Annotated in this window: 45 protein-coding genes and 1 tRNA gene (2 of these 46 cut by a window edge); 22 read left to right on the plus strand and 24 right to left on the minus strand. The window is 66.3% G+C overall.

Annotated features, from left to right (window positions below; all coding sequences use genetic code 11):
• Both glp and moaB read right to left on the minus strand, forming a co-directional pair.
• Positions 1–106, minus strand: partial view of a gephyrin-like molybdotransferase Glp gene (gene glp / locus OEJ36_RS21745; RefSeq protein WP_263403364.1) — the 5' portion only. It extends 1,082 nt beyond the left edge of the window; only the first 106 of its 1,188 coding nucleotides appear in the window; the start codon lies at positions 104–106; its stop codon lies off the left edge, out of view.
• Positions 107–129: 23 nt separating this feature from the next.
• A complete protein-coding gene (gene moaB, locus OEJ36_RS21750; RefSeq protein ID WP_021219558.1) occupies positions 130–669 on the minus strand; it encodes a molybdenum cofactor biosynthesis protein B in 540 nt (179 codons plus the stop codon).
• A gap of 72 nt (positions 670–741) precedes the next feature.
• Between moaB and mobA the strand changes: the two genes are divergently transcribed.
• From mobA to OEJ36_RS21765, 3 genes are all read left to right on the plus strand, one after another.
• Positions 742–1,329: a molybdenum cofactor guanylyltransferase MobA gene (gene mobA, locus OEJ36_RS21755; protein ID WP_263403320.1), complete on the plus strand. Its 588-nt coding sequence runs from the start codon at positions 742–744 to the stop codon at positions 1,327–1,329.
• Between the two features lie 84 nt (positions 1,330–1,413).
• Positions 1,414–1,635, plus strand: a complete 222-nt coding sequence (locus tag OEJ36_RS21760; protein ID WP_021219560.1) for a YgdI/YgdR family lipoprotein — start codon at positions 1,414–1,416, stop codon at positions 1,633–1,635.
• Positions 1,636–1,825: 190 nt separating this feature from the next.
• Positions 1,826–1,902: transfer RNA gene (locus tag OEJ36_RS21765), tRNA-Pro, on the plus strand.
• A gap of 180 nt (positions 1,903–2,082) precedes the next feature.
• Here the strand turns inward: OEJ36_RS21765 and OEJ36_RS21770 are convergent.
• The 7 genes from OEJ36_RS21770 to OEJ36_RS21800 form a co-directional block, all read right to left on the minus strand.
• The gene (locus tag OEJ36_RS21770) at positions 2,083–3,618 is read right to left on the minus strand and encodes a DHA2 family efflux MFS transporter permease subunit (RefSeq protein WP_263403321.1); all 1,536 of its coding nucleotides are present in this window, start codon (positions 3,616–3,618) and stop codon (positions 2,083–2,085) included.
• Between the two features lie 10 nt (positions 3,619–3,628).
• Positions 3,629–4,816 carry an efflux RND transporter periplasmic adaptor subunit gene (locus OEJ36_RS21775; protein ID WP_043243899.1) on the minus strand — a complete coding sequence of 396 codons (1,188 nt, stop codon included), beginning with the start codon at positions 4,814–4,816 and terminating at the stop codon, positions 3,629–3,631.
• Positions 4,817–4,830: 14 nt separating this feature from the next.
• Positions 4,831–6,312, minus strand: a complete 1,482-nt coding sequence (locus tag OEJ36_RS21780; RefSeq protein WP_263403322.1) for an efflux transporter outer membrane subunit — start codon at positions 6,310–6,312, stop codon at positions 4,831–4,833.
• Positions 6,305–6,781, minus strand: a complete 477-nt coding sequence (locus tag OEJ36_RS21785) for a MarR family winged helix-turn-helix transcriptional regulator (protein WP_263403323.1) — start codon at positions 6,779–6,781, stop codon at positions 6,305–6,307. The genes OEJ36_RS21780 and OEJ36_RS21785 overlap by 8 nt, the downstream gene beginning before the upstream one ends.
• Before the next feature lie 193 nt (positions 6,782–6,974).
• On the minus strand, positions 6,975–7,214 hold the full coding sequence (locus tag OEJ36_RS21790) for a glutaredoxin family protein (RefSeq protein WP_263403324.1): 240 nt from the start codon (positions 7,212–7,214) through the stop codon (positions 6,975–6,977).
• Positions 7,215–7,260: 46 nt separating this feature from the next.
• Complete coding sequence (locus tag OEJ36_RS21795) at positions 7,261–8,421, minus strand: DUF5610 domain-containing protein (protein ID WP_263403325.1); 1,161 nt, start codon at positions 8,419–8,421, stop codon at positions 7,261–7,263.
• A 108-nt stretch (positions 8,422–8,529) separates the two neighbouring features.
• A complete protein-coding gene (locus OEJ36_RS21800; protein WP_263403326.1) occupies positions 8,530–9,111 on the minus strand; it encodes a TetR/AcrR family transcriptional regulator in 582 nt (193 codons plus the stop codon).
• Between the two features lie 156 nt (positions 9,112–9,267).
• Here OEJ36_RS21800 and OEJ36_RS21805 point away from each other — a divergent pair, with 156 nt between their 5' ends.
• The 3 genes from OEJ36_RS21805 (at position 9,268) to OEJ36_RS21815 (ending at position 12,158) form a co-directional block, all read left to right on the plus strand.
• The gene (locus OEJ36_RS21805; RefSeq protein ID WP_263403327.1) at positions 9,268–9,861 is read left to right on the plus strand and encodes a glutathione S-transferase family protein; all 594 of its coding nucleotides are present in this window, start codon (positions 9,268–9,270) and stop codon (positions 9,859–9,861) included.
• A 29-nt stretch (positions 9,862–9,890) separates the two neighbouring features.
• The gene (locus OEJ36_RS21810; RefSeq protein ID WP_263403328.1) at positions 9,891–10,757 is read left to right on the plus strand and encodes an MBL fold metallo-hydrolase; all 867 of its coding nucleotides are present in this window, start codon (positions 9,891–9,893) and stop codon (positions 10,755–10,757) included.
• Positions 10,758–10,862: 105 nt separating this feature from the next.
• Complete coding sequence (locus OEJ36_RS21815) at positions 10,863–12,158, plus strand: OprD family porin (protein WP_184489208.1); 1,296 nt, start codon at positions 10,863–10,865, stop codon at positions 12,156–12,158.
• 77 nt (positions 12,159–12,235) lie between these two features.
• Here the strand turns inward: OEJ36_RS21815 and OEJ36_RS21820 are convergent, their stop codons facing one another.
• Positions 12,236–13,444: an ammonium transporter gene (locus OEJ36_RS21820; protein ID WP_184489207.1), complete on the minus strand. Its 1,209-nt coding sequence runs from the start codon at positions 13,442–13,444 to the stop codon at positions 12,236–12,238.
• A gap of 353 nt (positions 13,445–13,797) precedes the next feature.
• On the opposite strand from OEJ36_RS21820, the gene OEJ36_RS21825 reads away from it, so the two are divergent.
• The 6 genes from OEJ36_RS21825 (at position 13,798) to OEJ36_RS21850 (ending at position 18,703) form a co-directional block, all read left to right on the plus strand.
• Complete coding sequence (locus OEJ36_RS21825) at positions 13,798–14,112, plus strand: YqjD family protein (protein ID WP_021219572.1); 315 nt, start codon at positions 13,798–13,800, stop codon at positions 14,110–14,112.
• A gap of 2 nt (positions 14,113–14,114) precedes the next feature.
• Positions 14,115–14,507, plus strand: a complete 393-nt coding sequence (locus OEJ36_RS21830; protein ID WP_263403329.1) for a phage holin family protein — start codon at positions 14,115–14,117, stop codon at positions 14,505–14,507.
• Positions 14,504–14,848 carry a hypothetical protein gene (locus tag OEJ36_RS21835; RefSeq protein ID WP_263403330.1) on the plus strand — a complete coding sequence of 115 codons (345 nt, stop codon included), beginning with the start codon at positions 14,504–14,506 and terminating at the stop codon, positions 14,846–14,848. Before OEJ36_RS21830 ends, OEJ36_RS21835 begins: the two co-directional genes overlap by 4 nt.
• A 112-nt stretch (positions 14,849–14,960) precedes the next feature.
• Entirely contained in the window at positions 14,961–16,124 is a 1,164-nt protein-coding gene (locus OEJ36_RS21840) for an EAL domain-containing protein (RefSeq protein ID WP_263403331.1), read from the plus strand.
• Positions 16,125–16,230: 106 nt separating this feature from the next.
• The gene (locus tag OEJ36_RS21845; RefSeq protein ID WP_263403332.1) at positions 16,231–17,562 is read left to right on the plus strand and encodes a deoxyguanosinetriphosphate triphosphohydrolase; all 1,332 of its coding nucleotides are present in this window, start codon (positions 16,231–16,233) and stop codon (positions 17,560–17,562) included.
• Positions 17,563–17,611: 49 nt separating this feature from the next.
• The gene (locus tag OEJ36_RS21850) at positions 17,612–18,703 is read left to right on the plus strand and encodes an FUSC family protein (protein WP_263403333.1); all 1,092 of its coding nucleotides are present in this window, start codon (positions 17,612–17,614) and stop codon (positions 18,701–18,703) included.
• Between the two features lie 135 nt (positions 18,704–18,838).
• On the opposite strand, the gene OEJ36_RS21855 is transcribed toward OEJ36_RS21850, so the two are convergent.
• Positions 18,839–19,516, minus strand: coding sequence for a response regulator transcription factor (locus OEJ36_RS21855; protein WP_263403334.1), 678 nt, complete (start codon positions 19,514–19,516; stop codon positions 18,839–18,841).
• Between the two features lie 402 nt (positions 19,517–19,918).
• Here OEJ36_RS21855 and OEJ36_RS21860 point away from each other — a divergent pair, with 402 nt between their 5' ends.
• Positions 19,919–22,879, plus strand: coding sequence for an HD domain-containing phosphohydrolase (locus OEJ36_RS21860; RefSeq protein WP_263403335.1), 2,961 nt, complete (start codon positions 19,919–19,921; stop codon positions 22,877–22,879).
• Positions 22,880–22,963: 84 nt separating this feature from the next.
• Here OEJ36_RS21860 and OEJ36_RS21865 read toward each other — a convergent pair whose 3' ends face one another.
• Entirely contained in the window at positions 22,964–23,302 is a 339-nt protein-coding gene (locus OEJ36_RS21865; protein ID WP_021219580.1) for a 50S ribosome-binding protein YggL, read from the minus strand.
• 231 nt (positions 23,303–23,533) lie between these two features.
• Between OEJ36_RS21865 and dacB the strand changes: the two genes are divergently transcribed.
• A complete protein-coding gene (gene dacB / locus OEJ36_RS21870; protein ID WP_263403336.1) occupies positions 23,534–24,976 on the plus strand; it encodes a D-alanyl-D-alanine carboxypeptidase/D-alanyl-D-alanine-endopeptidase in 1,443 nt (480 codons plus the stop codon).
• A gap of 38 nt (positions 24,977–25,014) precedes the next feature.
• Here dacB and OEJ36_RS21875 read toward each other — a convergent pair whose 3' ends face one another.
• Both OEJ36_RS21875 and rlmKL read right to left on the minus strand, forming a co-directional pair.
• A complete protein-coding gene (locus OEJ36_RS21875; protein WP_263403337.1) occupies positions 25,015–27,798 on the minus strand; it encodes a diguanylate cyclase in 2,784 nt (927 codons plus the stop codon).
• Positions 27,799–27,921: 123 nt separating this feature from the next.
• A complete protein-coding gene (rlmKL, locus tag OEJ36_RS21880; RefSeq protein ID WP_263403338.1) occupies positions 27,922–30,108 on the minus strand; it encodes a bifunctional 23S rRNA (guanine(2069)-N(7))-methyltransferase RlmK/23S rRNA (guanine(2445)-N(2))-methyltransferase RlmL in 2,187 nt (728 codons plus the stop codon).
• 428 nt (positions 30,109–30,536) lie between these two features.
• Between rlmKL and rmf the strand changes: the two genes are divergently transcribed.
• Positions 30,537–30,752 carry a ribosome modulation factor gene (rmf, locus tag OEJ36_RS21885; RefSeq protein WP_081672218.1) on the plus strand — a complete coding sequence of 72 codons (216 nt, stop codon included), beginning with the start codon at positions 30,537–30,539 and terminating at the stop codon, positions 30,750–30,752.
• A gap of 96 nt (positions 30,753–30,848) precedes the next feature.
• Here rmf and OEJ36_RS21890 read toward each other — a convergent pair whose 3' ends face one another.
• Both OEJ36_RS21890 and OEJ36_RS21895 read right to left on the minus strand, forming a co-directional pair.
• Complete coding sequence (locus OEJ36_RS21890; RefSeq protein WP_263403339.1) at positions 30,849–31,874, minus strand: quinone-dependent dihydroorotate dehydrogenase; 1,026 nt, start codon at positions 31,872–31,874, stop codon at positions 30,849–30,851.
• A gap of 53 nt (positions 31,875–31,927) precedes the next feature.
• Positions 31,928–32,149: a DUF2835 domain-containing protein gene (locus OEJ36_RS21895; RefSeq protein WP_184489197.1), complete on the minus strand. Its 222-nt coding sequence runs from the start codon at positions 32,147–32,149 to the stop codon at positions 31,928–31,930.
• A gap of 148 nt (positions 32,150–32,297) precedes the next feature.
• Between OEJ36_RS21895 and OEJ36_RS21900 the strand changes: the two genes are divergently transcribed.
• Positions 32,298–33,170, plus strand: a complete 873-nt coding sequence (locus tag OEJ36_RS21900) for a DUF6685 family protein (RefSeq protein ID WP_263403340.1) — start codon at positions 32,298–32,300, stop codon at positions 33,168–33,170.
• A 329-nt stretch (positions 33,171–33,499) separates the two neighbouring features.
• Here OEJ36_RS21900 and OEJ36_RS21905 read toward each other — a convergent pair whose 3' ends face one another.
• A complete protein-coding gene (locus tag OEJ36_RS21905) occupies positions 33,500–38,365 on the minus strand; it encodes an NAD-glutamate dehydrogenase (RefSeq protein WP_263403341.1) in 4,866 nt (1,621 codons plus the stop codon).
• A gap of 352 nt (positions 38,366–38,717) precedes the next feature.
• Between OEJ36_RS21905 and OEJ36_RS21910 the strand changes: the two genes are divergently transcribed.
• Genes OEJ36_RS21910 through OEJ36_RS21935 form a run of 6 tightly spaced genes read left to right on the plus strand, consistent with a single transcriptional unit; the run spans position 38,718 to position 45,498 of the window.
• Positions 38,718–39,677, plus strand: a complete 960-nt coding sequence (locus OEJ36_RS21910) for an AAA family ATPase (RefSeq protein ID WP_021217378.1) — start codon at positions 38,718–38,720, stop codon at positions 39,675–39,677.
• 3 nt (positions 39,678–39,680) lie between these two features.
• Positions 39,681–40,616 carry a DUF58 domain-containing protein gene (locus OEJ36_RS21915; RefSeq protein ID WP_263403342.1) on the plus strand — a complete coding sequence of 312 codons (936 nt, stop codon included), beginning with the start codon at positions 39,681–39,683 and terminating at the stop codon, positions 40,614–40,616.
• Complete coding sequence (locus OEJ36_RS21920; RefSeq protein ID WP_263403343.1) at positions 40,613–41,107, plus strand: DUF4381 domain-containing protein; 495 nt, start codon at positions 40,613–40,615, stop codon at positions 41,105–41,107. The genes OEJ36_RS21915 and OEJ36_RS21920 overlap by 4 nt, the downstream gene beginning before the upstream one ends.
• Positions 41,100–42,119 (plus strand): vWA domain-containing protein, encoded by a 1,020-nt coding sequence (locus tag OEJ36_RS21925; protein ID WP_263403344.1) that lies wholly within the window; start codon positions 41,100–41,102, stop codon positions 42,117–42,119. Before OEJ36_RS21920 ends, OEJ36_RS21925 begins: the two co-directional genes overlap by 8 nt.
• Positions 42,116–43,861 carry a VWA domain-containing protein gene (locus OEJ36_RS21930; protein ID WP_263403345.1) on the plus strand — a complete coding sequence of 582 codons (1,746 nt, stop codon included), beginning with the start codon at positions 42,116–42,118 and terminating at the stop codon, positions 43,859–43,861. Before OEJ36_RS21925 ends, OEJ36_RS21930 begins: the two co-directional genes overlap by 4 nt.
• Positions 43,858–45,498 (plus strand): BatD family protein, encoded by a 1,641-nt coding sequence (locus OEJ36_RS21935; RefSeq protein ID WP_263403346.1) that lies wholly within the window; start codon positions 43,858–43,860, stop codon positions 45,496–45,498. The genes OEJ36_RS21930 and OEJ36_RS21935 overlap by 4 nt, the downstream gene beginning before the upstream one ends.
• Positions 45,499–45,956: 458 nt before the next feature.
• Here OEJ36_RS21935 and OEJ36_RS21940 read toward each other — a convergent pair whose 3' ends face one another.
• The 7 genes from OEJ36_RS21940 to OEJ36_RS21970 form a co-directional block, all read right to left on the minus strand.
• Positions 45,957–48,332: an efflux RND transporter permease subunit gene (locus tag OEJ36_RS21940; protein WP_263403347.1), complete on the minus strand. Its 2,376-nt coding sequence runs from the start codon at positions 48,330–48,332 to the stop codon at positions 45,957–45,959.
• Positions 48,333–48,350: 18 nt separating this feature from the next.
• Complete coding sequence (locus tag OEJ36_RS21945) at positions 48,351–49,436, minus strand: WD40/YVTN/BNR-like repeat-containing protein (protein WP_263403348.1); 1,086 nt, start codon at positions 49,434–49,436, stop codon at positions 48,351–48,353.
• A gap of 200 nt (positions 49,437–49,636) precedes the next feature.
• A complete protein-coding gene (locus OEJ36_RS21950; RefSeq protein WP_021217386.1) occupies positions 49,637–51,004 on the minus strand; it encodes a DUF1329 domain-containing protein in 1,368 nt (455 codons plus the stop codon).
• Between the two features lie 58 nt (positions 51,005–51,062).
• A complete protein-coding gene (locus OEJ36_RS21955; RefSeq protein ID WP_263403349.1) occupies positions 51,063–53,066 on the minus strand; it encodes a DUF1302 domain-containing protein in 2,004 nt (667 codons plus the stop codon).
• 527 nt (positions 53,067–53,593) lie between these two features.
• The gene (pepN, locus tag OEJ36_RS21960) at positions 53,594–56,254 is read right to left on the minus strand and encodes an aminopeptidase N (RefSeq protein WP_263403350.1); all 2,661 of its coding nucleotides are present in this window, start codon (positions 56,252–56,254) and stop codon (positions 53,594–53,596) included.
• 76 nt (positions 56,255–56,330) lie between these two features.
• Positions 56,331–57,167, minus strand: a complete 837-nt coding sequence (locus OEJ36_RS21965; protein WP_263403365.1) for a DUF2797 domain-containing protein — start codon at positions 57,165–57,167, stop codon at positions 56,331–56,333.
• Between the two features lie 14 nt (positions 57,168–57,181).
• Positions 57,182–57,309, minus strand: partial view of a YeaC family protein gene (locus tag OEJ36_RS21970; protein WP_021217390.1) — the final stretch only. 133 nt of this gene lie beyond the right edge of the window; 128 of the gene's 261 nt are visible here — the last part of the coding sequence; the start codon falls outside the window, past its right edge — the gene reads right to left on this strand; its stop codon occupies positions 57,182–57,184.

Here is a 57,309-nt window from a genome sequence, read left to right on the forward strand (position 1 = left end):
CCAGCACGCGGCCGTCGGCATCGGCCAGGGCGACCTCTTCCTGCTCGCGGATGGCGGCCTCCCCGGCCAGCTTCAGCAGCCGGGCCAGGGCGTCCTCCACCGGCATCAGGCCGGGGTTGTCGCAGCAGCTCACCCGCGGCTCTCGCAGGCGTCGGCGCGGGTCAGGTGCGGCACGAAGTTGCAGGGGCGATGACGGTTGTCCAACTGCTCGGCGAGGATGCCGTCCCAGGCGGTGCGGCAGGCGTTGGTGGAGCCCGGCAGGCTGCACACCAGGGTGCCGTTGGAAAGGCCGGCCAGGGCGCGGGACTGCATGGTGGAGGTGCCGATGTCGGCCACGGAAATCTGCCGGAAGTACTCGCCGAAGCCGTCTACCTGCTTGTCCAGCAGGCAGGCGATGGCCTCGGGGGTGCTGTCGCGGCCGGTGAAGCCGGTGCCACCGGTGATCAGCACCACCTGCACCGCGTCCTCGGCGATCCAGGTCGCCACCTGGGCGCGGATCTTGTAGAGGTCGTCCTTCAGCAGCACGCGGGCCGCGAGCCTGTGCCCGGCAGCAGTGAGGCGATCGACGAAGAGCTGGCCGGAGGTGTCGGTCTCCAGGCTGCGGGTGTCACTGACGGTGAGAACGGCGATGTTCAGGGGCACGAATACCGCCTCGGCCTTGTGGTTCATGGCAGGCTTCCAGTTGTAGGACAGAATGGCCGGTGTTATATCACAGCGCCGCCCCCTCCCGAGAGCCCGCCCATGCCCGGCAACGCCCCCCTCCCCTGCTCCGTGCTGCTGCTCGCCGGCGGCCGCGGCCAGCGCCTGGGCGGCCGTGACAAGGGCCTGGTGGAATGGCGCGGCCAGCCGCTGATCGCCTGGCTGCATGCCGCCACCCGCGCGCGCACCAATGACCTGATCATTTCCTGCAACCGCAACGCCGAGCGCTACGCGCAATGGGCGGACCAACTGGTGACGGACGACAGCCCCGACTACCCGGGGCCCCTGGCCGGCATCCGAGCCGGGCTGGCCGCCGCGCGCCACGACCACCTGCTGGTGCTGCCCTGCGACGCGCCGCTGGTGGACGCCCCCCTGCTCGACGCGCTGCTGCGCGAAGCCGGTGAGCGGCCGGTGATGCTGCACCAGGGCGGTTACTGGGAGCCGCTGTTCAGCGTGCTGCCACGCGCCCTTTTGCCGCAGATCGAACAGGCCTGGCAGGCCGGTGAGCGCAGCCCGCAACGCATCCTCCGCACCCTCGACCCGATCGCCGTGGAATGCCCGGTGGGCGACCCGCGCCTGGCCAACCTGAATACGCCGGATCTGCTGGAGAACCCACGCGGATCGGGATGAAATCCAGCGGGCCTCCGGAACTTTGCCGGCTGGTTTTCCGTCAGAGCCCGAGAACCTCCCGTTCATTCATCAAGGAGATGGAAGATGAACCAGCGGATCATTCCCGCATTCGTACTCGCGCTCGGCCTGGTCACCCTGGCCGGCTGCTCGTCCCCCACCGTGATCACCCTGAACGACGGCCGCGAGATCCAGGCCGTGGACAAGCCCGATTACGACGATGACTCCGGCTTCTACGAGTTCGAGCAACTCGATGGCAAGCGCGCCAAGGTCAACAAGGACCAGGTCCGCACCATCAAGGAACTCTGAGCCTTATCCGGCGACCTTCCCGGTCGCCTGAACAAGCCCGTCGCGGGGTCACCCGAGGCGGGCTTCGTTTTGTCCGGCCCCTGCAATAGGGCAACGCCCCCGGACGCCGCGGCAGCCCTGCCCCGGTAAAAAAATTTCAGCTAACCCCTTGTCGACCAAAAAGTTTTCTGTAGAATGCGCGCTCATTCCACGGAGCGTAGCGCAGCTTGGTAGCGCGTCTCGTTCGGGACGAGAAGGTCGCTGGTTCGAATCCAGTCGCTCCGACCATATCCCGAAAAAACCCGCCTTATAGGCGGGTTTTTTATTGCCTGCGAAAAAGCCTGCCCCCCTTTCCTTTCTTCCACCGCCCTCTCCCTTCCGCCCAAAAAGAAGCCCGATGCGGGTGCATCGGGCTTCGTCGTGTTGGGCCTCGCTACGCTCGGCGCCAATCTACCTGTGCGCATTGCCTCAGTGGGCGTTGGCCGCCGCACCGGGCTTGGCGCCGAAGGGTGGCTTGGCCAGCCAGATGAGCAGGATCAACCCCATGCAGACCCAGCCGATCATCGTGAAGTAGTCGATGGTCGACATCATGTACGCCTGCCCGGTGACGATGTGGTCCAGGGACGCGGCGTTCTGCTGGCTCATGCCGCCCATCTGCTCCAGGGCCTCGCGGGTGCCGGGCTCGTAGGCGCTGATGTGTTCGGTGAGGTAGGCGTGGTGCTGGTCGGCGCGGCGTATCCAGATCCAGGTGGTGAGCGAGGCCGCGAAGCTGCCGCCCAGGGTCCGCAGGAAGGTGGCCAGGCCGGAGCCGTCGGCGATCTCGTTCTGCGGCAGGTCCGAGAGCAGGATGCTGAGGATCGGCATGAAGAACAGCGCCACGCCGAAGCCCATGAACAGCTGCACCAGGGCGATGTGAAGGTAGTCCACCTCGGTGGTGAAGGAAGCCCGCATGAAGCAGCTGGCGCCGATGGCGAAGAACGCCAGGCTGGCCAGTACGCGCAGGTCGAAATTCTGCGCGTAACGCCCCACGAAGGGCGACATGATCACCGGCAGCAGGCCGATGGGCGCCGCCGCCAGGCCGGCCCAGGTCGCGGTGTAGCCGAGCTGGGTCTGCAACCACTGCGGCAACAGCAGGTTGATGCCGAAGAAGGCCGCGTAGCCGCCCACCAGCGCCACGGTGCCGGCGGTGAAGTTGCGGTGGCGGAACAGCCGCAGGTTGACGATGGGGTGGCGGTCGGTGAACTCCCAGATGATGAACACCGCCAGGGCGATGACCGCGATCACCGTGCCACCGATGATGAAGTTCGATTCGAACCAGTCCAGGTCGTTGCCCTTGTCGAGCACGATCTGCAACGCACCGACGCCGATCACCAGGGTCGCCAGGCCCATCCAGTCCATGGGCTCGCGCTTGAGCGTCACCGGCCGCTTGCGCAGCTGCTGGTAGACCACGAAAGCGGCGAACAGGCCGATTGGCAGGTTGATGAAGAAGATCCACGGCCAGCTGAAGTCGTCGGTGATCCAGCCGCCGAGGATGGGCCCGGCAATGGGCGCCACCACCGTGACCATCGCCAGCAACGCCAGGGCCATGCCCCGCTTCGCCGGTGGGTAGATCGACAGCAGCAGGGTCTGGGTGATGGGGTACAGCGGCCCGGCGACGAAACCCTGGAGGGCGCGGAAGCCCACCAGGCTGTTCATCGACTGGGCCACGCCGCAGAGGAAGGACGCCAGCATGAAGAGCAGCGTGGCGCCGATGAACAGGCGCACCTCGCCTACCCGCCGGCTCATCCAGCCGGTCAGCGGCAGGGCGATGGCGTTGCTCACCGCGAAGGAGGTGATCACCCAGGTGCCCTGCTCCGAACTCACCCCCAGGTTGCCGGCGATGGTCGGCAGGGCGACGTTGGCGATGGTGGTGTCGAGCACCTGCATGAAGGTCGCCAGCGACAGGCCGATGGTGGCCAGCACCAGGTTCGGCGGGGTGAAGCTGGCTGCTGCGTTATCGCTCATGGTCGCCGTCTCAGCGCTGCGCGGTCTTGTGGGTGGCGTCCGGGCCGTTGGCGTGGATCAGCTGCTCGATCAACTGGTCGGCTTCCGCCAACTGGCGCTGGTAGACGTCGGTGGCGAACAGCGGCTTCTTCGGTGCCTGCTGGGCCAGGGACGGGCCGCTCTGGTCATGCAGGTCGACCTTGACGCTCATCGACAGGCCGATGCGCAGCGGGTGCTCCTTGAGCTGCTCCGGGTTGATGCGGACGCGCACCGGCACGCGCTGGACGATCTTGATCCAGTTGCCGGTGGCGTTCTGCGCCGGCAGCAGGGAGAAGGCGCTGCCGGTACCGACGCCGAGGCTGTCCACGGTGCCGCTGTACTTCACGTCGCCGCCATAGAGGTCGGACTCGATCTCCACCGGCTGGCCGATGCGCATGTTCTTCAGCTGGGTTTCCTTGAAGTTGGCGTCGATCCACACCTGGTCCAGGGGGATGACCGCCATCAGCGCGGTGCCGGGCTGCACGCGCTGGCCGAGCTGCACGGTGCGCTTGGCGACATAACCGGTGACCGGTGCCACCAGGGTGGCGCGGGCGTCTTCCAGGTAGGCCTGGCGCAGGGTCGCGGCGGCAGCCTTCACATCCGGGTGGGAGGCGATCACGGTGTCGTCCACCAGCGCACGGCTGCTGTTGAGCTGCTGCTCGGAGCTGGTCAGGGAGCTCTGCGCGGAGTCCAGGGCGTCACGGGCGTGGGCCAGTTCCTCCTGGGAGATCGCACCGTCCTTGGCCAGGTTGCGACGGCGGGCGAAGTCGGCACGGGCCTTCTCCAGGGCGACCTTCTTCGCCGCCACCTCGGCCTTGTAGCCGTCCACGCTGTTGTACAGGCCGCGCACCTGGCGCACGGTGCGCGCCAGGTTGGCTTCGGCCTGCTGCAGGCCGATCTCGGCATCGCTGGGGTCGAAGCGCACCAGCACCTGGCCTTCGTGCACCAGGTCGCCGTCATCGGCGCCGATGCTGGTCACGGTGCCCACGGTCTGCGGGGTGATCTGCACCACGTTGCCACCGATGTAGGCGTCGTCGGTGTGCTCGCTCCAGCGGCCGAAGAGCTGCTCCCAGGCGAAGCTGAGGGCGGCGAGGATGAGGATCACGGCAAGCAGGATCAGCAGCATCCGCTTGCGCTTGGGGTTGCCTTGGACGGCGGTTTCCGAAGTCTGGGTGGTCATGGTCTGTGCCTCGTTCATTCAGCGGCGGCCGGGCGGGCGCCCTGGGCGAGCGGAATCTGTTCGGGTTGGAAGCCACCGCCGAGGGCCTGCACCAGGCGCACGGAGGTGTCGATCTGCTGGACGTCCAGGCTGGCCAGCTGGCGTTCGGTGACCAGCAGCTGCTGCTCGACGCTGAGGGCGTCCAGGTAGTTGCCGATGCCTTCGCCGTAGCGACGCATGGCGAGGTCGTAGTTGGATTTGGCGATGTCACGGGCCTGGCGCTGCACCTCGATCTGCTGCGCCAGGGAGCGCAGCTGGCTGAGGTCGTCGCTGACCTCGCCGAGGGCGCCCACCAGGGTCTTGTTGTACTGGGCCACTGCCAGGTCGTAGTCGGCATCCACGCCGGCCAGGTTGGCGCGCAGGCGGCCACCATCGAACACCGGCAGGGAGATGGCCGGCGCCACCTGGTAGAAGCGGCTATCGCCCTGGAACAGGTCGCCGCTGCTGAGGGCGGCGAGGCCGACCATGGCACTGAGGTTGAGGTTGGGATAGAAGCCGGTCTTGGCCGACTCGATGCCCTTGCTCGCCGCTTCGACGCGCCAGCGCGCGGCGATCACGTCGGGACGGCGGCCGAGCAGTTCGGCCGGCAGGTTCGACGGCAGCGCCAGGGCGGTGGGCTGCAGCACCACGGGGCGCTGGATGCGCTGGCCACGGTCGGGGCCCTGCCCCAGCAACACGGCGAGGGTGATGCGATCGCTGTCGATCTGCTGCTCGGCGGCCAGCAGTTGCTGGCGCGCGGCGGCTTGCTGGGCCTCGCTCTGTTGCAGTTGCACCTTGCTGTCCAGGCCAGCGGCCAGGCGCTGCTTGCTGAGGCTGTAGAGGTGTTCGGAGCGCTTCAGCTCTTCTTCCGCCAGGTCACGGGCGACGAAGGCATAGGCGAGCTGGCTGTAGGCGCGGGCGACGCTGGCGGACAGGTTCAGGCGCGCGGCCTGCTGGTCCACCTCGGCGGCGCGGGCCTGGCCGAGCGCGGCTTCCCAGGCGGCACGCTTGCCACCCCAGAGGTCGAGGTCGTAGCTGAAGCCGAGAGACAGGTACTTCACCGCGGCATAGCTGCCGCCGATGGGCGCGGGCACCACGCTTTCGGGGGCGCGGGCGCCGGAGTAGCTGGCGCTGGCATTGACGCTGGGCATGCGCGCGGCGTCCTGGGCCTGGGCTTCGGCCAGGGCCTTGCGGGTGCGGGCGGTGGCCACCTGCAGGTCCGGCGAGCCAGCCAGGGCTTCCTCCACCATGGCATCGAGCTGGGCATCGCCCAGTTGCTTCCACCAGTCCTGGCGCGGCCAGGCGGCGGCGCTCAACGGCGTACCCGCGAGGCTGCGCCCGGCCTCCAGGGCGGCGGCATCCAGGACCTTGCCCTCGGGCTCCAGGCCGCTGGAGCTGGCGCAGGCGGCCAGTGCCAGGGCGGCACCGAGCACCAGGGCGCTACGCCCCAGGCGGGCCGTGCGGCTGTGTTCATTCATGGTCGGTGGCTCCGATCGGCGCGCACGGGTCGCGCCCTTGCAGGATCTTGCCCAACAGGCCCACCAGGGTTCGGAGTTCCTCGGTGGTCAGCGGGCTGGTGAGTTCGTTCATGGCGTCGGCGACGATCTCCGGCATCTGCCGGCTGATGCGCAGGCCGTCCTCGCTGAGGGCCAGGCGCACGCTGCGGCGGTCCTCCGGGCAGGGCTTGCGCAACAGCAGGCCCTTCTTCTCCAGGCGGTCGAGCATGCGGGTCATGGAGCCGCTGTCCACCGAGAGCTCGCGACACAGGTCGGCCGGGGTATTGGCGCGGTCCATGTAGATGAACATCAGCACCTTGAACTGCGCGGAGGTGATGTCCAGGGGCGCCAGGTAGCGATCGAGCAGGCGGTCCTTGAGCAGCGCGGAGCGCCCGATGTACTGACCGACCGAGCCGGTGAACGGGTAGTCGGCGGGGCTGTAGTGCTTCATTGGCTAATATCTGCCTAGGCAGTAACTGACTGGGCAATCATACGAGCGGAGAAACATTTGGCAAGGTATTCACTGTTGCTTTAAATCGACAATCCGTTCGCGAAAGGGGGATTGATCGGCGCAAAGGCAGCCGCCACGGGCTGCCGTGACGTGCAGAGAGAAGGTACGAAGAGGGGAAGCGGCCGACCGGCGGTCAGCGTTCGAGGAAGGCGGCGACCTTGGCGGCGTCGAAGGGCCAGTCCAGTTCGGCACCGGTGTCGCAGCGACGCAGCACGGGAATGCGCAGGGCGTAATCGTCCATCCACGCTTCGTGGTCGGCGATGTCCATCAGCTCGACCATCAACCCATGTTCGACGAAGGGCATGAGCACGCCCTCCGCCACTTCACAGAGATGGCAACCCAGGGTGCCGAACAGGCTGCATTCGGGGAGCATCGCCACGCGCCTCGCCAATCAGGAAAGGCGCGAATTCTAGCACGCCTCACACCTTGGCCGAGTCGTCCTTGGCGGCGGCCGGCAGCAGGTTCTGCAGCCCGTCCAGCAGCTTGCTGTTGAACGCCTGGGCCTTGTCCAGCTGGTTGTCGCTGAGGCGGTCGTTGAGCGAGAAGCCGCCGTTGAGCAGGTCCTGCAAGGTGCCTTTCGGATCGTCGGAGAGCTTGGCGGCGTTTCTCAGCGCTTCCAGCATGCCCTTGGCGTAATCCTGCAGCGAGGTATTCACAGCGCTGGCCTGCTGCCCGCCTTCCTGGGCCACGGAGCCGTAGGTGCTGGTGGCCTTGACCGTGGTCTGGGTGAGGTTGAGCGACATGGAGGCCAGTTGGTCGCCGTTCATGTTCAGGGCCAGCGCGCGATCGAAGGCGCCGTTGAGGTCACCGGAGTAGAACTTGCTGGAGACATCCTGCACCTGGTCGAGCAGGTCGCTGAGCGCCGCCCTCTCCTCGTCGTTGAGGTCGCCATCCACCTGCACCTTCCAGCCGCCGATCTGCATGCTGCCGGACTCGGAAGTGGTGCCCGAGGTGCTCTTGCCATCCTTGTCGGCGCTCGTCGAGGAAGTCTTCGACCAGTCGGCCGAGGCCTGGGCGATGGAGATCTTCACCTTGTCGCCTTCCTTGGTGGTCACCTCCATGTCGAAGGTCGAGGAACGCGCGGAGAAGCTCTGGGTGGAACCGCTTACGCTGGTGCTGCCGGAGGTGCCGGTGCTCGGCGTATTGCCGTCCAGGCCCAGGGAGCTGGCCAGCTTGTCGAAGCCGTCCTGAATCTTGCCGAAGGTGTCTTCGATGTCGCTGGCGATCTTGCCGCCCAACACACCCAGCCCCTGGAGAATCTTCTTCGCCTCGGCGAAGCCCTTCTCCACGCCTTCACGGGCCTGATCGAGCATCTTCTGCAGCTTCTCGGGGTCGGCGCCATTGGCCGCCTCGGACTTGATGCGCCCACCGACGAAGTCGAGGATGCGCCCGGCCACCTTGTCGGGCGTGTAGTCGTCCTGGGTCTTGCCGGCCAGGGTGCCGGGCTCGACCCCCAGGCGCTGGGCGACACGGTTGGCCAACACGTTCTGCGCATTGGTGGCGTTACGGGTCGCGCTGTCGATCTTGCTCAGATAACTCGGGCGCGTGGTTGCGGAAGCCAGGGAGTCGAGGGTCTTCATAGTGGCGGTCCCGGAGAATCGGATGTACACCGATTTGACGGCAGCCCCGGGGAAACCTTGAGAACGAATCCGTTCGCAGCCGATGGACGGCAGTGACCGATATTGACGTCAGACGTTCGTCGCGTCCGACGTGGCGACACCTGCCGCGCTCAACAGCACCGCAGCAGCGGCCTTGGCCTCCTGCGCCTGGTCTGCCGGGCCCTGCACATGGGCCATGGTGATCGCCCCCTCCATCAGGTATTGCAGCTGCCGTGCCAGGCGCTCGGGCTCGGCGACACCCAGGCGCTCGAGGGCGCTGCGGAAATGCAGCTGGGCATTGGCCTTGTGCAGGGCGGCAACGCGGTGGATCGGGTGCTCGCGGTCATGGAACTCGGCGGCGGCGTTGACGAAGGCACAACCGAAGAACTCCTTGCCATGCAGCAACTGGTGCAGGCCATCGAAGACGGCAAGGATCGCCGCCTTCGGCGCCAGGTTCTCCAGCGCCCAGGCCATCATCTGGCGACTGGGTTCCAGGCGCTGGCGCAGGGCCGCCTCGATCAGCTCGTCCTTGGACTTGAAGTGCTTGTACAGCGTCATCTTCGCCACGCCGGACTCGGCGAGGATGCGATCGATGCCGGTGGCGTGGAAACCATCGCGGTAGAACAGCGCGATGGCGGTGTCGATCAACTGATCGCGTTTGCTCGAAGCCATGTGGAACCTCCTGACCGGCGCATTATGCGCATCCGCTCGCACCGGCTCAAACCCGCACCGCAGCTGCCTTCCTGCAGCGCGATACGGTTGGCGCTTGAAATATACAGACTTGTCTGTCTAATATCCAGCCGCATAACCACCACAGGGATCACCGCCATGCAGCTCCACGACTTCCCCCTCTCCGGCAACTGCTACAAGGTGCGCCTGTTCCTCGGCCTGATCGGCCAGCGCGCCGAGATCGTCACGGTCAACCTGCCCGCCGGCGAACAGAAGCAACCGGCATTCCTCGCCATCAACCCACGGGGCCAGGTTCCGCTGCTGGTGGACCAAGGCAACAGCCTGGCCGACTCACAGGCCATCCTCGTCTACCTGGCGCGCCGTTATGCGCCGCAGTGGCTGCCAGACGACGCCCTGCAGCAGGGTCGCATCGCCAGCTGGCTGAGCTACGCCGCCAATGAGTTGCACCACGGCCCGGCCGCCGCGCGGGTGATGAAGCTGTTCGGCCGGCCCGGCGACCTCGACGCCACCCAGGCCAAGGCACGCCAGGTGCTGGCGATGGTGGAGCTGCAACTGGGCCGGCACCACTGGCTGGCCGAAGGCGAGGCGCCCAGCGTCGCCGATGTCGCCAACTACCCCTACCTGGCGATGGCCGGGGAAGGCGGGCTCGACCTCACCCCCTACCCACACATCCGCCAATGGTGCGATCGCATCCGCGCCCTGCCCGGCTACGTCGACCTGCCGCACCTCTGAACCTCTCCGCCATCGCAAGGAAGCCGCACATGCGCCTGCTCCCCCTCCTCCTCGCCAGCCTGCTGCTGGCCGCCAGCCCCTTCGCCAGCGCCCAGGGCCTGCGCTTCGCCCTGGTGAAGACCTCCCACGCCGAAACCCTCGACGCCTTCACCATGGAGGGCGGCCAGTGGACGCAGACCGTCGCGGTCAACCACGTCGCCGTGCTTATCCAGCACCACGCCGCGACCCTGCTGCTGGACACCGGGCTCGGCCGCCAGGTGGATGCCCAGTTCCAGGGCGACATGCCCTGGTGGGACAAACCGCTGTTCAAGTACGAGACCGTCACCCCCGCGCGGGACCAGCTGGACCGTGACGGCATCCGCGTCGACCGCATCCTCCTCACCCACGCCCACTGGGACCACGCCTCGGGCCTGGCCGACTTCCCCGAGGTACCGGTCTGGGCACCCTGGGCGGAAATCGAGTTCAGCCACATCGCCGTGCCGCCGGCGGTGCTGCCCAGCCAGTTCGCCCACAAGATCCTCTGGCAGCCCTTCGACTTCCAGCCCGAGCCGTACATGGGCTTCGACGAAAGCCTCGACCTGTTCGGCGATGGCAGCCTGGTGCTGGTACCGCTCACCGGGCACACGCCGGGCTCGGTGGGCCTGTTCCTCACCCTCGACGACGGCCGGCGCTTCTTCTTCACCGGCGACGCCAGCTGGCGCCTGGAAGGCTTCACCGGGCCCCACGAGAAGTTCTGGGTCAGCCGGCGGATGGTGGACAACGATCGCGAAGGCACCCTCGCGCAACTGCAACGGGTGCACGACCTGCTGCTGGCCGAGCCGAACCTCACCGTGGTGCCGGCCCACGACGCCGCCGTGCAGGACCGCCTCGGCTACTACCCGCAGTGGGTGCAGTGAGGCCGACCAATGTCTAAATGACGATTCTGTTACCGAATGCTTAATTCCACTCGTTGCAACGGGGCGGCCCAACCGCCCCGAAACCCCAACGAGGAGACAATAACAATGAGCAAGACCTCGCTCGCGCACGCCATCGCCCTGGCAGCGCTCAGCACCGGCCTCACCCTGCCCGGCCTCGCCCAGGCCGAATTCCTGAAAGACAGCAAGGCCAGCGTCGAGCTGCGCAACTTCTACTTCAACCGTGACTTCCGCCAGGACGGCGCCGCCCAGTCCAAGGCCGAGGAGTGGGCCCAGGGCTTCCTGCTGCGCTACGAATCCGGCTTCACCGAAGGCACCATCGGCGTTGGCGTCGACGCCATCGGCGCGCTCGGCATCAAGCTCGACTCCAGCCCCGACCGCACCGGCACCGGCCTGCTCAAGCGCGACCGTGAAGCGCCCAACCGCGCCCAGGACGAATACGGCGAAGTGGGCCTGACCGCCAAGCTGCGCGCCTCCAAGAGCGTGCTCAAGGTCGGCACCCTGCTGCCCAAGCTGCCCACCGTGCAGTACAACGACTCTCGCCTGCTGCCGCAGACCTTCCAGGGCGGCCACATCAACTCGATGGAAATCGACGGCCTGACCCTCGACGCCGGCCAGCTCAAGCAGGTCAACCAGCGCGACTCCTCGGACTACGAGGACATGACCATCACCAACAGCCGCGTGGCTTCCACCGGTGCCGGCGGCGCCCGTGGCATCACCTTCCGCGGCGGCCAGACCAGCGACGAATTCAACTTCGCCGGCGCCACCTACAAGTGGAACGACAGCCTCTCAACCGGCTACAACTACGGCAACCTGGACGAGTTCTACAAGCAGCACATCTTCACCGTGCTGCACACCCTGCCGCTGGGTGACAAGCAATCGCTGAAGAGCGACATCCGCTACGCCCGCTCCACCGACGAAGGCAACAGCAACGTCGACAACAAGGCCTTCGGCGCCATGTTCACCTATGCCCTGGGCGGCCACGCCTTCGGCCTCGGCTACCAGAGCATGAGTGGCGACACCGGCTACGCCTACATCAACGGCACCGACCCTTACCTGGTCAACTACGTGCAGATCGGCGACTTCGCCGCCAAGGACGAAAAATCCTGGCAGGCGCGCTACGACTACAACTTCGCCTCCATCGGCATCCCCGGCCTGACCTTCATGACCCGCTACCTGTCCGGCGACAACGTCGACCTGGGTGCCGGTCGCCCCGAGGGCAAGGAATGGGAACGCAACACCGACATCGCCTACGTCTTCCAGGACGGCCCGCTGAAGAACCTCGGCGTGAAATGGCGCAACGCGACCGTGCGCTCCACCAACTTCGGCAGCGACATCGACGAGAACCGCCTGATCGTCAGCTACGTGGTACCGCTCTGGTAGTGGTCCAAGCGCCAACGAGAAAGCCCGCCAATCGGCGGGCTTCTTCGTTCAATGGGAGTGTGTCGGGCTTGGCCCGATCAATCCTGGCTGGTCGCGCCGATCTTGTGGATCGACAGGTCCGCGCCGTAGTACTCCTGCTCCTGGGACAGGCGGATGCCGAGGGTCTTCTTCAGCAGGCCGTAGACCAGGAAGCCACCCACCAGCGCTACCAGCACGCCGAGGCCGGTGCCGATCAGCTGGCTCACCAGGCTGACGCCACCCAGGCCACCGAGGGCCTCCTGGCCGAAGATGCCGCAGGCGATGCCACCCCACACGCCGCACAGGCCGTGCAGCGGCCACACGCCCAGCACGTCGTCCACCTTCCACTTCACCTGGGTCGCGGTGAAGGCCCAGACGAACAGGCCGCCCGCGATGGCGCCGGTCACCAGCGCGCCCACCGGGTGCATCAGGTCGGAGCCGGCACAGATCGCCACCAGCCCGGCCAGCGGGCCGTTGTGCAGGAAGCCGGGGTCATTGCGGCCCACCAGCAGCGCGGCGACCGTGCCGCCGACCATCGCCATCAGCGAGTTGACCGCCACCAGGCCGCTGACGCCTTGCAGGGTCTGGGCGCTCATCACGTTGAAGCCGAACCAGCCGACGATGAGGATCCACGAGCCCAGCGCCAGGAAGGGGATGTTCGACGGTGCGAAGGCCACCAGGCGGCCATCACGATAGCGGCCGTCACGACGCCCCAGCAGCAGCACCGCGCCAAAGGCCAGCCAGCCGCCCACGGCGTGCACCACCACGGAGCCGGCGAAGTCATGGAAGCTGGCGCCGAAGCTCGCCTTCAGCCAGTCCTGCAGGCCGAAGTTGCCGTTCCAGATCAGCCCCTCGAAGAAGGGATAGACGAAGGCCACGATCAGCGCGGTGGCGCACAACTGCGGGCCGAACTTGGCGCGCTCGGCGATGCCGCCGGAGATGATCGCCGGGATGGCGGCGGCGAAGGTCAGCAGGAAGAAGAACTTCACCAGCGCATAGCCATGGTCGGCCGCCAGCTCGCTGGCCGGCTGCAGGAAGGTCACGCCGTAGGCCACCCAGTAGCCGATGAAGAAATAGGCCAGGGTGGAGATGGCGAAGTCCGAAAGAATCTTCGACAGCGCGTTGACCTGGTTCTTCTGGCGCACGGTGCCCACTTCGAGGAAGGCGAAGCCGGCGTGCATGGCGAGCACCATCACGGCGCCCATCAGGATGAACAGGGTGTTGGAGCCGTGGATCAGGGTTTGCACGGCACTGTTGAGGTTTTCCATTGGCAGGAAGGCTCCGGCAGATAAAAAGCACCAATACGGGTCAAATCGCGCCGGACACGCACCACCCTGAAGCCACCACGCCCTCGAACGGGTCGGAGCCTGGGGCCATAACGGGGCGAAGCGGTGGAGACGGCAGTTTGAGTTCTCAGGCTTTCTCTTTGTTTTTCATTGGCTTGCCAGCAGTCGACAGCCTTGTCGGAGCCTCATTGAACGCCCGATAACGGGGCGCTCCGGCACGCTGGCGCACCAGGGCGTTGCAAGCGCCATACCAGCGCCCGGGGGCAAATATCGGCGGAACCTAACCCAAGCGCGGGGACTCACAACAACCAAGCCCCTCCAAGGAGATTCACGCCATGCCCCGCAAGTCCGCTAGCCGCGCCCAAGACGACCTGCTGACCGAATTCCAGGCCCTCGTCGGTGACACCGAGAAACTGCTGCAACACACCGCCAGCCTGGCCGGCGACCAGGCCGAGGAGCTGCGCCTGCAGATCCACGAATCCCTCAAGCGCGCCCGCGAGACCCTGCAACTGACCGAAGAGAAGATCGTCGACAAGGGCAAGGCCGCCGTCGCCGCCACTGAGGACTACGTGCAGGAACACCCCTGGCAGACCATCGGCCTTTCCGCCGGCATCGGCTTCCTCCTCGGTCTGCTCGCGTCGCGCCGCTGACCATGGAGCCGGGAATGGAATCTGGCCCACAGGGTACGGGCCAAGGCCCCTCGCCGCGGCGCCTGGGCGCCGCCTTCCTCGGCCTGTTGCACAGCCATGTCGAGCTGTTCGGCATCGAACTGCAGGAGCAGAAGGCCAACACCCTGCGCCTGCTGCTGTTCGCCGGCCTGTCGCTGATCTTCGCCCTGCTCCTGCTGGTGGCGCTGTCGGTCCTGCTGCTGGTGCTGTTCTGGGACACTGCACGGATCGAAACCGTCAGCGGCCTGTGCGTCTTCTATTTCCTGCTCACCGGCTACTGCGCCTGGCGCCTGAAACAGGCCGTGGACGATGAGTCCTCCCCCTTCTCCGCCACGCTCGAAGAGCTGGCCCAGGACCGCGAGCGCCTGATGCCATGAGCCTGCCCGAAACGCACCGCACCACCTCCCGCCGCGAACTGCGCAAGGCGCTGGTGCGCCTGCGCCTGGAGATGCACCGCCAGGAGATCCGCCACGAAACCCTGGTCCTCACCCAGCCCCTGCGCCGCGCCAAGGGCATCGCCAGCAGTTGGCAGCAGCAACTGGGCGGCATGCCCCACGCACCGCTTTGGGGCATTGCCGGGGTCGCCGCACTGGGCTTCTTCGCCGCCCGTAGTGGCAATCTGATTCGACTGATCCGCCTGGGCAGCACGCTGATGCCCTTGCTGGGCGCCGCCTTGCGCCGCCCCTCCGCGAAGCCGCCCTCCCCTCCCAAGGTCTGATCGTCCGACAAGCTGGCCACATTCTTGCTATGCAAGGGAGCCGGTAGAAACCGGCTCCCTTCGCGTCGTCTCGGCGAGCGCGTGCATTTCGGGCCAGCCCTAAGGAGTCACCGTGATAGACGGGCAACCGCTTGCCTGCTTCCAGCCGTTCATCGACACCGCGACAGGACGCATCGCCGGGGTCGAAGCCCTGGGACGCCTGCGCCAGGATGACGGCCGGCTCCTCTCGGTCGGCCCGCTGTTCGCCGACTCCAAGGTGCCGCCTGCGGCCCTGCGCCGCCTCGATCGGGAAATCCGCGAGGACGCCCTCAAGCGCTTGCACGAGGCACCGGCGGACTGGTTCCTCAGTATCAATATCTCGCCCCGCTGGATCAGCCGCCTGCGCCCGGGCCAGGCCCTGCCCAGCCTCAAGCAGCTGGAACGCAACGGCGTGGCACCCGAGCGCATCGTCTTCGAGATCACCGAACTGGGCGGCGCCAGCCAGCGCCTGCCGGACGTGGTCGCTCGCTACCGCCAGGCCGGCGCACGCATCGCCATCGATGACTTCGGTGCCGGCTACTCCCAGCTCGACCGGGTGCTGGCCCTGCAACCGGACATCCTCAAGCTCGACATGCAGCTGTTCCAGGCCGCTGCCCGGGGCGGCCCCAGCGGCGAGGTGGTCAAGGCCCTGGCGCAGATGGCCGAGAAGACCGGTTGCTGGATCATCGCCGAGGGCGTGGAAACCGAGGCCGAACTGGACTTCGCCCTGGAGTGCGGCGCCCGCTACGTGCAGGGCTACCTGTTCGCCAAGCCGGAGCTGGAATTCTTCTCTGCCGACGCCTTCGTCGAACGCTTCGCCCAGCTGCGTGACCAGTACGTGCAGCGCAAGCTGGCCGAACGCGCGCGACTGATGACCATGCGCCAGCAACTGACCCAGCTGATGAACCAGCTGCGCAGCTGGGCCGAAGGCAACGCACGGCTCGAGGCCCTGCCCTCCCCCGAGCTTTACCCCTGGCTGCTGCGCATCTACCAATGCGACCGCAATGGCACCCAGCTCACCCCGAACCTGGAATGGCACGGCCAGCAATGGCGTGAAGACGCCCGCTACCAGGGCCACAACTGGTCCTGGCGGCCGTACTTCTATCACCTGCTCGCTGAGGGCTGGGAAGAACGCCGGCTGACCCTCTCCAGCACCTACCGCGATGCCACCACCAACCAGTACTGCCTGACCGCCGGCCAGTTCATCGACAACGGCGACCGCCTGCTGCTGGTGGACATCGACGCTGCCGGGCTCTGACGGACGGCGCCTGCGGGAACTCGCGCATTCGCCCTTGGTCCCCTTGCGGTGCCCCGCGTTAATCCGGAAGCTAGCCCCCTTCAGCCACTGAAGGCGAGGACTGGCGTTGGACTGGCAGACACTGCTCACCCGTGAACGGCTCGGCAAACCGGTGCACAGCACCGAGGAACTGGGCCGCAGTTCGTTTCACAAGGACCATGACCGCATCATCTTTTCCGGCGCATTCCGCCGCCTGGGGCGCAAGACCCAGGTCCACCCGGTCTCCAGCAACGACCACATCCACACCCGCCTGACCCACTCCCTGGAAGTCGGCTGCGTCGGTCGCTCCCTGGGTATGCGCGTGGGTGAAGTGCTGCGTGACGAGATGCCGGACTGGTGCGACCCGGCCGACCTCGGCGTGATCGTGCAATCGGCCTGCCTGGCCCACGACATCGGCAACCCGCCGTTCGGCCACTCCGGCGAGGACGCCATCCGCCACTGGTTCCAGCAGGCCTGCGCACGCGGCTGGCTGGACGCCATGAGCGACACCGAGCGCGCCGACTTCCTCAGCTTCGAGGGCAATGCCCAGGGCTTTCGTGTGCTCACCCAGCTGGAATACCACCAGTTCGATGGCGGTACGCGGCTGACCTACGCCACCCTCGGCACCTATCTCAAGTACCCCTGGACGGCGCGCCACGCCGAAGCCCTCGGCTACAAGAAACACAAGTTCGGCTGCTACCAGAGCGAGCTGCCGCTGCTGGAGCAGATCGCCCAGAAGCTCGGCCTGCCGCAACTAGAGGAACAGCGCTGGGCGCGCCATCCGCTGGTCTACCTGATGGAGGCGGCCGACGACATCTGCTACGCCTTGATCGACCTGGAAGACGGCCTCGAAATGGAGCTGCTCGACTACGAGGAGGTGGAGGCCGTGCTGCTCGGCCTGGTGGGCGACGACCTGCCGGAAACCTACCGCCAGCTGGGCCCGCGCGATTCGCGGCGGCGCAAGCTGGCGATCCTCCGCGGCAAGGCCATCGAACACCTGACCAACGCGGCCGCCCATGCCTTCGTCGACCAGCAGGGTGCGTTGCTCAGCGGCACCCTGCAGGGCGACCTGGTGGAACACATGCACGGCCCGGCCAAGCACTGCGTGCTGCGTGCCAAGGCCATCGCCCGCGAGCGCATCTTCCAGGACAAGCGCAAGACGCTCCATGAAATCGGCGCCTACACCACCCTGGAGATCCTGCTCAACGCGTTCTGTGGGGCGGCGCTGGAACAGCATGGCGGGCGCACGCCCTCGTTCAAGAACCGGCGCATCCTCGACCTGCTCGGCAACAACGCCCCGGACCCGAGCTGGCCGCTGTACCGCTCATTCCTGCGGGTGATCGATTTCATCGCCGGGATGACCGACAGCTACGCCACGGAAATGGCCCGCGAAATGACCGGACGCTCCAGTCCCGTCTAGGGTTACCAGGCCACCTGCATGAGGTGGCCGCAGCAAGGAGTCACGACAGATGCGCAAGGCGCTCAGACAAAGCCTGCACTGGCACACCGGCCCTCCCGCCTGGGGCCCGGCCGCCATCGCGGGCCTGGGGTGCGGCCTGCCGCTGATGCTCGGTCTGTTCACCGCCCATACCGGTTTTCTCTGGGCCGCCACCGGTGCCTTCCAGGCCGCCCTGGCCAACCCCATGCACCGTTTCGGCATGCTGCGCATGCTGCTGCTCACCCTGCTCGGTGCCCTCAGCGCGGGCGTCGGCTTCTGGGCCGCCAGCCATCCCCTGCTCAGCCTCGCCAGCTTCGCTCTCTGGGGTTTCCTCCTGGCGCTGCTGCAACGCTATGGCACCGAGCTGGGCAAGCTCGGCGTGGGCCTGGCGGTGTGCCTCTGCCTCGGCCAGGGCCAGGCTGGCAGCGGCAGCCTCAACAACGGCCTGGCCGTGGGCGCGCTGTTCGCCATCGGCGGCCTGTGGGTGATGCTGCTGGCGTTCTTCCTGCGCGGCATGCACGGCCTGCGCCTGTGGCCCCTGCTGCCGCGCATGGGCGGCTTCATCCGCGTGCTGCGCCGCCATGCCGCGCGCCTGCCGAGGCGGCTGTGGTGGATCCACGCCCTGGCCTGCACCCTGGCCATCGCCCTCGCCGGCCTCGCCGCCAACCTCACCGGCATGCCGCGCGGCTATTGGCTGACGCTGACGGTGGTCACCACCCTGCAGATGGAGCTCGACAGCAGCCTGGTGCGCAGCATCCAGCGCGGCCTCGGCACCCTCATCGGCGCGCTGCTGCTGATTCTCTTCGGCCACTGGCTGCAGAGCCCGACACTGCTGGTGGCCTGCATGCTGCCGCTGATCGTGCTCAGCCGCGCCTTCATCGCCCAGCACTACGGCCTGTTCGTGGTGCAGACCACCGTCTGCTTCGTGCTGCTTTCCGAAAGCCTCGCCCGTGACTGGCACCTGCCCGAGGTGCGCCTCTACAACAGCCTGCTGGGCTGCGCCCTGGCGTTGCTCATGGCCTACGCGGCCCACCGGGCGCGCCTGCGCTGGGGCGAGCGCAAGGTCGCAGAGCAGGCTCCCGCCGACACCGCGCCCCACGCGCCGCAGCCCACTGCGGAATAGCCCCCGAGGCTGCATCGGGCAGACGCCAGCGTGCGCCCTCGGAAGCGGGCACTGGCCAGGAAGGGGCAGGAGAAGGGACAGCAAAGGAAGGATCGATGGCAGCGCACCGCTGCGGATGCGCTGCCATCGAGCGACTCACACCAGGTCGTTGCGGTTGGCGAACTCCACCAGTTCGATCAGCGAGCGCGCGTTGAGCTTGAGCAGCAACCGCGACTTGTAGGTGCTCACCGTCTTGTTGCTGATGAACATCTCGTCGGCGATCTGCTTGTTGGTCAATCCATTGGCCAGGTACTTCATCACCACCAGCTCGCGGTCCGAAAGGCGCTCGATCAGCTCGGTGTCACTGGGCACCCCGACCTGGCGCTTGCCACTGCGTATCACCTCGCTGGGGAAGTAGCTGTAGCCCGACAGCACGGCACGCACCGAGGCGGTCAGCTCGCCCAGGTCCCCGCCCTTGCAGACGAAGCCCGCAGCCCCCGCCTGCATGCAACGGGATGCGTAATGGCTGGGGTTCTGCCCGGTCAGCACCAGCACCCGCAACGGCAGGTCGAGGGAGCTGATGCGGGCGATCACATCGAGCCCGCCGAGCTTGGGAATGCCGATGTCGAGGATCACCAGGTCGGGGAGGTGCTCACGGGACAGGGCAATGGCATCGACGCCGTTGTCGGTCTCGCCGATCACCTGGTAGCCCTCACGCGTCAGCAGCAAGCGAACGGCCAGGCGAATGACGGGATGGTCGTCCACGATCAGGACCTTGCCCGGGGATTGGGCGCCCGTGCGAAGGAATGAGTCCACGTCTACGAGTTTGCTCACCTTTGCGTCTCCATCTGCAGTGATACGAAACTGCCAAGATAGAGGCGCCATCAAGCCTGTCGAGCGCCCTCGGGGCCACTGCTGAAGCTTCAGGACAGGGCTTTCAAGATCTTGGGACTACGCCTACGCCGGCCTCACGAAAACGACAGGGAACCAGCCCGAAGAGCGCCCGTCGGAGTGGATCAGCGCCTGCCGGCGGCCCGCTCTTCGGAGCCTTCGCACAACGCCCGACGCCCATCGTGGGATCAAGGCGATTCCTCGCCTCGCATCGTCTTCAACCCAGGCAATCAGAACGGCAGGGCGGAGCCGCGTTATTTCTCGCCCCGGGCACGCAGTTGCACAGGTGCTCATCTATGCTCCATCCGGGTCTTTTCCAAGACAGGGATTCAAGGAGTTCGGGCAATGCCGTACAAGCCGGTCGAACGTCGTTTTCCTCTGCATGTGCATATCAGCCTGCTGTTCACGCTCCTGCTGCTGCTGACCGGCGTCGTGCTCGGCGTCTTCAATTACCGACAGACGAGCCAGATCATCCTGTCCAGCAGCGACACGCTGTTCGAACGCATCAGCCAGGACGTGGCGATCGACCTGGAGCACACCTACCAGCCCATCTATCACCTGCTCAACCTGCTCGCCCTCGACCCCGGCACCCAACTCGACGACGGCTACCGCCGCCAGGAAAAACTCCTGCGCAGCTTCGCCCAGGCGCTGCGCGACAACCCCAAGCTCGCCTCCCTTTACCTGGGCTTCGACGACGGCGACTTCTTCATGGTCCGGCCGTTGCGCACCCCGGAGCTCAAGCAGCGCTTCGACGCTCCGGCGGGCGCCGCCTACCAGGTCTGGAGCATCGAGCGCGACAACCTCGCCCGCGCCCGCTCCGAGTCGCTGTATTTCGATGAAGAACTCAAGCTGATCAGCCGGCGCCAGGAACTCAACGAACGCTACGACCCGCGCAACCGCCCCTGGTATTCACGCGCCCTGGAACAGGGCCGGCACATCACCACCCAGCCCTACGTGTTCTTCTCCACCGGCGCGGTGGGCACCACCCTGGCCCTGCCGGCCGGCAGCGACGCGGTGATCGCCGCCGACCTGACCCTCAACGACCTCTCCGCCACCCTGGCGCAGCACCGGGTCACCCCCTCCACCCAGGTGCTGCTGTTCGCGCCCGACGGCAGTGTCGTGGCCTATCCGGACAGTTCCCGGCTCATCGTACGGGTCGACGACAAGCCCCAGCTGGCCCGCGCACGTGATCTCGACCCGGCCATCGCCGCGCTGCTCGACCTCGGCCTCTCCGGTGACCAGCGCTCGACCCTGGAGCTGGCCAAGCGGCGCTGGGTGGTGTCGCAGAACCACCTGCAATCCGGCGGCCCGGACGGGCTTTACCTGGCCCTGCTGGCGCCCGAGGACGAACTGCTGGCGGACGCCTACCGCATCCGCTGGCAAGGTGCCGTGCTCACCCTGTGCATCCTGCTGTTGTGCATCCCCATCGGCTGGCTGTTGTCGCGGGTCCTGGTCAAGCCGCTGAAGGCCCTGGTGGCCGAGGCCGAGGCGATCCGCAGCTTCAATTTCGAAGCACCGGCCATGGGCCGCTCGCCAGTGCTGGAAGTGGACCAGTTGGCCGTGGCCATGGCACGGATGAAGGACACCCTGGCCAGCTTCCTGGAGATCACCGCCAGCCTCTCCGCCGAGAACCGCTTCGATGCCCTGCTGCGCCGCGTACTGGAAGAAACGGTGACCATCAGCGAAGCCTCGGGCGGCTTCATCTACCTGCTGGACGGCGCCAGCGGGCGCCTGGAACCCAACGGCCTGTTCCTCGGCAAGAAGGGCGAGCACGACCTCGAAAACCACGGCCTGCGCAGCCATGCCCTCAACGACGACGACCTGCCCGACTGGCTGCGCCTGCCGGCCAGCGGCGGCCCGAGCCAGCTGCGCACCTTCGGCTACGACCAGGCCGACGGCTTCCGCCAGGTGCTGCAAAGCCTGGAAAGCCCCCGCGTGCACCTGGTCAGCACCGGCCTGCACAACCGCCAGGGCGACACGGTCGGGGTGCTGGTACTGCTGCACCGCGACACCGGCGACGGCACTGAACTGGCCATGCTCAAGCCCGAGCGCATCGCCTTCGTCGAGGCGATTTCCGGTGTCGCCGCGCTGTGCATCGAAAGCCAGCGCCTGTTGGAGAAACAGAAGCAGCTGCTCGACGCCTTCATCCAGCTCATCGCCGGCGCCATCGACGCCAAGAGCCCCTACACCGGTGGCCACTGCCAGCGCGTGCCGGAAATCACCCTGGCCCTGGCCCGCGCCGCGGCCGCCAGCGACGAGCCGCCGTTCCACGCCTACAACCCCAGCGACGAAGACTGGGAAGCCCTGCACATCGCCGCCTGGCTGCACGATTGCGGCAAGGTCACCACACCCGAGTACGTGGTGGACAAAGCCACCAAGCTGGAAACCCTCTACGACCGCATCCACGAAGTGCGCATGCGTTTCGAGGTGCTCAAGCGCGATGCCTGGATCCGCTACTGGCAGGCCGTCGCCCAGGGCGCCGACGAGCCCGGGCAGGCACAGCTGCGCGACGAGCTGCTGGCAGCCCTGGACGAGGAGTTCGCCTTCATCGCCCGCAGCAACCTGGGTGGCGAGTTCATGGCCGAGGAAGACCAGCAGCGCCTGCAACGCATCGCCTCGCGCACCTGGAGCCGCACCCTGGACGACCGCCTCGGCGTGTCCTGGGAAGAGGCGCAACGCATGGCCCGCACCCCGCCCCGCCCGCTACCGGCAGAAGAACCCCTGCTGGCCGACCGCGCCGAGCACCTGCTGGAGCGCCCGGAAGGCGAGCGCATGACGGCCGACAACCCCTGGGGGTTCAAGCTCGAGGTACCGACCCACAAGTTCAACCGCGGCGAGTTGCACAACCTCTCCATCGCCCGCGGCACGCTGACGGCCGAGGAGCGCTACATCATCAACCACCACATCGTGCAGACCATCCTCATGCTCAACCGCCTGCCCTTCCCGCCGCACCTGAAGGATGTGGCGGAAATCGCCGGCGGGCACCACGAGAAGATGGACGGCAGCGGCTACCCGAAACGCCTCTCCCGCGAGCAGATGAGCCTGCCCGCACGGATGATGGCCATCGCCGACATCTTCGAGGCACTCACCGCGGTGGATCGCCCCTACAAGAAGGGCAAGACGCTGTCCGAGGCGCTGGGGATCATGGTCGGCATGTGCAAGGGCGCGCACATCGACCCGGAGCTGTTCGGCCTGTTCATCCGCTCCGGCGTATACCGCGACTACGCCGAGCGCTTCCTGCGGCCGGAGCAGATCGATGCGGTGGACGAAGGATCGATCCTCGAGCGGGCGGGACTGGCCGGGTAACCCACGGTATCTCGCATCACCGGGAGACAAATCGCAGGCATGAAAAAGGGGCGCATGGTGCGCCCCTTTTCATTACCGCCGGGATCACTGGTTGATCGGGTTTTCCGGGTACCAGACATCCACCAGCGGGCTCAGGGTGAAGCTGGCCAGCTCGCTGCGGCCCTTGAGCCAGGCTTCCAGCTTGCTGCGCTGCTCTTCGTTGACCGAGCCGCGCTTGGACAGGCAGACGAAACCGTAGTCATCGCCACCGACGTAGCCCAGGCCATTGCCCTGGATGGCATCGTCGATGAACTGATCGAGGAAGCTTTCCAGCTCCGCTTCGGCCAGCCCGTCCTTGTAGGTCAGGCTCAGCTCGCAACCCAGCTCCTGGAATTCATCGACGCAAAGCTTTTTTCGCAGGCGGCGGGAACGGTTAGTAGCCATCAGGCAATCCTCTTCATATGTTCAAGCGCGGCACTCTAGCAGTTTCCCCGCCGGCTTGCCCGCCCGCGTGGCGGAACGGCACAACGAAGCCCGCCGCAGAGCGTGCGAGCGGTCAGCGGCACGAGCGCCCAGGAAACGCTTGCGGCATAATGCGCGCAATTTCCCGAACACGTCGTGGGAACCTGCCATGCAGATTTGCGTTACTCGCCCTCGTGCGGAGGGCATTCGTTGATGTTCAAGTCCATTCGTATCCTCGCCCTCACCGGCCTCATTCTCCCCTTCGCCCAACCGGCCTTCGCCGTTCAGGTCAACGCCAACGTCCCGGCCAAGGTCCAGCAGGCGCTGAAGAAGAACAAGATCCCGCAGAACTCCCTGTCGCTGGTGACCCTGCCCCTGACCGGCCCCGGCGCGCAGACCATCTTCAACGCCGATGTGTCGGTGAACCCGGCTTCCACCATGAAGCTGATCACCACCTACGCTGCCCTCGAGCTGCTCGGCCCCACCTACCAGTGGAAGACCGAGTTCTTCACCGATGGCACCGTCAAGGACGGCGTGCTCCACGGCAACCTCTACCTCAAGGGTGGCGGTGACCCGAAGCTGAACATGGAAAAGCTCTGGCTGCTGATGCGTGACCTGCGCGCCAATGGCGTGCTGAAGATCACCGGCGACCTGGTGCTCGACCGCAGCCGCTTCGTGCACCCGCAACTGCCGGCCTTCAATGACGACGGCGGCGACGAGAACAAGCCCTTCCTGGTCGGCCCGGATTCCCTGCTGGTCAACCTCAAGGCCTTGCGCTTCATCGCCCGCGCCGACGGCGGCCGCGCCAGCATCGCCGCCGAGCCGCCCATCGAAAGCATCCGCATCGACAACCAGGTGAAAGTGACCAAGGCCGCGCCCTGCCCTGCCTGGCCCGACGTGCGCTACAACCCGGTGACCCAGTTCGACGGCACCACGGTGATCGCCAGTGGCAGCCTGCCCGAGGGCTGCAGCGCGCAGACCTACCTGTCGCTGCTCGACCACCCGGGCTATGCCGCCGGCGCGGTGCGGGCGATCTGGAAGGAACTGGGCGGCAGCATCCTCGGCAAGGACCGCCTCGCCGGCGTGCCCAAGGATGCCAAGCTGCTGGCGCGGGCGTTCTCCCCGGACCTGGTGGAGATCATTCGCGACATCAACAAGTACAGCAACAACACCATGGCGCAGCAGCTGTTCCTCAGCATCGGCGCGCAGTTCCGCAACGAGGCCGACGGCGACGATGCCAAGGCCGCGCAACGGGTGATCCGCGCCTGGCTGGCGAAGAAGGGCATCACCGCGCCGCACCTGGTGATGGAGAACGGTTCCGGCCTGTCGCGCCAGGAGCGGGTCAGCGCGCGGGAGATGGCGACCATCCTGCATGCCGCCTGGCAGAGCCCCTACGCCGCCGAGTACATCGCGTCCCTGCCGCTGGTGGCGATGGACGGCACCATGCGCAAGCGCCTGCGTCGCACGCCCATGGCCGGCGAGGCGCACATCAAGACCGGCACCCTGAACACGGTGCGCGCCATCGCCGGTTTCAGCCGCGACAGCAACGGCAACACCTGGGCGGTGGTGGCGATCCTCAACGACCAGCGGCCGTGGGGCGCCTCCTCGATCCTCGATCAGGTACTGCTGGACCTCTACAACCAGCCACGCCGCTGATCCCGCGCCGATAACGGGGGCGACGCCGCCCCCCTGTCTCACTCGGCGCAGCGCACCTGGTCGCGACCGCCCTGCTTGGCGGAATAGACCGCCGTATCCACCCGCCGCAGCAGTGCATCGGCGGTTTCGCCGTCACGCCAGCAGGCACAGCCGAAGCTGGCGGTGACGTGACCGACGCCCGCCACCTCATCCCGACGCATGCCCTGCAACAGCGCTTCGGCCAATGATCGCGCCTGCTCCAGATTGGTCTCCGGGCAGAGCACGATGAATTCCTCGCCGCCCAGCCGGCACAGCACATCGATGCGTCGCAGCCGCTGGCCAATGCGCTGGCACAGTTGCTTGAGCACCCGGTCGCCCGCCTCGTGGCCATGCTGGTCGTTCACCAGCTTGAAGTGATCGATATCCAGCATCACCAGCGAGAACGGGCCTTCGCTGCGCAATGCCCTGGCGATCTCCACATCCAGGCGCTCCTGGAAATGGCGACGGTTGAACACGCCGGTCAAGGCATCGGTGATGGACAGCGCCCGCAGCTCCTGCTCCACCAGCTTGTGCCCGGTGACATCGGAGATATAGCCGTGCCACAGCACGCTGCCATCGGCCATGCGCTCGGGCTCCGACTCGCCGCGCAGCCAGCGCAGGCCCTGGCGCGGCAGCAGCACGCGGAAGTCCTCGCGCCAGGTCTGCATGACGGCGGCGGAATGCAGGATGCTGGCGTAGATCCGCTCCAGGTCCTCCGGGTGCAGGCGGGTGAAGGCCTGAGAAGCGTCTTCGTTCACCTGCTCGGGTTCGACCTCGAGGATGTCGCTCACCCCAGCACTGACATAGGGGAAGCGATGCCGGCCATCGGGGTACAGCTGGTACTGGTAGATGGCACCCGGCACCCGCGCGCTGAGCTTCTGCAGCAAGCGGTCGCGATCCTCCAGGGCCTCCTGCACGCGCTTGCGGTCGGTCACGTCGATGGCCACGCCGAGGTAGCCCACCAATTGGTCATGCTGGTCGCGCACGCCGGTGAGAATGAGGTTGCCGGTTAGGTGGCCGCCGTCCTTGCGCACGTAGGTCCACTCGTGTTCGTCGTAGCAATCACCGGCGGTGACCTCGACCACATAGTGGTGGAAGTCGCGGATGGGCCGCGACAGCCGCTTCGACAGGGCTTCGCAGCGCGCCTGGATCTCCGACTCCAGGTGCAGCATGCGCGGGCGCTTGCCGACCATCTCGTCGGCGCTGTAGCCGAGCATGCGTTCGGCACCGACGTTGAATTGCAGGACGAAACCATCGAGGTCGGTGGCGATGATCGAAACCTGGGTGGCCGCGTCCAGCACCCCGCGCAGTTGCCCGTGGGCCAGCGCCAGTTGCAGCTCCGCCGCCTTGCTGGCGCTGATATCGGTCTGGGTGCCGATCATCCGCTGGGGCGAACCATCGGGGTTCCACTCCACCACCTTGCCGCGGTCAAGCACCCACACCCAGGCACCGTCCTTGCGTTGCATGCGGTGCTCGCTCTGGTAGATGGGCGTCTCGCCGCGCAGGTGACGCTGCAGGGCGGCATCCACCGCTGGCGCATCGTCGGGGTGTTGCAGGCGCAGGCACAGTTCGGGCTCGTCGGGCACTTCGTCCACGTCGTAGCCGAGCATGCCCTTCCAGGCACGGGAGTAGTACACCGTGTCGGAGGCGATCTCCCAGTCCCACACGCCGTGGCCGGCGCTATCCAGGGCGAAGGCCCAGCGCTCCTCGCTGAGCTTGAGGTCGAGCTCGCGCTCACGCAGTTCGCGGGTGCGCTCGGCCACCAGGCGCAGGGCGCGCTGGCGCTGGCTGATCAACAGCATCAGGTAGGCCGCCATGAGCAGGGTGATCAGGCCACCGGTGGCGATCACCAGGTGCCAGGCGGAGGAGCGGTTGGCCATGGCGAAGCCTTCGCTGGGGCGCAGCTCCAGGCGGTAGGTACGGTCGGCGAAGGCAAAGGAACGGGTGATCAGCAGGCCCGAGTCATCGTCCTCGGCCTTGCTCAGGTAGAGCGCTTGCGGGTCGTCTTCCTCGGTGACGTCGATCAGGCGCATGGCCAGGCTGCCGAGCACCTCATCGGGGATGCCCTGCTCCATTTCCCGGCGCAGGCTGATCACACCGAGGACGAAGCCGCGTGGCGCGTGCCCCTCGGTCGCGCCCGGGTTGAACACCGGCACCGCCATGAGAATGCCCCGGGCGTCGGCCCCGGGCACACCAATCAGCGTCAGGGCACCGGAGGCGACGGCCTGGCGCCCGGCCCGGGCCTTGTCCAGCAGGGCCGCGCGCTCGGGCTGCGAACTCAGGTCCAACCCCAGGGGCAAGCGCCCGGCGAGTCCGGACACGCTGTAGAACACCGGCAGGTAATGGTCGCGCTCGGGGCTGACCTGGGCGGCGCCGTCCTGGTCCAGGTCATGGAAGCGGAAGCGCTCGAGCCCATCCGCGCGAGCCTCCGCCTCGAAGACGGGGCGCTCGCTGCGGGCCACCCAGGGCACCCAGGAATAGGCCAGGGTATCGTCCAGCAAGGGCTCGACGAAGCCTTGGAATTCGTCGCGGCTGACCGTCTGGGAGTTGAGGAAGAAGCGCTGCAGGGCGTCCAGCTCCTTCAACTGGTCGCCGAGGCGTTCCTGAATGCGGCTGAGGCGTTCGGTGGCGATCTGCGAGAAGCGCTCACGCAGCTGGTTACGCTCGGAGTCGTGCACCAGGCTGGCCAGCAGCAGGGTCAGGCCGAGGCCGCCGGCGATGACCAGCAGGCAGGCCAGCCAGAGCAGGCTGCGGCCGGTCAGGTGTGAGTGCAGGGACGGCTTTCCCAGGGCAAGCGACAGCATGCTTACATCTCGGAGCTAAGTGATGAGGACGGCCCCTGTGATCACAAACTTAGCCAACATACTGGCACTTTGCCTAGACAAAACCCTGCCGCCCCTGCCTCGGCTGACGGACGGCAACGCGGCTCAGCGCGCGGTGAATTTCCAGGCGCGGTGGATCTTCTGGTTGCGGGCGAAATCCGGGTCGATGGTTTCGGCGCTGATCTCGCTCACCTGGTAGCGCTGGTCGAGGCTTTCATCCAGCTGAAACTTGCGGAAGTTGTTGGAGAAGTACAGCACCCCGCCCGGCGCCAGGCGGGCCATGGCCAGGTCCAGCAACTGCACGTGGTCGCGCTGTACGTCGAACACCCCTTCCATGCGCTTGGAGTTGGAGAAGGTCGGCGGGTCGATGAAGATCAGCTCGTATTCGTTGCGGTCCTCGGCCAGCCAGGCCATCACGTCGCCCTGCTCCAGCTTCTGCTTGTCGGAGAAACCGTTGAGGGAGAGGTTGCGCCGCGCCCAGTCCAGGTAGGTGCGCGACAGGTCGACGCTGGTGGTGCTGCGGGCGCCGCCCTTGGCCGCATGCACGCTGGCGGTTGCGGTGTAGCAGAACAGGTTGAGGAAGCGCTTGTCGGCGGCCTCGCGCTGGATGCGCAGGCGCATGGCGCGGTGGTCGAGGAACAGGCCGGTGTCGAGGTAGTCGGTGAGGTTGACCAGCAGCTTCACGCCGCCCTCGCTGACTTCCATGAACTGGCCCTGGGTCGCCTGGCGTTCGTACTGACGGGTGCCGGACTGGCGCTCACGACGCTTGACCACCACACGGGACTGGTCGATGCCCAGTGCCTGGGGAATCGCGGCGAGGGCATCGAGCAGACGGCCCTGGGCCTTCTCCGGGTCGATGGAGCGCGGCGCGGCGTATTCCTGCACGTGCACCCAGTCGCCATAGAGGTCGATGGCGAGGGCGTACTCGGGCATGTCGGCGTCGTACAGGCGGTAGCACTGCACGCCTTCGCGCTTGGCCCACTTGCCCAGCTGCTTGAGGTTCTTCTGCAGGCGGTTGGCGAACATCTGCCCGCCTTCGGAGAGGCGCGCCTGCTCCACCACGGGCGCAGCGCCGGCCTGGGGCTCGGCAGCGGCGTCCTGGCGGCGCGAGCCGGTGACGAACTGGTCGGGCAGCACCTTGATCAGCAGCAGCTTGCACGGCAGCGCGCCGTTCCAGAAGGCGTACTGCTTATGGCTGCGCAGGCCCATGCGCTTGCCCAGTTCGGGCGCGCCGGTGAACACCGCCGCTTCCCAGTTCAGGCAGGACTGGCGCAGGCGCTCGCCAAGGTTCTGGTAGAGGTACAGCAGGCTGGCTTCATCACCCAGGCGCTCGCCGTACGGGGGGTTGCTGATGACCAGGCCCTTCTGATTCTGGTCGGGGCGCGGCTCGAAGGTGGCCAGCTCGCCCTGGTAGATCTTCACCCAGTCGGACAGCCCCGCCCGCTCGATGTTATTGCGCCCAGGCTGGATCAGCCGCGGGTCGGCCTCGTAGCCACGGATCCACAGCGGCGGGCGGGCCAGGCCGGCGTCGGCGCGGACCTGGGCCTCTTCATGGAGCTTCTTCCAGATCGCCGGCACATGGCCCTGCCAGTTGGAGAAGCCCCAGCGCTCGCGCTTGAGGTTGGGGGCGATATCAGCGGCCATCATCGCCGCCTCCACCAGGAAGGTGCCGACACCGCACATGGGGTCGGCCAGCGCGCCACCCTCGGCGGCGATACGCGGCCAGCCGGCACGCAGCAGGATGGCGGCGGCAAGGTTTTCCTTCAGCGGCGCGGCGCCCTGCTGCAGGCGGTAGCCGCGCTGGTGCAGGCTGTGACCGGCGAGGTCGAGGGAGAGGATCGCCTCGCCCTTGTCCAGGCGCAGGTGGATGCGCAGGTCCGGGCTGACCTTGTCGATGGACGGGCGCTCGCCACTGGCGGTGCGCAGCTTGTCGACGATGGCGTCCTTGACCTTGAGGGCACCGAAGTGGGTGTTGTCGATGCCCGAACCATGGCCGCTGAACTCCACCGCCAGGCTGCCGGTGGGCGACAGGTGGTCGTGCCAGTCGACGTCGAGCACGCCGTGGTAGAGGTCTTCGGCGTTCTGCACCGGGAAGCGCTTGAGCACCAGCAGCACGCGGTTGGCCAGGCGCGACCAGAGGCACAGGCGGTAGGCGGTTTCCAGGTCGCCCTGGCCACGGATGGCGGCCACCTGCTCGCGCGCCTCGGCGAGGCCCAGCGAGGTGGCCTCTTCCAGCAACAGGCCCTCCAGGCTTTTCGGGCAGGTGAGGAAGAGTTCGAAAACATCCGACATGGTAGTTCCAGTGCCTTGCGGCTGATCAGCGGCACGGATTCATCTCCGTGCGGTCATAAATATGTGACTAAAGGTCGCAGAACGGCCCTTCGTCGGATAGGAAAATTCCCATTCTCATCCGCGCGGGCCCATAGCACCGCGACATCATGGGTTTCTCAAGGCCCCATCCCATCGGGGCTGAGCCTGCTCGCACGCGTGACAGGCTCTTACAGCTTATGGTCCGGAACCCATTCTCGTTACGTCCTTATGACAAAACGATCATTCCAATGCCCCGGAGCAACGGTTAGAACTCAGTTATCCGCCGCCGCAACGGTAGCGGATGGAGGACGGTCACGCCGGCAACCGTTCTTCAGTGGCAGAGCATTCTCTGCCGGGTTCCCGACTTGGGGCCAATGGACATAACAGTCAACAAATGAGGGCTACACCCTATGAGAAGACTTAAGCGTGATCCGATGGAACGAGCATTTCTGCGCGGTTATCAGCACGGCATTCATGGCAAATCCCGCGATCTCTGTCCCTTCACCCATCCCACCACTCGCCAAGCCTGGATAAACGGCTGGCGCGAAGGTCGCGGCGACCATTGGGATGGCTTTACCGGCACTGCCGGCATTCATCGACTCAACGAACTCCACGCTGTCGGCTGACACTGGATCACACCGACTTCACCAAGCACGCCCCATCCGGGCGGCGGGCGCAAGCCCAGGGGCTCCCTAAGGGAGCCCTTTTTTATTGCCCGCGATTCAGGCCTTCGGCAGCGCGGCGATGGCATCCACCGCTTCGCGGATCAGTGCCGGGCCCTTGTAGATGAAGCCCGAATAAATCTGCACCAGGCTCGCCCCGGCGGCGATCTTCTCGGCCGCGTGACGGCCTTCGGTGATCCCGCCCACGGCGATGATCGGCAGGCGCCCGGCCAGCTCACCGGCCAGGACGCGAACGATATGAGTGCTCTTGTCACGCACCGGCGCGCCGGACAGGCCGCCAGCCTCGTCACCGTACTCCAGCCCCTCGACGCCTTCGCGGCCCAGGGTGGTGTTGGTGGCGATCACTGCATCCATGCCCGACTCGACCAGCGCGGCGGCCACCAGCACGGTTTCCTCGTCGCTCATGTCCGGGGCGATCTTGATCGCCAGGGGCACGCGGCGGCCGTGGCGCACGGCGAGGTCTTCCTGGCGCTGGCGCAGGGCTTCGAGCAACTGCTTGAGCGAATCACCGAACTGCAGGCTGCGCAGGCCGGGGGTGTTGGGCGAGCTGACGTTGACCGTCACGTAGCTGGCGTCGGCGTAGACCTTGTCCAGGCAGATCAGGTAGTCGTCCACCGCGCGCTCGACCGGGGTGTCGAAGTTCTTGCCGATATTGATGCCCAGCACGCCCTTGAACTTCGCCGCGCGAACCCGTGCCAGCAGGTGATCGACGCCATGGTTGTTGAAGCCCATGCGGTTGATGATCGCCTCGGCCTCGGGCAGGCGGAACAGGCGCGGCTTGGGGTTGCCCGGCTGCGGCCGCGGCGTCACGGTGCCGATCTCGACGAAACCGAAGCCCAGTTGGGCGAAGCCGTCGATGGCGTCGCCGTTCTTGTCCAGGCCGGCGGCCAGGCCCACGGGATTGGGGAACTCCAGGCCCATCACCTGCACCGGCAAACTGGCCGGCGCCTTGGTCAGCAGGCCGTTGAGGCCCAGGCGGCCACCGGCACCGATCAGGTCGATGGACAGCTCGTGTGAGGTTTCCGGGGACAGTTTGAACAGCAGTTCGCGAGCCAGGGTGTACATGGGCGGGTATCGATCGGCGGGATGGGCCGGCGATTATAGCCGCCAGCCCCGGCTCAGGCGAGGCGGCGTAGCGCCAGCAGCGACCCGCCGGGGTCGAATTCCAGCTCGAATGAACCATGAATGCCATCATGGGTCAGAAAAGGCCGCAAATGATGCGCAGGCAAGCTAACCTTGCGCCCGTCGCGGCTGCGCAACATCACTCGGTTGGCGTGGCCCTGGTAGACCGCAAGAAAGCGCTCGGCACTCAGGGAAATATCCAGCACCAGGCTGGGCATGGAGGCATCCTCTTGGTTGATATGAACACCAGTATCGTTCCGCAGCCCCTGGCGACGCCAGGTTTCAACGCATCGGCGGGCAAAGCCGTGCAGCCTCGCCCGACCTCTGCCACACTGGCACTCGTGACCTGGGAGTCCTAGTCTGGCCATGAGTTCGCAGTCGTCCCCATCCTCTCTTTCCTCACGCCTGGCTGCCCTCGCGCAGCGCCTTGGCCTGGGAGGACGTGCGCCGCGCCTGCTGGAAAGCGCCAGCCAGCTGCGATTGCCCTTCCAGCAATTGCCCCCCCCGCAGGCCGATATCTGGTGGCAGAACGCGCCGCCCCTGCAACGCTTGGTCGACCTCCCGCGCAACGCCCTCTCCGGGCCGGTGCAGGAGGACAAAGCCCAGGCCCACGCGGTGTTGGTCCGGGTGGTGGAAGTGGAGCCGCGCGAGCTCGCCAATTTCGACCTGCGCCTGATCGATGGGTTCTGTGGCAGCGACTGTGTGGCAGCGCCCAGCCCCAGCTTCGAAGCCTTCGCCGCCACGCCCGTCTGCCGCAGCGTGCGCATCATCAGCTACAAGGATTTCGTCAAGGCCATCAGCCTGCCGCTGCCGCGCTTCCTCGCCGGTGAGCGCATCGCCCTGTGCCAGTCCAGCTGGCATGGCAAGCGGGTGTTCTGGAGCGGCACCCATCACCTGGAAGCCTTCGCCAGCGCCATCGCCTATGCGCGCCGGCGCGAGCTGGAAGTGGCCCTGCCGGCCGAACTCACCACCTACCGCCTCAACCCGGCCGGCCTCACCGAGCTGGATACCCACTACCACGTCCTGGCCATGCCGGTGCAGGCCTGGAGCGACCCGGCCTTCATGGGCCTGCTGCTGGACGGCGGCATCCCCTACTCGCGCCTGTCGCTGCTGAAGAACAGCGGCGCCCCCGAGTTCCTCCTGCTGCCCAAGGACCACCCCGAAGCCACCGCCCTGGGCGAAGGCCTGCGCCTGGCCGGCGCCGCCGATGTGGTGCGCTACCTTGCGTCCCTGAGCTGAATTCCACCTGCACAGCAGCGCTTTTGGCGAATGAATTCGCTCTGTCTGCGTTAAGTGCTGGGGGTTTAAAGCAAGCTCTCCCAAGGGTTTCTGCCACCGCCGCAGCATGGGTTTCGCTTCGCTCGCGGAACGCCGCCCGACCCATCCTACGAAAGTCCGTGCGCACCAGGTCGTGATGCGCTGGACGAAGAAAGTTGGAGCAGCCGCCAAACGCCCCTTCCCAGGAGACCGAGCGAATCGTCGTGATCGGGATCCCTAGGGAAACGCCAGGCAAAAAAAGCCCCGCCGAAGCGGGGCTGAGAGCACAAGTTACTTGAGCATAGCGGCTATCAGGGGATGTTCACCCCGGATTGGCCGCTTTGCGCCAGGTCCATCAGCTCGCGGTTGGCCACGGCGTACATGGCGTAGTCGGTACCGGTGGCGGCGCGCAGGTCGGTGAGCATCACCTTCCAGCGTTCCACCAGCGGGCGGTGCTGTTCCAGCCACAGGGCCACGCGTTCGTCCATGTCCGTCGGGGCGTCGTTCATCTGCAGCACCGAGACGGTGATCGCCCGCTGCTGGCCGTCGAGGTCGTCGCGGAAGGCTTCGCGGGCCAGGGCCTGCCAATTGTTCTCCACCGGCAGGCTGGTGATCTGCTGCAGGTACCAGGACAGGTCCAGCGCGCCACCAACGGCGAAGTAGGCGGCGGCCACTTCGGCGGTGTCCTTGCCGGTGACGTCCGAGGCTTCGATGATCGGCAGCAGCGTGTACAGGTGGCTGGTACCCGCGACCACGCGGGCCAGTTCCTCCGGTGCGCCGGCTTCGACATAGGCCTGGTAGCGGGCCAGCCACTGCTCGCGGGCCGGGCCTTCCAGCAGCTCGTCCAGGCGACCGGCCAGCTCGGCCACGCGCGGGCCGAAGTGGCCGACGTCACGGGCGGCGTTCTGGTCTTCGCGACGGCTGCGCAGGAACCAGCGCGTGGCACGGCGACCGAGGCGCATCAGCTCATCCATCAGGGTCAGCTGCAGCTCGGCGGGGACCTTGTAGTCCAGCGCTTCGATCTGCTTCCACCAGTGGGCCAGGCGGAACACATCGCGCACCACCACGTAGGCACCGGCGACGTTGGCCGCGCTCATGCCGGTGGACTCCTTCAGGCGCTGCACGAAGGTGATGCCCATGTGGTTGACCAGGTCGTTGGCGATCTGGGTGCTGATGATTTCGCGCTTCAGGCGATGGCGGCCCATGGAGTCACCGAACTTCTTCGCCAGCAGCGGCGGGAAGGCGGTTTCCATCTCGCGAGCCAGGTAGTCGTCGTCCGGCACCAGGGATTTGAGCAGCGATTCCTTGAGGTCGATCTTGCTGTAGGAGATCAGCACCGACAGCTCCGGGCGGGTCAGGCCCTGGCCGTTGGCGGTGCGCTCGTTGAGTTCCTCGTCGCTGGGCAGGAACTCCAGCGCGCGGTCGAGCTTGCCGGCGGCCTCCAGGGCGGCGATCAGGCGCTTGTACTCGCCGATGCGCTCACGGGCACGACGTTGCGCCAGGGACAGCGCCTGGGTCTGCTTGTAGTTGTTGCCCAGCACCAGGCTGCCCACCGCGTCAGTCATCTCGGCCAGTAGCTTGTTGCGCTGCTTGCCGGTCATGTCGCCGGCCGCAACGATCTCGCCCAGGAGGATCTTGATGTTCACCTCGTGGTCGGAGCAGTCCACGCCACCGGCGTTGTCGATGAAGTCGGTGTTGCTGGCGCCGCCGTTGAGGCCGTATTCGACGCGGCCGAGCTGGGTCATGCCCAGGTTGCCGCCCTCGCCCACCACCTTGGCGCGCAGTTCGCGGCCGTCGACGCGCAGCGCGTCGTTGGCCTTGTCGCCGACGTCGGCGTGGGACTCCTTGCTGGACTTCACATAGGTGCCGATGCCGCCGTTCCACAGCAGGTCAACCGGCGCCTTGAGCAGCGCGTTGAGCAGCTCGGTGGGGGTCAGCTTGTCGGCGCGGATGTCGAAGCGTTCCTTCATCTCCGGGCTGATGGCGATGCTTTTCGCCGCCCGCAGGAAGATGCCACCGCCGGCGGAAATCAGCTTGGCGTCGTAATCGGCCCAGGACGAGCGCGGCAGGTCGAACATGCGCTTGCGCTCGATGAAGCTGCTGGCCGCATCCGGGTTCGGGTCGATGAAGATGTGCATGTGGTTGAAGGCGGCCACCAGTTGCAGCGTGTCCGACAGCAGCAGGCCATTGCCGAACACGTCGCCGGCCATGTCGCCGATGCCGATCACCGTGACGTTGTCCTTCTGCACGTCGATGCCGCGCTCACGGAAGTGACGCTGCACCGAGACCCAGCCGCCCTTGGCGGTGATGCCCATGCCCTTGTGGTCATAGCCGGCGGAGCCGCCGGAGGCGAAGGCGTCGCCCAGCCAGAAGCCGTAGTCCAGGGCGATGCCGTTGGCGATGTCGGAGAAGGTCGCGGTGCCCTTGTCGGCCGCCACCACCAGGTAGGGGTCATCGGCGTCGTGGCGGACCACGTTGGCCGGCGGTACCACCTGGCCTTCCTTGAGGTTGTCGGTGACGTCCAGCAGGCCGCTGATGAAGATGCGGTAGCAGGCGATGGCCTCGGCCTGGATGTCGTCACGGCTGCCACCCACCGGCAGGCGACGGGGGATGAAGCCGCCCTTGGCACCCATGGGCACGATCACCGCGTTCTTCACCTGCTGCGCCTTGACCAGGCCCAGCACCTCGGTGCGGAAGTCTTCCTCGCGGTCGGACCAGCGCAGGCCGCCACGGGCCACGTCGCCGAAGCGCAGGTGCACGCCCTCGACGCGCGGGCAGTAGACGAAGATTTCGAACTTGGGCACCGGCCGCGGGATTTCCGGGATCAGGCGCGGGCTGAACTTGAAGCTGAAGTAGCCCTTGTTCTGGCCGGCCGCGTCGGGTTGGTAGAAGTTGGTGCGCAGGGTCGCCTTGATCAGGTCGAGGTAGCGCCGCAGGATGCGGTCCTCGTTGAGCACGGCGACGTTGTCCAGCTCGCCGAGGATGGCCTGCTCGAGCTTCTGCTGCTTGTCTTCCAGGTCCTCGGCGGTGAGCTTGCGGGCCAGGTAGAAGCGGGTCTTGAACAGGCGCACCAGCTCCTTGGCGATGTCCACGTGGTTCAGCAGGGTGCTGGCGATGTAGGACAGGTCGAAGCCCAGGCGGATCTGCTTCAGGTAGCGGGCATAGGCGCGCAGCAGCGCCACGTCGCGCCAGGGCATGGAGGCGGTCAGCACCAGGCGGTTGAAGGCGTCGTTCTCGGCGTCGCCGCTGACGATGTGGATGAAGGCGTCCTGCAGGGTGTCGTTGAGCTGCTGGATGTCGACTTCCTGGCCCGAGGCGCTGGTGAAGGCGAAGTCGTGGATCCAGAACTCGCGGCCATCCTGGCGGTGCAGGCGGTAGGGGAACTCGCCGAGCACGCGCAGGCCCAGGTTCTCCAGGATCGGCAGCACATCGGACAGCGGCAGCGGCGTGTCGGCGTGGTACAGCTTGCAATGCAGCAGTTGCTCACCCTGGGTCAGCGGCTGGTAGAAGCTCATCACCAGTTGGCGCTCGTCGGAGAGGCTGTTCAGGTGCTGCATGTCGACCACGGCCGAGTGCGGGGCGAAGCGCTCGCGGTAGCCGGCGGGGAAGCCTTTCGGGAAATCGGCCAGCACGCGGGTGCCCTGGGCCTCGCCGAAGCTTTCGTTGACCAGGCTGGCGTAGTCGTCCTTCCAGGAACGGCAGGCCTGGATCACTTCTCTTTCCAGGCGTACCGGATCGACCACGGCCTTGTTCTTCGGGTCCAGGCGCAGGATGAACTGCACGCGCGCCAGCACGGATTCGGAGAAGAAGGTCCAGAACTCGCAGTCGCTGGCCTGCAGCCGGTCCATGAGGATCTGCTGGATCTTCAGGCGCGTCTCGGTGGAGTAGACGTCACGCGGCACATAAGCCAGCGCGTAGGCGAAGCGGCCATAGGGATCGCGGCGCAGGAACAGGCGGATCTTGTTGCGCTCCTGCATCTGCACGATGGCCATGGCGGTGGAGAACAGGTCGTCCACCGGGGTCTGGAACAGGTCGTCGCGGGGCAGCACTTCCAGGACCTGGGCCAGTTCCTTGCCCAGGTGGGCGCGGGCGTCGAAGCCGGAGCGGCGCTGGATCTCGGCGACCTTGCCACGGATGAACGGGATCTCCGACACGCTCTCGCCGTATACGGCCGAGGTGTACAGGCCCATGAAGCGGCATTCCTTGACCACGCGGCCCTTGGCGTCCAGCTCGCGGATGGAGACGAAGTCCGGGTAAGCCGGGCGGTGCACGCGGCTCGGCTCGGCGGCCTTGGCGAAGGACAGCAGCACCGGGCCGCGCAGGTAGTCGACGGCGTCCTTCTCGATGTGCAGGTCGGCGGCGCTGAGGCCGATGCGGCGCAGGCGCGAGACACCGAGCAGGGATTTCTCGTCATAGACCAGGTGGCCGCCGGCCTCGCCCTCGTCCACCACTGTGAACTCCTCGTAGCCGAGGAAGGTGAAGTGGTTGTCCAGCAACCAGTTCATGAAGACCTTGATCTCGGCCAGCTCGGCCGGCTCGATCTTGAGCTTGGCCTTGTCCAGCCAGGCCAGCAGCTCGCGGGCCTTGGTGGTCATGGGCTGGAAGTCGGCGACGGTCACCCGTACTTCGCCGAGCATGTCCTCGATGGCCTTTTCCAGGGCCTTGAGGGCGGTCGGCGCGGCGATGCGGTCGATCTCCAGGAACATCAGCGATTCCTGCTGCACATCCTTGCCCTGGGCACCCTTGGGCATCACCTCGACCAGCTCGCCCTTCTTGTTGCGGCGCACGCTGAGCACGCTGTTCTGCAGCGTGTGGATGTTGTAGCCACGGCGGTTCAGCTCCATGCGCACCGAGTCCACCAGGAAGGGGATGTCGGGGTGCAGCACTTCCACCGCGGTGTGGGTGGATTGCCAGCCGTGCTTCTCGTAATCGGGGTTGAAGGCGCGTACCTGCGGCTTGGCCGGGTCGAAGCGTTCCAGCAGGCGCCACGACGACAGGGTGCAGCCCACCAGGTCGGAGAGCCGGCGCTGGGTGAGTTCGTCGAGGGCGATGATGCCGAAGAATTGTTCGGCGAACAGGGCTACTTGTGGCAATGCCTGCTCGCTGACGTGCTGCGCCAGGGCCGCTTGCAGTTGATGCTGGAAGTCGGCTTTGCTGGCCGCGGTGAAGAACGCCATGGTTGTGCTCCGCTTGGCTCGTATTGTTGGGGTGTAAGCGTAGAACGCTTCTCGCGCGGTGATGGGGTCACAGGTTGATTGGGCAGTGTGACCTTCGGATGACGCGCCGGGCATGGGTCGGACCGGGCGGTCACCGTTGCGCAAGAGCTTAGCGAGGGCGGTGCCACGCAGGCTTTTCGCGGCGCGACATATTCGGTCAATCTCCGTCAGCCCCTGTGCCCGCCCGCACGCCCCGTGACGAAATCCGCAGTGCGCGGGGAAGTCGCCTAGGCCGGCGCCCCCAACTGGATTAAAGTACTGCGCCACCCCGGAGGCTTTGGCTTTCCCCCGTCCATTCCGAGCGAGCCCAACGATGGAACACCGCGAAGCACTGATCGCCCTGCGCCAGTACCTGTCCACCCAGATCCTCGGTCAGGAAAAGCTCATCGACCGCCTGCTCATCGCCCTGCTCGCCGACGGCCACCTGCTGGTGGAAGGCGCGCCCGGGCTGGCCAAGACCAAGGCGATCAAGGACCTGGCCGAAGGGGTCGAAGCCGAGTTCCACCGCATCCAGTTCACCCCCGACCTGCTGCCGGCGGATATCACCGGCACCGAGATCTACCGCCCGGAAACCGGCAGCTTCGTGTTCCAGCAGGGGCCGATCTTCCACAACCTGGTGCTGGCCGACGAGATCAACCGCGCACCGGCCAAGGTGCAATCGGCGCTGCTGGAAGCCATGGCCGAGCGCCAGGTCTCCATCGGCCGCTCCACCTATGAACTGCCGCCGCTGTTCCTGGTGATGGCGACGCAGAACCCCATCGAGCAGGAGGGCACCTACCCGCTGCCCGAAGCCCAGCTCGACCGCTTCCTCATGCACGTGAAGATCGGTTTCCCCGAGGCCTCGGTGGAACGCAAGATCCTCCAGCAGGCCCGTGGCGTCGCCCTCAACGGCGAAACCCGCCCCGAGCACCAGGTCAGCCAGCAGGCGATCTTCGCCGCGCGCAAGGAAATCCTCGGCCTGTACATGGCCGACGCCGTGGAGGAGTACCTGGTGCAGCTGGTGATGGCCACGCGCACCCCGGCCAAGTTCGACAGCGAGCTGGCCGAGTGGCTGGCCTACGGCTCCAGCCCGCGCGGCTCCATCGCCCTGGACCGCTGCGCCCGCGCCCACGCGTGGATGGCCGGCCGCGACTTCGTCAGCCCCGAGGACATCCAGGCGGTGCTCTTCGACGCCCTGCGCCACCGCCTGATCCTGTCCTTCGAGGCGGAGGCCGCCGGCATCGACCAGGACCGGGTGATCCAGCGCATCCTCGACGTGGTCGCCGTCGCCTGACCCATGGACAGCCCAGCCGCCCAGACCGGCATCAAGGTCAGCCTCGCCGAGCTGATCGACATGCGCCATCGCGTCCGCGAGGTGCAGCTGTTCTCCACGCCTTCGCGACGCAGCCCGCTGATCGGCCTGCACCACTCCAAGCTGCGCGGTCGCGGCGTCGACTTCGACCAGGTGCGGGTCTACCAGCCGGGCGATGACGTGCGCACCATCGACTGGCGCGTCACCGCACGCACCCAGGAGCCCCACACCAAGCTGTTCCACGAGGAGCGCGAGCGCCCGGTGTTCATCATGGTCGAGCAGAGCCAGCGGCTGTTCTTCGGCTCCGGGCAGATGTTCAAGTCGGTGCTCGCCGCTCACGCCGCCAGCCTCATCGGCTGGGCCGCCCTGGGCCACAACGACCGCATCGGCGGCCTGGTCTTCAGCGACAACGAGCACCACGAGATCAAGCCCCGGCGCAGCAAGCAGAGCCTGCTGCAACTGCTCAACCGCCTGGTGCGCACCAACCAGGCCCTGGGCAACGCCCAGACCGCCCCCCGCGAAGGCTTCAGCCTGGCCCTGCGCCGCGCCCGCGAGGTGCTGCGCCCCGGCAGCCTGGTGGTGATCCTCTGCGACGAACGCACCCTGTCCGACACCTCGGAGCAGCAGCTCGCCCTGCTCGCGCGGCACACCGACCTGATCCTGCTGCCGCTGTCCGACCCGCTCGACCACGCCCTGCCCGCCGCCGGGCTGCTGCGCTTCACCGAACTGGGCGCCAAGCTGGAACTGGACACCCACAACCCCGAGCTGCGCCAGGCCTACCGCGACCTGGGCGATGCCCGCAAGGCGCGCTGGCAGCGCCTGGCCCAACGCCTGGGGGTGCTGCTGCTGCCCCTCAGTACCCAGGCCGGCATGGTCGACCAGTTGCGTGACCACCTGCACCACCGGGGTGGCAAGCGATGAGCCCGCTCGACCAGCTGGAGCCCCTGATCGCCCCCGACGCCGTGCCCTGGTGGCCGCCCGCGCCGGGCTGGTGGGTACTCGCCGCGCTGCTGCCGTTGCTGCTCTGGGGCCTCTGGCGCCTGCGCCACCGCCTGCCCCGCAAGCAACGCGGCGAGCGCGCCGAACAACCCCTGGAGCCCATGCGCGAGGCGGCGCTCAAGGAGCTCGCCCAGTTGCGCAAGCCCTACGACGGCGTGCCTGCTGGCCTCTGGCTGCAGCAGCTCAACGGCCTGCTCAAGCGCCTGTGCCGCCTGCACTACCCCAACGACCAAAGCCTCACCCTCAGCGGCCGCGCCTGGCTGGCCTACCTAGACAACCGCTGCCCCGCCGCCGGCCTGACCCGCTGGATGGTGCTGGTGGAGGGCGCCTACCGCCCCGAGTGCAAGCTCGACGACAAGGCCATCGAAGGCCTGACCCAGGCGGTCGACACCTGGATTCGCAAGCATGTTTGAACTCGCCTGGCCGTGGATCTTCCTGCTCGCGCCGCTGCCCTGGCTGTTGCGCGTGCTGCTGCCCCCGGCCGACAGCGGCGAGGCCGCGCTCAAGGTGAGCTTCCTCGGCGAACTGGAGGCCCTCGCCGGCCGCCGCGCCCGCGCCAACCTGCCGGCCTGGCGCCAGCAGGCCCCCTTCGCCCTGCTCTGGCTGCTGCTGCTGTGCGCCGCCGCGCGCCCGGAATGGGTGGGCGAGCCGCAACCCTTGCCGGCCAGCGGCCGCGACCTGCTGGTGGCGGTGGATGTCTCCGGCTCCATGGACTACGCGGACATGGAGCTGGACGGCAAGGAAGTCAGCCGTCTGACCCTGGTCCAGCACCTGATGGGCGAATTCATCGACGGCCGCATCGGCGACCGCATCGGCCTGATCCTCTTCGGCAGCCAGGCCTACCTGCAGGCGCCGCTGACCTTCGACCGCCAGACCGTGCACATCTGGCTCGACGAGGCGCTGATCGGCATCGCCGGCAAGAACACCGCCATCGGCGACGCCATCGGCCTGGCGGTGAAGCGCCTGCGCCAGCGCCCCGCCGATAGCCGCGTGCTGGTACTGGTCACCGATGGCGCCAACACCGGCGGCGAGATCGAACCGCTCACCGCCGCGCGCCTCGCCGCCGAGGAGCAGGTGAAGATCTACACCATCGGCATCGGTGCCGACCCGGAACAGGGCGGCGTGCTCGGCATGTTCGGCCTCAACCCCGGCCTGGATCTGGACGAACCCACCCTGCGCAGCATCGCCGAGCAGACCGGCGGCCGCTATTTCCGCGCCCGCTCCAGCAAGGAGCTGGAAGAGATCGAACACGCCCTGGACCAGCTCGAGCCCGTTTCGCAACTGCCCAGCCAGGCCCGCCCGGCCCTGGCGCTGTATTCCTGGCCGCTGGCCGGCGCCATGCTGCTGAGCCTGCTGCTGATCAGCCGTGAGCTCTGGCCCCATGCGCTGCAGCAACGCCCACAGTGGCTGCGGAGGCGCCCATGAGCGAACTCTGGCCCCACTGGCTGCGCCCCTTCTGGCTGCTCCTGTTGCCGCTGCTGGCCTGGCTGATCTGGCAGCTCTGGCATCGCGAACGCCGCAGCGGCCGCTGGCAGCAACTGCTGCCCATCGCCTTCCAGCCCTGGTTGCTGGGCGGTGGCCGGGAACGCAGCAGCCGTTTGCCGTGGATCGCCCTGGGCCTGGCCTGGAGCCTGGGCCTGCTGGCACTGATCGGCCCCAGCTGGCAACGGGTGGAGCAAAGCACGCAGAAGCGCGCCGACCCGCTGGTGGTCATCCTTGAACTGACACCTTCGATGCTCGCGTCCGACCTGCCGCCCACACGCCTGGAGCAGGCCAAGCGCAAGCTGCGCGACCTGCTGGATGCCCGCCGCGATGCGCAGACCGCCATCGTCGTCTACGCCGGCAGCGCACACAGCCTGGTGCCCCTCTCCGACGACCTGATGACCACCGGCAACCTGCTGGAGGCGCTCAAGCCATCGATCATGCCGGAGCCCGGCCAGCGCGCCGATCTCGCCGTGGAGAAAGCCCTGGCCCTGCTCAAGCAGGGCGCCCAGGGCCAGGGTCGTCTGCTGCTGATCACCAGCAGCCTGAGCGAGGCGGAGCGAGACGGCATCCGCCATGCCCTGGGTTCGAAGAGCGAGCGCCTGAGCATCCTCGGCATCGGCACCGCCGAGGGCGCGCCCATCGCCCAGGAAAACGGCGGCTTCATCAAGGACGCCCAGGGCGCCATCCTCCTGCCGCGCCTGGACGCCGCGAGCCTCAAGCGCTTCGCCAACCAACTGGGTGGCAAGTACGCCAGTGCCCGTGTCGACGAACGTGACCTGCGCACCCTCGGCCTGCTGGGGGGCGCCCGCACCCTGCGCGAGAGCCGCGAAACCACACGCCTGGAAGCCTGGGCCGACCAGGGCCACTGGCTGCTGCTGCCGCTGTTGCTGATCGCCGCCTGCGCCGGACGCCGTGGCTGGATCTTCTGCCTGCCGCTGTTCTTCGTCCTGCCCCGCCCGGCCCTGGCCTTCGAGATGGAAGACCTGTGGCTGCGCCCCGACCAGCAAGGCCAGCGCCTGCTGGAAGCCCAGCAACCGGCGGAGGCCGCGCAGCACTTCCAGGACCCGCGCTGGCAGGGCTATGCGCTCTACCAGGCCGGCAAGCATGCCGAAGCTGCCGAACGCTTCGCCGGCGGTGACAGCGCTGCCGACCACTACAACCGCGGCAATGCCCTGGCCAAGGCCGGCCAGCTGGAAGCGGCTCTGGACGCCTACGAATCGGCCCTGGAGCGGGAGCCCGACCTGCAGCCGGCGCTGAACAACAAGGCCCTGGTGGAACAGCTGCTGCAACAGCAGAAGCAGCAGCAATCGCAACAGCAGCAGGATGGCCAGCAGGACCCGCAACAGCCCCAGGAGCAGCCTTCCGCCGCCCAGGGCGGCGACCCGGAGAAAGGCGAGGACAAGGACGAGCAGCAGCCCACCGAAGGCGCCTCCACCGCCCCGCCCGAAGAGAACAAGCAGCCGGGCCAACAGGCCGGCGCCGACGGCCAGCCCGCCGAGCCCGGGCAGAAACCCACCGGTGAGCAACAGCCCAGCGATGCGCCGGGCCAGGCCGAGCCCCTGGGCGACGAGCGCCGGCAGTCCCTGGAACAATGGCTGCGGCAGATTCCCGACGACCCCGCCGAACTGCTGCGCCGCAAGTTTTGGTACGAACAGCAACGCCGCCAGGAAAACCAAGAATGATGCGCCTTCTCTGCGCCCTCCTCCTCAGCCTGCTGGCCTGCACCGCCAGCGCGGCGGGCTTTACCGCCAGCGTCGACCGCGCACGCCTCAGCGAAGGCGAAACGGTGGAGCTGATCCTGGAGTCCTCCGACCCGACGCTGTTCGGCAAGCCGGACCTCAAGCCGCTGGAGTCGCAGTTCGAGGTGCTGGGCACCCGCCAGATCAACCGCATCAGTACCCTGAACGGCCAGGACGATCGCGCCACGCGCTGGATCGTCACCCTGCAGCCGAAGCAGAACGGCTTCGTGGTCATCCCGCCGTTGCGCCTGGGCGAGGCCGAGACCAAGCCGATCACCCTGCATATCCAGAAAAGCGACAACGCTGCCGGCAACAGCAAGCTGGCCCCGGTCTTCATCGATGCCAGCCTGGACGAGGAAAGCGTCTACGTGCAGGCGCAGACCATCCTCACCCTGCGCATCTACCACTCGGTCTCGCTGTATGACGACAGCAGCCTGACGCCGCTGCAGATGGCCGACGCGCGGGTCGAGCAACTGGGCGAGCCACGCACCTACGAGAAAGAAATCAATGGCGTGCGCCACGGCGTGATCGAGCTGCGCTACGCGATCTTCCCGCAGAAGAGCGGCCAGTTGAGCATTCCCGCCCAGGTGTTCAGCGCCACCCTGGTGGAACGCTCGGGGCAGGACGACTACCAGCCCTTCGGCCCACGCCCCGGGCGCCTGACCCGGGTCAGCTCGCCGCAGATCCCGCTGGTGGTGAAAGCCAAGCCCGCCGACTACCCGGCCAACGCGCCCTGGCTGCCAGCACGCAACCTGACCCTGGCCGAGGCCTGGAGCCCGGAGCCGGACAAAGCCCAGGTGGGTGACTCGCTGACCCGCAGCCTGATGGTCAAGGTCGAAGGCCTGGCCAGCGCCCAGTTGCCCGCCCTGCCCGCCACCAACGTGACCAACCTGCGCCGCTACCCCGACCAGCCGCAAATGGCCAACCAGTCCAGCGAGCGCGGCCTGCTCGGCAGCCGCGAAGAGCGCGAGGCGCTGGTGCCGACCGCCTCCGGCCGCATCGAGCTGCCACCGGTGGAAGTGGTGTGGTGGAACACCCGCGAGGATCACCTGGAGCGCAGCCAACTGCCGGGCCGTACCCTGGAAGTCGCCGCCAACCCCACGCTGGAACCGGAAGCGCCCGTGGAAAGCAGCAATGGCAACCCGCATGCCGTGGAAGGCCCGCCACTCTGGCCGTGGAAGCTTGCCACCCTGCTGCTGGCGCTGACCACCCTGCTGGGCTTCGGCCTCTGGTGGCACGCCCGCCGCCAGCCGGCGATCCTGCCCACCGCGCAGACCGGCCCGAGCCCGCGCACCCTGCTGGACGACCTCAAGCGCGCCTGCCAGGCCAACGATCCCCACGCCACGCGCCAGGCCCTGGACGCCTGGGCGCGGCAGCAGCCGGAAACCCTGGCCGACATGGCCGCCCGCTTCGTGCCGCTGTCCGATGCCATGGACGGGCTCAACGGCGCCCTCTACAGCGAAAGCGGCCAGCACTGGCAGGGTGAGGAGCTGTGGAAAGCCATCCGCGCCCTGCCCACGCCGCAGGTGCAGCAACAGGCCGCTGGCGAAAGCGGATTGCCGCCGCTCTACCCGCGCTGATCCGCACCCAACCCAAACCCGAAGTGCCACTTCGTAGCCCGTGCTTCAGCGCGGGAAAGGCGTGGCTGGCACTCCCGGACTGAAGCCCGGGCTACAGGGTGAGGATGTGCTCGCTGTAGGCCGCCGGAGCCTCGTGCCGAACCCTGTCGGGTTGCACCCGACCTACCTAGACCTCGTAGGCCGTGCTTCAGCGCGGGGAAGGTGTGGGCGGTGCTCCCGGTCTGAAGCCCGGGCTACGGGTGAGGTTGTGCTCGCTGTAGGGCGGGTGGAACCCGCGTGTTGGGACGACCCCTTTCGGATTTCACCCGCCCCCAATGGAGCGGCAACCCTTTGGGTTGCTGGGCGACTGAAGTCGCCCCTATAGGCTTGCCCCTACAGGGTTGTGCGTGTGGTTTTCGGTAGTTGACCGCCCATAAAAAACCGCGGCCTGGGCCGCGGTTCTTTGATTGCCTTGAGGCTTAGTGGGCCAGCAGCGAACCGCCGGTCTTGCCCGCCAGCTTCTCGGGGCGGATCAGGAAGCGTGCCAGGGCAGGCAGCAGCCAGAGCGCACCGAACATGTTGACGATGAACATGAAGGTCAGCATCAGACCCATGTCGGCCTGGAACTTGATCGCCGAGAACATCCAGGTCGCCACGCCGATGGCCAGGCACAGGCCGGTGAAGAGCACGGCCTTGCCGGTGGACTTCAGCGTCTGGTAGTAGGCCTCCTGCAACGGCAGGCCGGCACGCAGGAAGCTTTCCAGGCGGCTGTAGATGTAGATGCCGTAGTCGACACCGATCCCCACGCCCAGCGCCACCACCGGCAGGGTCGCCACCTTCACGCCGATGCCGAGGAAGGCCATCAACGCGTTACCCAGCACCGAGGTGAGGATCAGCGGCAACACGATGCAGATGGTCGCGGCGACGGAGCGGAAGGTGATCAGGCACATCACCGCCACGCAGATGTACACCAGGATCAGGATGGTCAGCTCGGACTGGGCGATCACCTCGTTGGTGGCCGCTTCGATGCCGGCGTTACCGGCGGCGAGCATGAATTCCAGCCCTTCCTTGTTGTGGTCCTTGGCGAAGCCTTCCACCGCCTTGACCGCGCGTTGCAGGGTCTCGGCCTTGTGGTCGTTGAGGAACACCAGCACCGGCGCCAGGGAGCAGTCGGTGTTGTACAGGCCATCGGCACGGCTGATGGAGTTGTTCAGCACGTCCTGGTTGCGCGACAGGGTTTCCCACTTCAGGTTGCCTTCGTTCATCCCTTTGATCACCTGCTTGGAAACGGTGACCATCGAAATGGCGGATTGCACGCCCTGGGTGTTCTCCATCGTCCACATCAGCTCGTCGATCGGCGCCAGCGCTTCGTGCGTGGAGCAGCCTTCCGGAGCCGTCTTGACCATCACCACGAGCACGTCGGAGCTGGTCGAGTAGTTGCTGATGATGAAGTTGTTGTCCTTGTTGTAGCGCGAGTCCGGACGCAGTTCCGGCGCGCCCTGGTCGAGGTCGCCGATCTTCAGGTTCTGGCCGTACCAGAGGCCGCCACCGAAGGCGACCAGGGCGATGACCACGGAGATCGGGGCCACCACCGGATGGGCGAAGTTGGACAGCAGGCGCCAGAACGGGTGTTCACGGGTCGCGTCCTTCTTGCTGCGCTCGATGGCCTTCTTGCTGATGCCGACATAGGAGATGGCGACCGGCAGCAGGATGAGGTTGGTGAACACGATCACCGCCACACCGATGGAAGCACCGATGGCCAGCTCGCGGATCACGCCGATGTCGATGATCAGCAGGGTGATGAAGCCCACGGCGTCGGCCAGGATGGCGATCATGCCCGGCAGGAACAGCTGGCGGAAGGTACGCCGCGCGGCCGTCAGGGCGTTGTCCGCATCACTGGACTGCAGGGCGATACCGTTGATCTTCTGCACCCCGTGGGAGATGCCGATGGCGAAGATCAGGAATGGCACCAGCATCGAGTAGGGGTCGAGACCGAAGCCTACCGAATGCATCAGGCCCAGCTGCCAGATCACCGCCACCAGGGTGGTGGAGAGCACGGCGATGGTGCTGCGGATACACCAGGTGAACCAGTACAGCAGCACCAGGGTGGTGAGGAAGGCGATACCGAAGAAGGCCACGACCATGATCAGGCCGTCGATCAGGTCACCGACCTTCTTGGCGAAGCCGACGATATGCACCTGCACATTGGCGTTCTGCGCCTGGTACTTGTCGCGGATCTTGGCTTCCAGCTCGTGGGAGAACTGGCGGTAGTCGAGCTTCAGCAGCTTGCCCTGGTCGTTCGGGTCCGGGTAGGACTCGAGCAGCGGCACGTCGACGATGCTGGATTTGAAGTTGTTGGCCACCAGGCGGCCGATCTGACCCGACTTGAGCACGTTGTTGCGCAGCTCGTCGAGGCTGTCGTCGGAACCGTCGTAGGTCTGCGGGATCACCTCGCCACCGGCGAAGCCTTCCTCGGTGACCTCGGTCCAGCGCACGCTGGGGCTCCACAGGGACTTCAGGCCGGAACGGTCGACGCCGGGAATGTAGAACACCTCGTCGTGGATCTGACGCAGGGTGTCCATGTACTCCTTGCTGAAGATGTCCCCGTCCTTGGCCTCCACCGAGATACGTACGGTGTTGCCCAGGTTCGCCAGGTCGTTGCGGTGCTCCATCATCTTCTGGATGAAGGGGTGGTGCAGCGGGATCATCTTCTCGAAGCTGGTGGACGGGCGCACCTGGGTGGCCTGCCAGAAGAGGAAGATGCTGACCAGCAGGCAGATGACGATCACGGCCGGCCGGTTGTTGAAGATCAGGCGTTCCAGGAAGGTCGCCTTGTCCTGGTGATGGTTACTCATCGAAACTCCCCCGGCTTGTTATTGTTGGCCCAGCTCGGCGCCAGTCGGCGAGGCGACGCGCGCTCCGCCCTGTCCCACCAGGATCAGGTTGCCTTTGGTATCTGCGGTGGCGCTGGCCAGCGACAGGCGATCGGAACGGTTGACCACGCTGAAGGTGCGACCGGCATCGGTGCTCTTCAGGACGCTGCCACCATGGCCGACCACCAGCAGGGTGCCGTCATCGAGCAGGGTGCCGCCGGAAAGACCGAACTCCAGGGTGCCGCCACGGGCATTCTTGAGTGCGATGGTTTCCCAGGTCTTGCCGAAGTCGGCGGAACGGAACAGGTGGCCGCGCAGGCCATAGGCGACGACCACGCCCGGCTCATTGGTGCCGGTGGCACCGAACAGGGAACCCTCGTAGGGGCCCTCGAGGCGCTCCCAGGTCTGGCCCCAGTCGGGCGAGCGGAACATGCTGCCCATTTCCCCGACGATGAACAGACCGGAGTCCTTCACCGCGGTGATGGCGTTGATGTGGTACTGGTCTTCGTTGTCCAGGCGATCGCTGACGTCTTCCCAGTTCTTGCCACCGTCTTCGGTGCTCAACAGGGCGCCGTAGGAGCCGACGGCGAAGCCGGTGTTGGCGTCCTTGAACCAGACATCGAGAAGAGGAGCCTCACGCTCCAGGTCTTCGAATTGCTGGGTCCAGGTGACGCCACCGTCTTCACTGGCGAGGATCTGCGCGTCGTGGCCGACGGCCCAGCCCTTCTTGTCGTCGACGAAGTAGACGGCGGTCAGCATCTGCCGGGTCGGCACCTTGGCCTGGGTCCAGCTTTTGCCGTCGTCGTCGGAGTAAAGGATGTGGCCACGGTCACCGACGGCGACCAGGCGTTTGCCTGCATGGGCGATATCCAGCAGCAGGCTGCTCGCCGCCTTGGGCGATTCGATGGAGAACACGGGTGCTGATTCGGCGGCTTGCGCGAGAGGCGCGGCACCGAGAGTCAGGACGGAGAGCACACTGAACAGCGAGAGCGCTTTGGCCAGCGGCGAGTGGAAGCGGAACGCCGGTTGCGCAAGGGACTGCACGTCATGACCGGACTGGGTGCGCCGCAGGACGGGCTCACTCATACACCTTTCCCCCTTATTGTTATAGGTGGACCTTGCCTTTTGGCAGGCCGCCTATGCTATCCAGCTTTGGAAAGCCCTGACAATCGGCTGGACGTTATGTTTTGTTAAGGCAAACCCGCGTGATTGAGGCCTTATCAGAAGCCCTGATAGCAAAAAGGCCGCTACCTGGGTAGCGGCCTTTCGATCACGCTGCGAATCCCTTATCGGGTACCGCGGCGACGCAGTGCCGAAGGCTTGAAGTAGCCGTCGTCCGGGATGGCCTGGGTGAAGTCGATTGTGGTCGGCTCTTCGTTGTCCAGGTTCTGCACGTGGTAGCGACGGGCCTGAAGGTCATGGAACACATCCAGCGCGGACCAGGTGGTCGGCAGGTCGTAGTAGTTCTTCAGGTAGGCCATCGATACGCGCCACAGCTCGCCACGACCGTCGTACTGGTCGACTACGGCAGCTTGCCAGCTGTCCTCGTCGAGGAACAGGGTGCGCTTGGAGTAGATGTGGCGGGCGCCGGACTTCAGCGTGCCCTCGACGACCCACACGCGGTGCAGTTCGTTGCGGGTCACGGCCGGGTTCAGGTGGCCGGGCTGCAGCAGGTCCTTGTACTTAACTTCAGGGCTGGAGACCTTGTAGTTGTTGTACGGGATGTAGATTTCCTTCTTGCCCACCAGTTTCCAGTCGTAGCGATCCGGAGCACCGTTGAACATGTCGGTGTCGTCGGCGGTACGCAGGCCGTCGGCGGCAGCGATCGGGGTGTCGTAGGCCAGGTTAGGCGCACGGCGAACGCGGCGCTGGCCGGCGTTGTAGCCCCAGGCCTGACGCGGCTCCTTCACCTGGTCCAGGGTCTCGTGCACCAGCACCGCACCACCAGCCAGGCGTGCCGGGCTCTTGGTGAAGGACAGGTAGTAGAACAGGATGTTGTTCAGGTCGGCGTACGAACCTTTCGGGTTGTAGTACTTGAACAGGGCTTCCTGCTGCGAGGTGACCAGGGAGTAGTCGCCGTTACGCTGCACGGCCACTTCGGAGGCGCGGCGCACGATGTAGGAACCGCGGTAGCGAACGATGTGGTTCCACAGCGCCTCGACACCGTTCTGCGGGATCGGGAACGGGATGCCGCCGTAGGCATCGGCGAAACCGTTGCCGCCATCCAGCAGCTTGGCGGTGGTGGCGTTCTTGACGGTGTTGTCATACACCCACTGCGGCGCCGAGCCGGAACGACGGGTCGGGTAGATCGGCATCTGGAAGGTGGTCGGGTAGGCGTTGAACAGGGCGATCTGACCGGGGGTCAGGTTGGCCTTGTACTGGTCCAGGTTGGCCTTGGTGATGGTGAACAGCGGCTTGTCTTCCGGGAACGGATCGACATGGTGCTGGCCTGCCTTGTAACCGGCCGGAGCCTGGGTGATGCCACCGGTCCAGGCCGGAATGGTGCCGGCAGCGTTGCCGGCCTTCTCGGCACCGAAGGGGGTCAGGCTAGTGCCCAGCTTGGCGGCTTCCTGAGCCGACACCGCGGCCAGTGCGCTACCGGCGGACAGTGCGAACGCGACTGCCGCGCCAACCAGCGAAAGCTTTTTCAGCATGTTGGTTCTCCGTGAGGGTTCAGCGGCGGGCACCCGCAGGTGCCCGCATTCTTTCTAGTTAGAAGGAGTACTTGACGTTGACGCCGATGTTGTCGCGATCGCGGCTGGAGTTGTTCTGGCCAGCGCCATAGAACTCGGTGTACTGGATCTCGCCTTCCAGGCTGTTCAGGTAGCTCGCCTTGAGGCCGACGGTGTAGGCCTTGCGACCTTCGATGAAGTTGCCGGTCTGGTGGGAGTTGCCCTGGAAGTCGTCCTTGTACACGACGAACGGGGCAAGGTTCACACCGGCATACACGTCGTTCCAGGTACCGGACAGAACGAGGGTATAGCCGTAGGCGTCCTTGTTGACCTGATCGCCACGATCACCGCCGGACACGTAGGAGCTGTTGCCGCGACCGGAGTAGTAGCGATTGACGCCGTTGTAACCGGTGTATTGCAGGTCGCTGCCACGCAGATGCTCGGACGCCAGTTCGGCCACGCCGATCAGCGAGTCGAAGCTCAGGCTGGGTCCGAAGTTGTGAATGGCGCCCAAGGAGGTGTTGAAGACCTCGACGCGCTCGTAGTTGTGGATCGAGTCGCCGAGGCGAACGGTATTGCCAGCGATCTGGGCCGAGCCGTTCAGGCCACCGAGCGCACTGGAAATCGGACCGGTATTGACCAGCTTCGCAGCCTGACCGATCAGGTCACCCAGCAGGTCGTTGGTGGTGGCGATGCCGATCGGCATGTTCGGGCGGTAGGCCAGCTCACCGAATACCGAGGTTTCCTGGATGGTGGTGTTGAAGCTCAGGCCGAACATGCGGATGTCTTCAGCATATTCACGACGAGCCTGGACGTTCGCCAGGGTATCGAGCGTCGCCAGACCACCTGCCGCCTGGATGTTGGCCGGGGTCAGGCCGCCCGGCAGAAGACCGGCGACGGTATCCAGGTTGACGCCCTGGTAGTTGCCCAGGTCGGCGTAGATGCTCGGCTCTTTCGCGTGATAGTTCACGTAGTAGAAGCCGAACTCAGTCGAATTGAGTTCTTCGGCGATATAGCGGAATGCAACGCCGTACTGGCCGTCGTTCTTCGCATTCAGGTCAGTGCCGATATTGGCAACCTTGACGATCTGGTTACCTGGATAAACGAAGTTCTTCCCACCAGCGCACAGGCCACCCACCTGACCAGCACACAGGCCGCCAGCACCGGCGTTATAGAACTGCACGAGAGAGGCTCCGCCCAGGGCAGCCTGAGGAGCGGTCAGTGCACTACCAGCCAGGCTGGTGTAGGCGGTGTTGCCGCCATCCGCGAAGAGGTCGGTTTCGGAGAAGAAGGTGCCGCTCGGGTCGATGGCGCTTTCCTTCCAGTTGAACTGGTAGAAGGTTTCCATGGACAGGTTGTCAGTCAAGCCGACGTTGAAGCTCAGCGCCTCGACCGGAACCAGAACCTCCTTCAGCTCAGAACCTGGCAGGCGGAACTTGGCAGCGTCCAGCGGGTTGGTGGTGTTGATGCCACCACGGTAGAAGATGCCCTCGCCCCAGTTGAACACCTGCTTGCCGATACGACCGGTGACCGGCATGTCGGCGATATCCCAGTTGCCATAGAGGTAGGCGTCGAGGATCTGCGCATCACGCCCCGCCTTGTGGCGGGTGTCGTGGGTGAAGCGATCGTCCTTCGGATAGCTCTGGCTGGGTTGACTCGGGCTGTTGTTGTCGTAGTAGTCGCTGCGCTTGTCCATGATCTGGGTGTCATAGAAAGCGGTGCCGCGGATGAACAGACCGTAGTTCTTGTAGGTCGCTTCCAGGTCGGAAGTGATCTTGTACACCTCGGAAACCAGGCCGGTATCGAAGTTACGGTTACCGTCGTTGGTGTTGATGTCGTTGTTGGTCTTGTCCTGGCCCTGGACACGCCACAGTTGACCGTAGGAGACGGTGGTGTCGATGGAACCGCTGATCTCATCGTCGGCGAAGCTGAATTCGACCGCCTGGGCCTGGACGGCGCACATCAGGGGCAGGAGACCGGCGAGGGCGAAACCGGCCTTGGCCGGCGCGAAGCGCAACAGGGGCTTGCGGGACTTGAGTTCCATCGAGACTTTACTCCGTGGACAGATCATTCATTTGTTATTACGGCCCCGTCTGGCAGGGACGCTGTTCAGCCGCTCGAGCGACCTTGTTAGTGGCGTGGGCCTGGGCACCAACGCGTCTGAACCGCGCCCTCCAGCGATTATTCGCAATGAAAGGGCCTGGAACGGCGTCGAGACCTGCAACCATGGTGCCAAGTTCACATTTCCGGGGCGTTATATTTTTCTGAACGAAGGGACAGATAATTTTCAAACGAGTGACTGATCATCCACTGATCAAATCCGACGAATCGGCCGATTTTGTCCTACAAGCTGGCTCGATTTGTCACTCAAAACCACACCTATAGCGCTTGCGCGCTCATACCTCGATCACCCCGTCAAGCAGGAAATGCCATGGAACAGGTCATTTACGCCGCAACGTTCGAGAGGTTATTCCTTTGAGTAACAAAAAAGTGTTACCGGCAGATTGCCAGTAACACTTGTTGACGCCAGGGAAACGGCAGCGGAACCGCGAGCGCGGTTCCGGGGAGGGGTCAGGCCAGGCTCTTGCTCAGCACTTCATAGACGTCGCTGGACAGTTCGCCGGAGGCGAGGATGCGTTCCAGCTCGGCGCGCATCAGCTTTTGCCGCGCCTCGTCGTACTTGCGCCAGCGGGTCAGCGGCGCCAGCTGGCGCGAAGCGATCTGCGGGTTCAGCGCGTTGAGGGTGATGACGTGATCGGCGAGGAAGCGATAGCCGGCACCATCGGCCCGGTGGAAGTTCACCAGGTTCTGGTTGGCGAAGGCGCCGATCAGCGCACGCACCTTGTTGGGGTTCTTCAGGGTGAAGGCCTTGTGGCCCATCAGTGCCTGCACCCGCTCCAGGCCACCTGGCAGGGTGCTGCCGGCCTGGACGCTGAACCACTGGTCCATTACCAACGGGTTGTCCTTGAAGTGCTCGGCGAAGCCCGCCAAAGCCTTGGCCTTCTCCGCCTCGAAGCCGGAATTGACCAGCACCGAGAGCGCGGTGAGGCGTTCGGTCATGTTGTCACAGGCTTCGAACTGCTCCAGGCAGGCGTCGAGGATCTCGGCCTTGCCACTGAGCATCAGATAGGACAGCGCGATGTTCTGCAGGGTGCGCCGGGCGAAGTGCTCGGCGGAGGCGACATAGGGCGTCTCCCGCGAGATGGCACGATTGGCCTGGTAGCGCGCCAGCAGTTGCGGGAACAGCGCGTCACTGATCGAACGACGGGTGAACTCGCGGGCGGCGTGGATGGCATCGACGTCGGCCACCTCGCTGATCTCGGTCAGGTACGCCTCGCTGGGCAGCGAGAGCATCTCGGCGACCATCGCCTGGTCCAGCGACTCATCCTCCAGCAGGGTGCGGAAGGCCAGCAGCAGGCGGGTATCCAGCGCCAGGGCCTCGCCACGCTGGTGCTGGCCGATCAGCTCCTGCAACACCTGCACGGAGAGCTGCTGGCCCGCGTCCCAGCGATTGAAGCCGTCGCTGTCGTGCTGCATGAGGAACATCAACTGGTCACGGCCGTAGGGGAAGCTCAGCTTCACCGGGGCGGACAGCCCGCGTAGCAGCGACGGCAGCGGCTTCTCGGCGATGTCGACGAAGGTGAAGGTCTGCTCGGCCTCGGTCACCGAGAGCACCCGGTTGCCGCCCTGGGCCTTGTCTTCGCCGGCGAGGCGCAGCGGCAGGTCGTTGCCCGCAGCGTCCAGCAGGCCCAGTTCCACGGGGATGACGAAGGGCAGCTTCTCGGCCTGGCCGGGGGTGGCCGGGCAGCTCTGGCGGAAGGTCAGGCTGTAGGTCTTGGCCGCGGCGTCGAAGGCTTCCTCGACGGCGAGGCGCGGAGTGCCGGCCTGGCTGTACCAGCGCTTGAACTGGGTGAGGTCGACGCCGTTGGCGTCCTCCATGGCCTTGATGAAGTCATCGCAGGTCACGGCCTGGCCGTCGTGGCGCTCGAAGTACAGGTCGGAGCCCTTGCGGAAGCCTTCGGCGCCCAGCAGGGTGTGGATCATGCGTACCACTTCCGAACCCTTCTCGTAGACGGTCAGGGTGTAGAAGTTGGAGATCTCGATGAACGAGTCCGGGCGCACCGGGTGGGCCATGGGGCCGGCGTCCTCGGCGAACTGGTTGGTGCGCAGGAAGGCCACGTCCTCGACGCGCTTGACCGTGCGCGAGTTCATGTCGGCGGAAAACTCCGCGTCGCGGAACACGGTGAAGCCTTCCTTCAGCGACAGCTGGAACCAGTCGCGACAGGTGACACGATTGCCCGACCAGTTATGAAAGTATTCGTGGGCCACGACGGCCTCGACCCGCTGGTGGGCGGCGTCGGTAGCGGTTTCCGCCCTGGCCAGCACGCAGCTGGAGTTGAAGATGTTGAGCCCCTTGTTCTCCATGGCGCCCATGTTGAAGTCGTTGACCGCGACGATCATGAAGATGTCCAGGTCGTACTCGCGACCGTAGACCTCCTCGTCCCAGCGCATGGACTTCTTCAGGCTGTCCATGGCGTGCTGCACCTTGTCGATGTTCTCCGGCTCGACATAGATGCGCAGGGTCACGTCACGCTGGCTCATGGTGGTGAAGACGTCTTCCACGCACCAGAGGTCGCCCGCCACCAGGGCGAACAGGTAGGCCGGCTTCTTGAACGGGTCTTCCCAGGTCGCCCAGTGGCGACCGCCCTCCTCCGCTCCGCTGGCCACCGGGTTGCCGTTGGACAGCAGCACCGGATAGCGATGCTGTTCGGCGCTCAGGGTGGTGGTGAACTTGCTCATCACGTCCGGGCGGTCGAGGTAGTAGGTGATCTTGCGGAAGCCTTCGGCTTCGCACTGGGTGCAGAACATGCTGCCGGACTTGTACAGGCCTTCCAGTGCGGTGTTGCTCTCGGGGTGGATGCGCACCGTGCTGTCGAGGGTAAAGGAGTCGGCGACGGGCTGCAGGGTCAGGTGGCTGTCGGTCAGTTGGTAGTCGGCGGCGCCGAGCTCGCGGTCGTCCATGGACAGCGCCAGCAGCTCCAGTTGCTGGCCGTCCAGCACCAGCGCGGGCAGGCTGCCGTTGGCGCGCTCCGGGTTGCGGCGCATCACCAGTTGGGCGTGGACCAGGGTGTGGTCCTCGTGCAGCTCGAAGGTCAGGGTGGTCTCGTCGATCAGGTAGTCCGGCGCCTGATAGTCCTTGAGGTGGATGACTTTCGGTTGTTCGGTTCGCATGCTTGCCTCTCCGAGGCAGCCCGGGCGCCATGCCCCGGCTGCGGTGTGTGACCCTGCCGGGCGGGGCGGTGCAGCCTTACGGCTCGCTGCTCGCCACCACCTGGTAGGCCGTGAACTTGCGGATGTTGATGACCCCGGTGTCGAGGATCAGGTACTGGCCCTTGATACCGCGCAGGGTACCCTCCACCACCGGCGTCTTGTCCAGATCGAGGCTCACCACCTTGGTCGGGTAGGCCTCGACGGGGTAGCTGATCTCCAGCGGCTCGATGTCCTCGATCTTCCGCACCGACTGCAGGCCGAAGCGCTGCTGCAGCGCCTGGATGCCGGCGTCGCAGGCTTCGAATATCGCTTCACGCACCGCGGGCAGGTCCAGCGCCTCAGCCTCGCCCTTGAGCAAGGCGCGCCAGTTGGTGCGATCGGCCACCTGGCTGCGCAGCAGGTCCTCCACCAAGCCGGACTGCTGGCGGGTGGCGACGCGCATGATCGGCAAGGCCTGGCGGGCGCCTTGGTCGATCCAGCGGGTCGGCACCTGGGTGGCGCGGGTGATGCCCACCTTGATGCCCGATGAGTTGGCCAGGTAGACCACGTGATCGGTCATGCAGAACGACTCGCCCCAGGCCGGCTCGCGGCAGGTGCCGGCGTCGTAGTGGCAGCGCTCCGGGCTCATGATGCAGCTGTCGCACTGGGCCAGTTTGGTGAAGCAGGGGTAGCAGTAGCCCTGGGCGAAGCTCTTCTTGGTCTTGCGCCCGCAATGGGAGCAATGGATGGCGCCGAGGAACTCCAGGCGGATGCGCCGGCCCAGCAGCGGGTTGACCGCCACCTGTTCATCGCCCAGGCGGAAAGCGTACTGCACGACCGGTGACCCCAGTTGCGCCGACATCTTGCTCAGCGCACCGCGCCCCAGTTCCTGCATGGTGGACTCGCTCATCAGTGGATCGAGTCGGACTTGAAGAGGATGTTCTCGATCTTCTCGGACTTGGAGCCGCACTCCTGCGGGCCCATGTAGCCGGTGCGCTCTTCCTCCGGAAGGTTCTTCAGCTCCCAGGCGATGACCG

This window comes from Pseudomonas sp. PDM13, assembly GCF_025685765.1.
Classification (GTDB): domain Bacteria; phylum Pseudomonadota; class Gammaproteobacteria; order Pseudomonadales; family Pseudomonadaceae; genus Metapseudomonas; species Metapseudomonas solani.

What these genes read in the sequence shown, in the direction of transcription:
- OEJ36_RS21905 (WP_263403341.1), bottom strand. Translation starts at nt 38,365, where the DNA reads ATGGCGTTCTTCACCGCGGCCAGCAAAGCCGACTTCCAGCATCAACTG.
- OEJ36_RS21815 (WP_184489208.1), top strand. Translation starts at nt 10,863, where the DNA reads ATGAGCAAGACCTCGCTCGCGCACGCCATCGCCCTGGCAGCGCTCAGC.
- OEJ36_RS21955 (WP_263403349.1), bottom strand. Translation starts at nt 53,066, where the DNA reads ATGGAACTCAAGTCCCGCAAGCCCCTGTTGCGCTTCGCGCCGGCCAAG.
- OEJ36_RS21805 (WP_263403327.1), top strand. Translation starts at nt 9,268, where the DNA reads ATGCAGCTCCACGACTTCCCCCTCTCCGGCAACTGCTACAAGGTGCGC.
- OEJ36_RS21930 (WP_263403345.1), top strand. Translation starts at nt 42,116, where the DNA reads ATGAGCGAACTCTGGCCCCACTGGCTGCGCCCCTTCTGGCTGCTCCTG.
- OEJ36_RS21850 (WP_263403333.1), top strand. Translation starts at nt 17,612, where the DNA reads ATGCGCAAGGCGCTCAGACAAAGCCTGCACTGGCACACCGGCCCTCCC.
- OEJ36_RS21910 (WP_021217378.1), top strand. Translation starts at nt 38,718, where the DNA reads ATGGAACACCGCGAAGCACTGATCGCCCTGCGCCAGTACCTGTCCACC.
- OEJ36_RS21820 (WP_184489207.1), bottom strand. Translation starts at nt 13,444, where the DNA reads ATGGAAAACCTCAACAGTGCCGTGCAAACCCTGATCCACGGCTCCAAC.
- OEJ36_RS21775 (WP_043243899.1), bottom strand. Translation starts at nt 4,816, where the DNA reads ATGACCACCCAGACTTCGGAAACCGCCGTCCAAGGCAACCCCAAGCGC.
- OEJ36_RS21890 (WP_263403339.1), bottom strand. Translation starts at nt 31,874, where the DNA reads ATGTACACCCTGGCTCGCGAACTGCTGTTCAAACTGTCCCCGGAAACC.
- OEJ36_RS21785 (WP_263403323.1), bottom strand. Translation starts at nt 6,781, where the DNA reads ATGAAGCACTACAGCCCCGCCGACTACCCGTTCACCGGCTCGGTCGGT.
- OEJ36_RS21830 (WP_263403329.1), top strand. Translation starts at nt 14,115, where the DNA reads ATGGAGCCGGGAATGGAATCTGGCCCACAGGGTACGGGCCAAGGCCCC.
- pepN (WP_263403350.1), bottom strand. Translation starts at nt 56,254, where the DNA reads ATGCGAACCGAACAACCGAAAGTCATCCACCTCAAGGACTATCAGGCG.
- OEJ36_RS21935 (WP_263403346.1), top strand. Translation starts at nt 43,858, where the DNA reads ATGATGCGCCTTCTCTGCGCCCTCCTCCTCAGCCTGCTGGCCTGCACC.
- moaB (WP_021219558.1), bottom strand. Translation starts at nt 669, where the DNA reads ATGAACCACAAGGCCGAGGCGGTATTCGTGCCCCTGAACATCGCCGTT.
- OEJ36_RS21825 (WP_021219572.1), top strand. Translation starts at nt 13,798, where the DNA reads ATGCCCCGCAAGTCCGCTAGCCGCGCCCAAGACGACCTGCTGACCGAA.
- mobA (WP_263403320.1), top strand. Translation starts at nt 742, where the DNA reads ATGCCCGGCAACGCCCCCCTCCCCTGCTCCGTGCTGCTGCTCGCCGGC.
- dacB (WP_263403336.1), top strand. Translation starts at nt 23,534, where the DNA reads ATGTTCAAGTCCATTCGTATCCTCGCCCTCACCGGCCTCATTCTCCCC.
- OEJ36_RS21945 (WP_263403348.1), bottom strand. Translation starts at nt 49,436, where the DNA reads ATGAGTGAGCCCGTCCTGCGGCGCACCCAGTCCGGTCATGACGTGCAG.
- OEJ36_RS21795 (WP_263403325.1), bottom strand. Translation starts at nt 8,421, where the DNA reads ATGAAGACCCTCGACTCCCTGGCTTCCGCAACCACGCGCCCGAGTTAT.
- OEJ36_RS21865 (WP_021219580.1), bottom strand. Translation starts at nt 23,302, where the DNA reads ATGGCTACTAACCGTTCCCGCCGCCTGCGAAAAAAGCTTTGCGTCGAT.
- rlmKL (WP_263403338.1), bottom strand. Translation starts at nt 30,108, where the DNA reads ATGTCGGATGTTTTCGAACTCTTCCTCACCTGCCCGAAAAGCCTGGAG.
- OEJ36_RS21895 (WP_184489197.1), bottom strand. Translation starts at nt 32,149, where the DNA reads ATGCCCAGCCTGGTGCTGGATATTTCCCTGAGTGCCGAGCGCTTTCTT.
- OEJ36_RS21835 (WP_263403330.1), top strand. Translation starts at nt 14,504, where the DNA reads ATGAGCCTGCCCGAAACGCACCGCACCACCTCCCGCCGCGAACTGCGC.
- OEJ36_RS21760 (WP_021219560.1), top strand. Translation starts at nt 1,414, where the DNA reads ATGAACCAGCGGATCATTCCCGCATTCGTACTCGCGCTCGGCCTGGTC.
- OEJ36_RS21780 (WP_263403322.1), bottom strand. Translation starts at nt 6,312, where the DNA reads ATGAATGAACACAGCCGCACGGCCCGCCTGGGGCGTAGCGCCCTGGTG.
- OEJ36_RS21790 (WP_263403324.1), bottom strand. Translation starts at nt 7,214, where the DNA reads ATGCTCCCCGAATGCAGCCTGTTCGGCACCCTGGGTTGCCATCTCTGT.
- rmf (WP_081672218.1), top strand. Translation starts at nt 30,537, where the DNA reads ATGAGAAGACTTAAGCGTGATCCGATGGAACGAGCATTTCTGCGCGGT.
- OEJ36_RS21920 (WP_263403343.1), top strand. Translation starts at nt 40,613, where the DNA reads ATGAGCCCGCTCGACCAGCTGGAGCCCCTGATCGCCCCCGACGCCGTG.
- OEJ36_RS21965 (WP_263403365.1), bottom strand. Translation starts at nt 57,167, where the DNA reads ATGCAGGAACTGGGGCGCGGTGCGCTGAGCAAGATGTCGGCGCAACTG.
- OEJ36_RS21925 (WP_263403344.1), top strand. Translation starts at nt 41,100, where the DNA reads ATGTTTGAACTCGCCTGGCCGTGGATCTTCCTGCTCGCGCCGCTGCCC.
- OEJ36_RS21900 (WP_263403340.1), top strand. Translation starts at nt 32,298, where the DNA reads ATGAGTTCGCAGTCGTCCCCATCCTCTCTTTCCTCACGCCTGGCTGCC.
- OEJ36_RS21950 (WP_021217386.1), bottom strand. Translation starts at nt 51,004, where the DNA reads ATGCTGAAAAAGCTTTCGCTGGTTGGCGCGGCAGTCGCGTTCGCACTG.
- OEJ36_RS21770 (WP_263403321.1), bottom strand. Translation starts at nt 3,618, where the DNA reads ATGAGCGATAACGCAGCAGCCAGCTTCACCCCGCCGAACCTGGTGCTG.
- OEJ36_RS21800 (WP_263403326.1), bottom strand. Translation starts at nt 9,111, where the DNA reads ATGGCTTCGAGCAAACGCGATCAGTTGATCGACACCGCCATCGCGCTG.
- OEJ36_RS21940 (WP_263403347.1), bottom strand. Translation starts at nt 48,332, where the DNA reads ATGAGTAACCATCACCAGGACAAGGCGACCTTCCTGGAACGCCTGATC.
- OEJ36_RS21875 (WP_263403337.1), bottom strand. Translation starts at nt 27,798, where the DNA reads ATGCTGTCGCTTGCCCTGGGAAAGCCGTCCCTGCACTCACACCTGACC.
- OEJ36_RS21810 (WP_263403328.1), top strand. Translation starts at nt 9,891, where the DNA reads ATGCGCCTGCTCCCCCTCCTCCTCGCCAGCCTGCTGCTGGCCGCCAGC.
- OEJ36_RS21860 (WP_263403335.1), top strand. Translation starts at nt 19,919, where the DNA reads ATGCCGTACAAGCCGGTCGAACGTCGTTTTCCTCTGCATGTGCATATC.
- OEJ36_RS21915 (WP_263403342.1), top strand. Translation starts at nt 39,681, where the DNA reads ATGGACAGCCCAGCCGCCCAGACCGGCATCAAGGTCAGCCTCGCCGAG.